Annotated in this window: 56 protein-coding genes and 1 tRNA gene (2 of these 57 cut by a window edge); 30 read left to right on the forward strand and 27 right to left on the reverse strand. The window is 74.1% G+C overall.

What is annotated here, in order from left to right:
- Positions 1–975, forward strand: partial view of a PAS domain S-box protein gene (locus RDV89_RS13305; protein ID WP_315733537.1) — the 3' portion only. 474 nt of this gene lie to the left of the window's left edge; only the last 975 of its 1,449 coding nucleotides appear in the window; the start codon falls outside the window, past its left edge; it ends in the stop codon at positions 973–975.
- Positions 976–995: 20 nt separating this feature from the next.
- Here RDV89_RS13305 and dapC read toward each other — a convergent pair whose 3' ends face one another.
- Positions 996–2,120, reverse strand: coding sequence for a succinyldiaminopimelate transaminase (gene dapC, locus RDV89_RS13310; protein ID WP_315733538.1), 1,125 nt, complete (start codon positions 2,118–2,120; stop codon positions 996–998).
- The gene (gene fdxA, locus RDV89_RS13315; protein WP_315733539.1) at positions 2,117–2,440 is read right to left on the reverse strand and encodes a ferredoxin; all 324 of its coding nucleotides are present in this window, start codon (positions 2,438–2,440) and stop codon (positions 2,117–2,119) included. The genes dapC and fdxA overlap by 4 nt, the downstream gene beginning before the upstream one ends.
- Positions 2,441–2,545: 105 nt before the next feature.
- Here fdxA and RDV89_RS13320 point away from each other — a divergent pair, with 105 nt between their 5' ends.
- Positions 2,546–3,574: a GNAT family N-acetyltransferase gene (locus RDV89_RS13320; RefSeq protein ID WP_315733540.1), complete on the forward strand. Its 1,029-nt coding sequence runs from the start codon at positions 2,546–2,548 to the stop codon at positions 3,572–3,574.
- A gap of 15 nt (positions 3,575–3,589) precedes the next feature.
- Here RDV89_RS13320 and RDV89_RS13325 read toward each other — a convergent pair whose 3' ends face one another.
- From RDV89_RS13325 to serA, 5 genes are all read right to left on the reverse strand, one after another.
- Entirely contained in the window at positions 3,590–5,830 is a 2,241-nt protein-coding gene (locus RDV89_RS13325; RefSeq protein ID WP_315733541.1) for a VanW family protein, read from the reverse strand.
- Between the two features lie 52 nt (positions 5,831–5,882).
- Positions 5,883–6,263 carry a hypothetical protein gene (locus RDV89_RS13330; protein ID WP_315733542.1) on the reverse strand — a complete coding sequence of 127 codons (381 nt, stop codon included), beginning with the start codon at positions 6,261–6,263 and terminating at the stop codon, positions 5,883–5,885.
- Positions 6,260–7,183, reverse strand: a complete 924-nt coding sequence (gene mshB, locus RDV89_RS13335) for an N-acetyl-1-D-myo-inositol-2-amino-2-deoxy-alpha-D-glucopyranoside deacetylase (protein ID WP_315733543.1) — start codon at positions 7,181–7,183, stop codon at positions 6,260–6,262. Before mshB ends, RDV89_RS13330 begins: the two co-directional genes overlap by 4 nt.
- A gap of 37 nt (positions 7,184–7,220) precedes the next feature.
- Positions 7,221–7,511, reverse strand: a complete 291-nt coding sequence (locus RDV89_RS13340; protein ID WP_315733544.1) for a hypothetical protein — start codon at positions 7,509–7,511, stop codon at positions 7,221–7,223.
- Between the two features lie 181 nt (positions 7,512–7,692).
- A complete protein-coding gene (gene serA / locus RDV89_RS13345; protein ID WP_315733545.1) occupies positions 7,693–8,889 on the reverse strand; it encodes a phosphoglycerate dehydrogenase in 1,197 nt (398 codons plus the stop codon).
- Positions 8,890–8,982: 93 nt separating this feature from the next.
- On the opposite strand from serA, the gene RDV89_RS13350 reads away from it, so the two are divergent.
- Positions 8,983–10,068, forward strand: coding sequence for a hypothetical protein (locus tag RDV89_RS13350; protein ID WP_315733546.1), 1,086 nt, complete (start codon positions 8,983–8,985; stop codon positions 10,066–10,068).
- 17 nt (positions 10,069–10,085) lie between these two features.
- Here the strand turns inward: RDV89_RS13350 and RDV89_RS13355 are convergent, their stop codons facing one another.
- Positions 10,086–10,919 carry a thioesterase family protein gene (locus tag RDV89_RS13355; RefSeq protein ID WP_315733547.1) on the reverse strand — a complete coding sequence of 278 codons (834 nt, stop codon included), beginning with the start codon at positions 10,917–10,919 and terminating at the stop codon, positions 10,086–10,088.
- A gap of 153 nt (positions 10,920–11,072) precedes the next feature.
- On the opposite strand from RDV89_RS13355, the gene typA reads away from it, so the two are divergent.
- Together typA and RDV89_RS13365 are read left to right on the forward strand one after the other, a co-directional pair.
- The gene (gene typA, locus RDV89_RS13360) at positions 11,073–12,956 is read left to right on the forward strand and encodes a translational GTPase TypA (RefSeq protein ID WP_315733548.1); all 1,884 of its coding nucleotides are present in this window, start codon (positions 11,073–11,075) and stop codon (positions 12,954–12,956) included.
- Between the two features lie 4 nt (positions 12,957–12,960).
- Positions 12,961–13,608: a hypothetical protein gene (locus RDV89_RS13365; RefSeq protein ID WP_315733549.1), complete on the forward strand. Its 648-nt coding sequence runs from the start codon at positions 12,961–12,963 to the stop codon at positions 13,606–13,608.
- A 36-nt stretch (positions 13,609–13,644) separates the two neighbouring features.
- Here the strand turns inward: RDV89_RS13365 and RDV89_RS13370 are convergent, their stop codons facing one another.
- Genes RDV89_RS13370 through RDV89_RS13380 form a run of 3 tightly spaced genes read right to left on the reverse strand, consistent with a single transcriptional unit; the run spans position 13,645 to position 15,616 of the window.
- Positions 13,645–14,232, reverse strand: coding sequence for a class III extradiol ring-cleavage dioxygenase family protein (locus RDV89_RS13370; RefSeq protein ID WP_315733550.1), 588 nt, complete (start codon positions 14,230–14,232; stop codon positions 13,645–13,647).
- Positions 14,233–14,243: 11 nt separating this feature from the next.
- Positions 14,244–14,417 carry a hypothetical protein gene (locus tag RDV89_RS13375; protein ID WP_315733551.1) on the reverse strand — a complete coding sequence of 58 codons (174 nt, stop codon included), beginning with the start codon at positions 14,415–14,417 and terminating at the stop codon, positions 14,244–14,246.
- Positions 14,417–15,616: an LCP family protein gene (locus RDV89_RS13380; protein ID WP_315733638.1), complete on the reverse strand. Its 1,200-nt coding sequence runs from the start codon at positions 15,614–15,616 to the stop codon at positions 14,417–14,419. The genes RDV89_RS13375 and RDV89_RS13380 overlap by 1 nt, the downstream gene beginning before the upstream one ends.
- Positions 15,617–15,817: 201 nt before the next feature.
- Here RDV89_RS13380 and RDV89_RS13385 point away from each other — a divergent pair.
- Positions 15,818–15,893 (forward strand) — tRNA-Arg (locus RDV89_RS13385).
- Positions 15,894–15,928: 35 nt separating this feature from the next.
- Here RDV89_RS13385 and RDV89_RS13390 read toward each other — a convergent pair.
- Positions 15,929–17,263 (reverse strand): cytochrome P450, encoded by a 1,335-nt coding sequence (locus tag RDV89_RS13390; RefSeq protein ID WP_315733552.1) that lies wholly within the window; start codon positions 17,261–17,263, stop codon positions 15,929–15,931.
- Positions 17,264–17,321: 58 nt separating this feature from the next.
- On the opposite strand from RDV89_RS13390, the gene RDV89_RS13395 reads away from it, so the two are divergent.
- On the forward strand, positions 17,322–17,990 hold the full coding sequence (locus RDV89_RS13395) for a TetR/AcrR family transcriptional regulator (RefSeq protein ID WP_315733553.1): 669 nt from the start codon (positions 17,322–17,324) through the stop codon (positions 17,988–17,990).
- Here RDV89_RS13395 and RDV89_RS13400 read toward each other — a convergent pair.
- Positions 17,959–18,714, reverse strand: a complete 756-nt coding sequence (locus tag RDV89_RS13400; protein WP_315733554.1) for an alpha/beta hydrolase family protein — start codon at positions 18,712–18,714, stop codon at positions 17,959–17,961. The genes RDV89_RS13395 and RDV89_RS13400 overlap by 32 nt on opposite strands.
- A 114-nt stretch (positions 18,715–18,828) precedes the next feature.
- Here RDV89_RS13400 and RDV89_RS13405 point away from each other — a divergent pair, with 114 nt between their 5' ends.
- Positions 18,829–19,530 (forward strand): Pr6Pr family membrane protein, encoded by a 702-nt coding sequence (locus RDV89_RS13405; RefSeq protein WP_315733639.1) that lies wholly within the window; start codon positions 18,829–18,831, stop codon positions 19,528–19,530.
- A 62-nt stretch (positions 19,531–19,592) separates the two neighbouring features.
- Complete coding sequence (locus RDV89_RS13410; protein WP_315733555.1) at positions 19,593–20,438, forward strand: 3-hydroxyacyl-CoA dehydrogenase family protein; 846 nt, start codon at positions 19,593–19,595, stop codon at positions 20,436–20,438.
- An 8-nt stretch (positions 20,439–20,446) separates the two neighbouring features.
- Here the strand turns inward: RDV89_RS13410 and RDV89_RS13415 are convergent, their stop codons facing one another.
- From RDV89_RS13415 to RDV89_RS13425, 3 genes are read right to left on the reverse strand one after another with little or no spacing between them, the layout of a single operon-like run.
- Positions 20,447–20,920, reverse strand: a complete 474-nt coding sequence (locus tag RDV89_RS13415) for a hypothetical protein (RefSeq protein ID WP_315733556.1) — start codon at positions 20,918–20,920, stop codon at positions 20,447–20,449.
- A gap of 45 nt (positions 20,921–20,965) precedes the next feature.
- Complete coding sequence (locus RDV89_RS13420) at positions 20,966–21,733, reverse strand: enoyl-CoA hydratase (protein WP_315733557.1); 768 nt, start codon at positions 21,731–21,733, stop codon at positions 20,966–20,968.
- On the reverse strand, positions 21,730–22,905 hold the full coding sequence (locus RDV89_RS13425) for a CaiB/BaiF CoA transferase family protein (protein WP_315733558.1): 1,176 nt from the start codon (positions 22,903–22,905) through the stop codon (positions 21,730–21,732). Before RDV89_RS13425 ends, RDV89_RS13420 begins: the two co-directional genes overlap by 4 nt.
- Positions 22,906–23,010: 105 nt before the next feature.
- Between RDV89_RS13425 and RDV89_RS13430 the strand changes: the two genes are divergently transcribed.
- Complete coding sequence (locus RDV89_RS13430) at positions 23,011–23,748, forward strand: GntR family transcriptional regulator (RefSeq protein WP_315733559.1); 738 nt, start codon at positions 23,011–23,013, stop codon at positions 23,746–23,748.
- Positions 23,749–23,955: 207 nt separating this feature from the next.
- Here the strand turns inward: RDV89_RS13430 and RDV89_RS13435 are convergent, their stop codons facing one another.
- Complete coding sequence (locus RDV89_RS13435; protein ID WP_315733560.1) at positions 23,956–25,401, reverse strand: GntP family permease; 1,446 nt, start codon at positions 25,399–25,401, stop codon at positions 23,956–23,958.
- Between the two features lie 131 nt (positions 25,402–25,532).
- Between RDV89_RS13435 and RDV89_RS13440 the strand changes: the two genes are divergently transcribed.
- A complete protein-coding gene (locus tag RDV89_RS13440) occupies positions 25,533–26,219 on the forward strand; it encodes a FadR/GntR family transcriptional regulator (protein WP_315733561.1) in 687 nt (228 codons plus the stop codon).
- A gap of 29 nt (positions 26,220–26,248) precedes the next feature.
- Here the strand turns inward: RDV89_RS13440 and RDV89_RS13445 are convergent, their stop codons facing one another.
- Complete coding sequence (locus tag RDV89_RS13445) at positions 26,249–27,139, reverse strand: LysR family transcriptional regulator (protein ID WP_315733562.1); 891 nt, start codon at positions 27,137–27,139, stop codon at positions 26,249–26,251.
- A 188-nt stretch (positions 27,140–27,327) separates the two neighbouring features.
- On the opposite strand from RDV89_RS13445, the gene mmsB reads away from it, so the two are divergent.
- From mmsB to larC, 10 genes are all read left to right on the forward strand, one after another.
- The gene (gene mmsB / locus RDV89_RS13450; RefSeq protein ID WP_369012410.1) at positions 27,328–28,353 is read left to right on the forward strand and encodes a 3-hydroxyisobutyrate dehydrogenase; all 1,026 of its coding nucleotides are present in this window, start codon (positions 27,328–27,330) and stop codon (positions 28,351–28,353) included.
- The gene (locus RDV89_RS13455; RefSeq protein ID WP_315733564.1) at positions 28,350–29,699 is read left to right on the forward strand and encodes an MFS transporter; all 1,350 of its coding nucleotides are present in this window, start codon (positions 28,350–28,352) and stop codon (positions 29,697–29,699) included. Before mmsB ends, RDV89_RS13455 begins: the two co-directional genes overlap by 4 nt.
- A 34-nt stretch (positions 29,700–29,733) precedes the next feature.
- Positions 29,734–31,218, forward strand: coding sequence for an aldehyde dehydrogenase family protein (locus tag RDV89_RS13460; protein WP_315733565.1), 1,485 nt, complete (start codon positions 29,734–29,736; stop codon positions 31,216–31,218).
- 101 nt (positions 31,219–31,319) lie between these two features.
- On the forward strand, positions 31,320–32,459 hold the full coding sequence (locus RDV89_RS13465; RefSeq protein WP_315733566.1) for a CdaR family transcriptional regulator: 1,140 nt from the start codon (positions 31,320–31,322) through the stop codon (positions 32,457–32,459).
- Positions 32,460–32,555: 96 nt separating this feature from the next.
- A complete protein-coding gene (locus tag RDV89_RS13470; protein WP_315733567.1) occupies positions 32,556–33,731 on the forward strand; it encodes a glycerate kinase in 1,176 nt (391 codons plus the stop codon).
- A 114-nt stretch (positions 33,732–33,845) separates the two neighbouring features.
- Positions 33,846–34,880, forward strand: a complete 1,035-nt coding sequence (locus RDV89_RS13475) for a 2-keto-3-deoxygluconate permease (RefSeq protein WP_315733568.1) — start codon at positions 33,846–33,848, stop codon at positions 34,878–34,880.
- A gap of 53 nt (positions 34,881–34,933) precedes the next feature.
- The gene (larA, locus tag RDV89_RS13480; RefSeq protein ID WP_315733569.1) at positions 34,934–36,214 is read left to right on the forward strand and encodes a nickel-dependent lactate racemase; all 1,281 of its coding nucleotides are present in this window, start codon (positions 34,934–34,936) and stop codon (positions 36,212–36,214) included.
- Positions 36,211–37,071: an ATP-dependent sacrificial sulfur transferase LarE gene (larE, locus tag RDV89_RS13485; protein WP_315733570.1), complete on the forward strand. Its 861-nt coding sequence runs from the start codon at positions 36,211–36,213 to the stop codon at positions 37,069–37,071. The genes larA and larE overlap by 4 nt, the downstream gene beginning before the upstream one ends.
- On the forward strand, positions 37,068–37,784 hold the full coding sequence (gene larB, locus RDV89_RS13490; RefSeq protein ID WP_315733571.1) for a nickel pincer cofactor biosynthesis protein LarB: 717 nt from the start codon (positions 37,068–37,070) through the stop codon (positions 37,782–37,784). The genes larE and larB overlap by 4 nt, the downstream gene beginning before the upstream one ends.
- Positions 37,781–38,971, forward strand: coding sequence for a nickel pincer cofactor biosynthesis protein LarC (gene larC / locus RDV89_RS13495; RefSeq protein ID WP_315733572.1), 1,191 nt, complete (start codon positions 37,781–37,783; stop codon positions 38,969–38,971). Before larB ends, larC begins: the two co-directional genes overlap by 4 nt.
- Positions 38,972–39,050: 79 nt before the next feature.
- On the opposite strand, the gene RDV89_RS13500 is transcribed toward larC, so the two are convergent.
- The 3 genes from RDV89_RS13500 to RDV89_RS13510 are packed head-to-tail and all read right to left on the reverse strand — an operon-like array spanning position 39,051 to position 42,578.
- Entirely contained in the window at positions 39,051–40,604 is a 1,554-nt protein-coding gene (locus tag RDV89_RS13500) for an acyl-CoA synthetase (protein ID WP_315733573.1), read from the reverse strand.
- Positions 40,604–41,734, reverse strand: a complete 1,131-nt coding sequence (locus RDV89_RS13505; protein WP_315733574.1) for a DUF5938 domain-containing protein — start codon at positions 41,732–41,734, stop codon at positions 40,604–40,606. Before RDV89_RS13505 ends, RDV89_RS13500 begins: the two co-directional genes overlap by 1 nt.
- Before the next feature lie 55 nt (positions 41,735–41,789).
- The gene (locus RDV89_RS13510; RefSeq protein WP_315733575.1) at positions 41,790–42,578 is read right to left on the reverse strand and encodes an SDR family NAD(P)-dependent oxidoreductase; all 789 of its coding nucleotides are present in this window, start codon (positions 42,576–42,578) and stop codon (positions 41,790–41,792) included.
- 149 nt (positions 42,579–42,727) lie between these two features.
- Here RDV89_RS13510 and RDV89_RS13515 point away from each other — a divergent pair, with 149 nt between their 5' ends.
- The 5 genes from RDV89_RS13515 to RDV89_RS13535 all read left to right on the forward strand — a co-directional run bounded on the left by RDV89_RS13515 (position 42,728) and on the right by RDV89_RS13535 (position 46,629).
- Positions 42,728–43,345: a TetR/AcrR family transcriptional regulator gene (locus tag RDV89_RS13515; RefSeq protein WP_315733576.1), complete on the forward strand. Its 618-nt coding sequence runs from the start codon at positions 42,728–42,730 to the stop codon at positions 43,343–43,345.
- A gap of 122 nt (positions 43,346–43,467) precedes the next feature.
- Positions 43,468–44,280: an ABC transporter ATP-binding protein gene (locus tag RDV89_RS13520; RefSeq protein ID WP_315733577.1), complete on the forward strand. Its 813-nt coding sequence runs from the start codon at positions 43,468–43,470 to the stop codon at positions 44,278–44,280.
- Entirely contained in the window at positions 44,277–44,933 is a 657-nt protein-coding gene (locus RDV89_RS13525) for an ABC transporter permease (protein WP_315733578.1), read from the forward strand. The genes RDV89_RS13520 and RDV89_RS13525 overlap by 4 nt, the downstream gene beginning before the upstream one ends.
- Positions 44,930–45,715 (forward strand): ABC transporter permease, encoded by a 786-nt coding sequence (locus tag RDV89_RS13530; protein WP_315733579.1) that lies wholly within the window; start codon positions 44,930–44,932, stop codon positions 45,713–45,715. Before RDV89_RS13525 ends, RDV89_RS13530 begins: the two co-directional genes overlap by 4 nt.
- On the forward strand, positions 45,712–46,629 hold the full coding sequence (locus RDV89_RS13535) for an ABC transporter substrate-binding protein (protein ID WP_315733580.1): 918 nt from the start codon (positions 45,712–45,714) through the stop codon (positions 46,627–46,629). The genes RDV89_RS13530 and RDV89_RS13535 overlap by 4 nt, the downstream gene beginning before the upstream one ends.
- A gap of 41 nt (positions 46,630–46,670) precedes the next feature.
- On the opposite strand, the gene RDV89_RS13540 is transcribed toward RDV89_RS13535, so the two are convergent.
- Positions 46,671–47,693 (reverse strand): GAF domain-containing protein, encoded by a 1,023-nt coding sequence (locus RDV89_RS13540; protein WP_315733581.1) that lies wholly within the window; start codon positions 47,691–47,693, stop codon positions 46,671–46,673.
- Between the two features lie 75 nt (positions 47,694–47,768).
- On the reverse strand, positions 47,769–48,599 hold the full coding sequence (locus RDV89_RS13545; RefSeq protein WP_315733582.1) for a LuxR C-terminal-related transcriptional regulator: 831 nt from the start codon (positions 48,597–48,599) through the stop codon (positions 47,769–47,771).
- Positions 48,600–49,116: 517 nt separating this feature from the next.
- Between RDV89_RS13545 and RDV89_RS13550 the strand changes: the two genes are divergently transcribed.
- From RDV89_RS13550 to RDV89_RS13565, 4 genes are all read left to right on the forward strand, one after another.
- Positions 49,117–50,550, forward strand: a complete 1,434-nt coding sequence (locus RDV89_RS13550) for a sensor histidine kinase (RefSeq protein WP_315733583.1) — start codon at positions 49,117–49,119, stop codon at positions 50,548–50,550.
- Positions 50,547–50,954 carry a response regulator transcription factor gene (locus tag RDV89_RS13555; protein ID WP_315733584.1) on the forward strand — a complete coding sequence of 136 codons (408 nt, stop codon included), beginning with the start codon at positions 50,547–50,549 and terminating at the stop codon, positions 50,952–50,954. Before RDV89_RS13550 ends, RDV89_RS13555 begins: the two co-directional genes overlap by 4 nt.
- 52 nt (positions 50,955–51,006) lie before the next feature.
- A complete protein-coding gene (locus RDV89_RS13560; RefSeq protein ID WP_315733585.1) occupies positions 51,007–52,287 on the forward strand; it encodes an HNH endonuclease signature motif containing protein in 1,281 nt (426 codons plus the stop codon).
- Positions 52,288–52,406: 119 nt separating this feature from the next.
- Positions 52,407–53,024 carry a TetR/AcrR family transcriptional regulator gene (locus RDV89_RS13565; RefSeq protein WP_315733586.1) on the forward strand — a complete coding sequence of 206 codons (618 nt, stop codon included), beginning with the start codon at positions 52,407–52,409 and terminating at the stop codon, positions 53,022–53,024.
- Positions 53,025–53,056: 32 nt separating this feature from the next.
- Here the strand turns inward: RDV89_RS13565 and RDV89_RS13570 are convergent, their stop codons facing one another.
- The 4 genes in view from RDV89_RS13570 to RDV89_RS13585 are tightly spaced (at most 13 nt apart) and all read right to left on the reverse strand, a layout consistent with a single transcriptional unit that may run on beyond the window.
- Entirely contained in the window at positions 53,057–54,292 is a 1,236-nt protein-coding gene (locus RDV89_RS13570) for an acyl-CoA dehydrogenase family protein (RefSeq protein WP_315733587.1), read from the reverse strand.
- 13 nt (positions 54,293–54,305) lie between these two features.
- On the reverse strand, positions 54,306–55,358 hold the full coding sequence (locus tag RDV89_RS13575) for a phosphotransferase family protein (protein WP_315733588.1): 1,053 nt from the start codon (positions 55,356–55,358) through the stop codon (positions 54,306–54,308).
- Complete coding sequence (locus tag RDV89_RS13580) at positions 55,355–55,831, reverse strand: MaoC family dehydratase (RefSeq protein ID WP_315733589.1); 477 nt, start codon at positions 55,829–55,831, stop codon at positions 55,355–55,357. Before RDV89_RS13580 ends, RDV89_RS13575 begins: the two co-directional genes overlap by 4 nt.
- Positions 55,824–55,964, reverse strand: partial view of an NADPH:quinone oxidoreductase family protein gene (locus RDV89_RS13585; RefSeq protein ID WP_315733590.1) — the final stretch only. Its footprint extends 897 nt past the window's final position; only the last 141 of its 1,038 coding nucleotides appear in the window; the start codon falls outside the window, past its right edge; the stop codon is at positions 55,824–55,826. Before RDV89_RS13585 ends, RDV89_RS13580 begins: the two co-directional genes overlap by 8 nt.

The raw sequence follows: 55,964 nt of genomic DNA on the forward strand, positions 1-55,964 counted from the left end.
GCCAACCAGCAGGCGCAGGCGGTGTTCGGGTACGCGGGTGACGACCTGGTCGGCCAGCCCATCGAGATCCTGGTGCCGGCCCGGCACCGGGAGGGGCACCGGCGGATGCGTGCGGCGTTCGCCGCGGCCCCGGACGTACGCCCGATGGGCTCGGGACGCGAGCTGTACGCCCTGCACCGCGACGGCCACGAGATCCCCGTCGAGATCTCCCTCGCGCCGCTCGTGACCGACGACGAGCTGCTGCTGTCGGCCTCGATCCGCGACCTCAGCGAGCGCAACCGGATCCAGGCCCAGGTCGACCAGGTGCGCGAGGACCTGGTCGCGACGGTGTCGCACGAGATGCGCACCCCGCTGACCTCGATCATCGGCTACCTCGAGCTCGTCCTCGACGACGAGCCCCTGCCGGCGCAGACCTCGAGCATGCTCGAGATCGTGCGGCAGAACGCCCACCGCGAGCTGGCGCTGGTCAACGACCTGCTGACGGTCGCCTCCGTCGGCGACGAGGGCCCCGGCGCGGACGTGGTGGACCTGGGCGCGCTGGTGCGCGCCTCGGTGGCCCAGGCCCTGCCCGTCGCGGCCGGTCGCGGCGTGAGGCTCGGCGTGTCGCCCGGCCACGGCGCCGCCCTCGTGCGGGGCCGCTCCCACCGGCTCCGGCAGGTCGTCGACAACCTGGTCTCCAACGCCCTGAAGTTCACGCCTGCGGGCGGCACCGTGACGGTCTCCAGCGGTGACGTCGACGGGCGCGCCAGCATCACGGTCACCGACGACGGCGTCGGCATCGAGGCGGACGAGCTCCCGGTCGTCTTCGAGCGGCTCTACCGCACGCCGTCCGCGATCGCCGCCTGCACCCCGGGCGCCGGGATCGGTCTGTCGCTGGTCAAGGCCATCACGCAGGCCCACGGGGGTCGCGTCGAGGTGACGAGCGCCGTCGGTGAGGGCTCGACCTTCCGGGTCCTGCTGCCGTACGCCGCCTGAGCGGCGGGGTACGCGCGGGATCAGGCGAGGCGGGCGGCCGCGGCCTCGACGCGCTCGTCGGTCGCGGTGAAGGCGATGCGCACGTGCTGGGCGCCGGCGGCGCCGTAGAACGAGCCGGGCGCGACCAGGATGCCCCGCTCGGCGAGCCACGCGACCGTGTCCCAGCAGTCCTCGCCGCGGGTGCTCCACAGGTAGAGCGAGGCCTCGGAGTGGTCGATCCGGAAGCCGGCGCGCTCGAGCGCACCCCGCAGCAGGGCGCGGCGCGCGGCGTACCGGCTGTGCTGCTCGGCCACGTGCTCGTCGTCGTCCAGCGCTGCGGCGGTCGCGGCCTGCACGGGCGCCGGCACGATCAGCCCGAGGTTCTTGCGCACCGCCAGCAGCTCGGCGACCACGGCGGGGTCGCCGGCGACGAACGCGGAGCGGTAGCCGGCCAGGTTCGAGCGCTTCGACAGCGAGTGGACCGTCAGGATCCCCTCGTGCGAGCCACCGCAGACGTCCGGGTGCAGCACCGAGACCGGCGGGCGCTGCTCGTCCCACGCGCACTCGAGGTAGCACTCGTCGGAGACCAGCAGGGTGCCGCGCTCGCGGCACCACTCGACCACCTTGCGCAGGTGCTCGACCGGCAGCACGCGGCCCGTCGGGTTCGACGGCGAGTTCAGCCACAGCAGGGCCGGCACCTCGGGGCCGATCGCGGTCAGCGAGTCGGTCGCCAGGTGGCGGGCGCCCGCAAGGGCGGCGCCGACCTCGTAGGTCGGGTAGGCGAGCTCCGGGTAGACGACCAGGTCGCCCGGCCCGATCCCGAGGTGCACGGGCAGCGCACCGATCAGCTCCTTGGAGCCGACGCTGGGCAGCACCCCGTCGAGACCGAGCCCGGTGACGCCGAAGCGGCGACCGAGCCAGTCCACGACCGCCTGCCGCAGCCGCGGCGTGCCGATCGTGGTCGGGTAGCCGGGCGCGTCGGAGGCGGCCGCCAGGGCCTCGCGCACCAGCGCGGGGGTCGGGTCGACGGGCGTGCCGACCGACAGGTCGACGATGCCGTCGGCGTGCGCGCGGGCCGTCGCGGCGTGCTCGGTCAACGAGTCCCAGGGGAAGTCCGGGAGCTGCGCGGAGACACGGCGGCGCTGCGGCCCCCGGGGAGCGCTCACTCCTGGTTCTGGGGCGGGAGGGCGGCGATGAACGGGTGGTCCCCGTCGATCACGCCCATCTTCGCCGCGCCACCGGGGGAGCCCAGGTCGTCGAAGAAGTTCACGTTCGCCGCGTAGTACTCCTTCCACTCCTCCGGGGTGTCGTCCTCGTAGTAGATCGCCTCGACGGGGCAGACCGGCTCGCAGGCGCCGCAGTCGACGCACTCGTCCGGGTGGATGTAGAGCATCCGCTTGCCCTCGTAGATGCAGTCGACCGGACACTCGTCGACGCACGCGCGGTCCATCACGTCCACACACGGCTGGGCGACGACGTAGGTCATCTGTTCGATCCTCCTGAGACGAGCGGCGTTCGGGGGTGCACGGTGGTCGATCGGGCGGCCTCCGCGGCGCGGCGAGCGCGCGAGCACCAGCCTAGTATCCGCACGGTGGCCTCCCCCGACGAACTCCGACATGTGGGCTCCCCCACCCCTGGTGCCACCGCCGGCCCCGCCACCGGTGCCCACCAGCTCGGCCCGCACGTGGTCGGCCAGCGCGTGGTCGTGCGTCGACTGGTACCCGGCGAGACCGGTCCCACCGGGGGCCCGGCGTTCACCGACCTCCTCGGCGTGGCCGAGGAGTGGGAGCCGGACCTGGTCGTGCGCGGCGAGGACGGCGTACGCACCGTGGTCCCGCGGTCGCTGATCGTCTCGGGCAAGCCGGTGCCCCCGCGTCCGTCGCCCCTGCTGCGGGTCCCCGCGGCGACCGCCCAGCGCCGGATCCGCGCGATGTGGGCCGGCGAGACCGCGGAGCTGGGCGAGTGGCTGCTCCAGGTCACGCCGCCCTTCGGCGGCAGGGTGCGCCGACGCGCCAACTCGGTGCTCGCCTACGGCGACCCGGGCCGTCCCGTGGCCGAGGCCGCGACGGCGGCGACCGCCTGGTTGCGCGAGCGCGACCGCTCCCCGGAGGCCGCGGTCGAGGTCGGCTCGCGCACCGAGGCGGCCCTGCGCGACCTCGGCTGGAGCGAGCCCGCCGACTTCGCGGGCCACGCCGTGGCCGTCCGGCTCGCGTCGACCTCGCGGGTGCGCCGCGCCCTGCGCGCGCTCCCCCGCCCCGCTGCCGCGCCGCCGGGCGCCGAGGTGTCGCTGACGGTCGCCGCGGACCCGGGCGTCGACCGCGTACGCGCCGTGCTCCCGGCCGCGGGCGACCTCGAGGTCGCCGGGGTCGGGCTCGCCGGGGGCGCGCTGGAGGTGGCCGGCGACTGGGCCTGCCTGCACGACCTGCGCACCGACCCCGCCCACCGCCGCCGCGGCCACGCGATCGCGGTGGTCGACGCGCTCGTCGACGCGGCCGCCGAGCGGGGGGCGACCACGCTGGCGCTGCACGTGCTGACCACCAACGCCGCCGCGTCGGCGCTCTACGAGCGGCTCGGGTTCGTCACGCACCACACCACGACGTACCTCGCCCCGCCCGCCTGAGCGAGCCGGCCGGGCTCAGCCCTCCGGGTCGGCCGGGGTCGACGGCGGCTGCTCGGGCGCGGGCTCCTGGGACGGCTGCTCGCTCGGGGCGGGCGCCGGCGGCGGGTCCGGCTCGGGCTGCTCGCAGCGGATCGTCGGCGTGGGGCTGTAGGTCCAGCTGAAGTCCTCGCGCTTCACGACCTCGTCGGTGCCCGGGCGCTTGAAGATCCGGTCGTAGTCGACGCTGAAGCCGCGCGAGCCGCTCTGCGTCTGGCAGTCGGAGGTGGTCAGGGTGCGGGTGCTGGAGTCGGTGTAGGCGTAGCGTCCCGACACGTCCGACTCGATGTCCCAGACCTTCGTCGACCACATCCGCACCGTGATCGAGCCGCGGTTGCCCGGGCTGCTGGGGCTCAGGACCGCCTGCACGAGCACGCCGTACTCCGTGTCGTTCTTGAACTGCAGGTCGACGGTCGGCCAGGCCACGGTGGCCTCGCGGCCCTCCGGGTAGCGGTCGATGTAGAGCGAGTGCGGCTTGTGCTCGACGTCCTCGAGACCCGCGAAGTACGCCGCGTTGAACGTCGTCGTCGCCATCTGGGAGACGCCGCCGCCGGGCTCGGAGCGGAAGACCCCGTTCGAGATGATGAAGCCGTCGGTGAAGCCGTTCTCGTAGGTGCGCTCGCCGGTCGTGTCGTTGAGCGAGAACGTGTCGCCCGGCTGCAGCAGGGTGCCGTCGACCAGCTCGGCGGCGCGGCCGATGTTCGTGTTCCGGTAGGCCGCGTGCGGGTAGTAGGTCGTGAACTCGCTGACCTCCTCGACCACGCCCAGCGCCTCGGCGTCCTCGGTGGTGAACTCCGGCTCCACCGCCTCCGCCTCGATCGTGCCCTCACGGCTGCCGTCGGGGGCGGTGACCAGGGTCGTGAACACCTCGGCGAGGGTCTCGGGGAGGTAGTCGACACCGGGCTGCGCGGGCACCACGACCGGTGCGCCGTCCTGGATCTCGATCGAGGCGTCCTGCGGGCGTCCCGGGTCGCCGACCCGGCCGTCGACGACCTGGCGCAGGACCTCGCCGTCCACGCGGCCCACCAGGGCGCCGTCCTCGACCACCATCGACAGCGCCGGGGCGTACTCCGCCGGCTGCAGCGTCACCGGCGTCTCGCCGAAGACGAGCGTGACGGGCGCGGAGACCGCAGGCTCCGCGAAGTCGGCCAGGGCCGCGTCGATGTCGGCACGGTCGATCTCGGGGGTGACCTCGACGAGCTCGAGCGCGGCCGCCGGGTCCTCGGCGACGTACGCCTCCTCGAGCGCGGTCGTCGCGGCCTCCCGGTCGAAGCCGCGGCCCGCGGCCGGCTCCGTGACCTGCACCTGGCCGTCGGGGAAGGCGATCGCGCCCTCGACCGGTGCCTGGCCGGCGGACTCCTCGAGCCCGGTCAGGAACTCGTCGACGGCGCCCGCGTCGCTGGTGACCACGGCGGGCAGGTCCTTCCCGCCGGTGAAGTAGCCCCACAGCCGCGCCGGGCTCCAGCTGCGACGACCGCCCGCGGCGGCCACGGACTCCTCGTGGTCCACGGCCAGCGACACCTGCGCCGGCGCGAGGTCGGCGGCGACCGACGTCTCCTCGACCGCGACCTGCAGCGGTCGGGTCTCACGCTCGGCGAGGGCGTCCTCGAGGGTCGCCACGGCCTCGGAGCGCGTCTGGCCGCCGATGTCGACGCCGGCCACGGTCGTGCCGCGGGCGACCTTGTCGCCCGCGATGGCGTAGGCCCCGGCGTACAGCCCGCCGAGCAGCAGCAGGACCGCCAGCACGCCGACGGCCACGAACCGTCCACGCCGTCGGGACCTGGGGGCGGCAGCGCTCACGCCGGTCTCGCTCTCCTCGTCGGCCCCGTCGGGGCCGGCTGCGTTCTCCTCGCGCGCCCGGGCGGCCGCGACCGCCGCGACGAGCGGTGACACCGGGCGGGTGGTGTCGTCGGCGTCGTCGGCGTCGTCGGCGTCGTCGGCGTCGTCGGCGTCGTCGGCGTCGTCGGCGTCGTCGGCGTCGTCGGCGCCGTCGGCGTCGGCGTCGGCGTCGGCGTCGGCGTCGGCGTCGTGAGAGTCACCGGGCGCCTCGTCGTCGGCCCGCACGGCGGGTCGCTCGGCCGTGTCGTCGAGGTCGCGCGCAGCGGCCCCGGCGGCCCCGGGGTCGCCGGCGGTCAGGTCCGGGCGGTCGGCGGCCTCGCGGTCGCTGCCCTCGAGGGGGCCGCCCGCGCCACCGTTCCCGGACTCGTTGGCGTCAGTCACGTCCGTCATCGTAGGGAACGCGCCGGACACCGGCGATTCGGCGTGTCGCCCCTCACCCTTCGGGATGGGGTCGGCCGCCGTTCGCCCGGCGACCGCCGCGCGCCACGGCGACGATCCCGACGAGGGCGACGCCGAAGGTCAGCGCCAGCAGGACGTACCCGTTCGTGGACGCGGCCACCAGGTAGTCGCCCTCGCGTCTCGGAGCGACGGCGAGCAGCACGAGCCCCACCCAGCCCAGGACGAACGGACCGCGCGCCCACAGGGCGGCCGGCGCCACGACCAGCGCGGCGACGGTGCCGGCGACGGCGAGGAGCAGCCCCCACCATGAGGAGTGGACGACGACCGCCGACAGGCCCGTCATGGCGCCGGCGAGCAGCGCGGCGACGCCGGCCAGGACCCGCTGGCCCCGCGACGGCTCGGCGGACTCGCTCACAGCCCCGCGAACAGGTCCGTCTCGAGGCCGTCGGGCCCGACGGGCCCCTGCGTGCCCTTCGCGAGCCGGTAGTGCTCGACGCCCCAGATCTCGTTGCCGATGTTGTTCGACAGCGCGAAGAACGGCCCGTCGACGGTGATCTGGGTGGCGTGCGCGCGCATCGCGGCCATCTTCGCCTCGGCGGCCTCGGGACCCGCGTCCACGACGGCGGCCAGGTCCTCGTCCGGCGAGGCCATCGGGATCGGGCCCTCGGGGTCCATGCCCTCGAACGTCGTGGTGTCCCCGGCCGCCCGCAGGCGTCGCAGCCCCTCGCGCATGCGCGACTGGGACATGGCGCCCCAGTAGATCTTGGCGACCTCGTGCGCCTCGCCCAGGTCGCGCCGGTAGGAGGGCACGGCAGCCAGCTGCGAGGCGTACATCGCCACCCGGTGCGCCTGGATGTGGTCGGGGTGCCCGTAGCCGCCGAACTGGTCGTAGGTCACCAGCACCTGCGGCCGCACCTCGCGCAGGACGGCGACCAGGTGGTCGGCAGCCTCGGTGAGGTCGGCGTTGGCGAAGGCGCGCTCGTCGGTCTCGTCCGCGGCGATCGCGTGGCCGTCGGCGTGCCACTTCATCCCGGAGTCGCGGTAGCGCCCGAACCCGCCGAGGAACCGGTGGTCGGTGACGCCCAGCTCGGCCATCGCGTCGGCCAGCTCGCCGCGGCGGTGCTCGCCCAGGCCGTCCGTGCGGTCGGCCGCCAGGTGCTCCAGCTCGGGGACGAGGATCTCGCCCATCTCACCGGCCGTGCAGGTCACGAGGGTGACGCCGCGGCCCTGCGCCGCGTAGCGCGCCATCGTGGCGCCCTGGCCGATGGACTCGTCGTCGGGGTGGGCGTGCACGAGGAGCAGCCGCTGGTCGTGCGTGGAGGGGGTCACCGTCACGGATCGAGAGTACGACCGCGCACCGACAGCCTCCCGTTCAGGGGCGCTTGATCCGTCGGGGCGCCGTCGGCAGCTCGAGGGGTACGCCCACCTGCCGCGGCGCCGCGCCGTCCCCCGGACCGTCCCCCGCGTCCACCCAGCCGTCGTGCTCCTCGACCGCGAGCTCGACCAGCGCCTGCGGCGCGTCGGTCACGACCGCCCAGGGATGGTCCTCGTCGTCGTCCTCGCCGGAGAGCCGCTCGCGGACCACGTCCGCCGCGTACCCGTCCGCCCGCAGCCGGGCCGCCAGGGCCTCGGCGTCCTCCGCCTCGAACACGATCGCACGCACGCGCCCGATTCTGCCCGAGCCGAGCCCGGGCGGTGCCGGTGGCACGCGGGCGTACCCCTGCCGTCGGACTTCCCGGTCAACCGGGGACTCCGACACCTGGCTACCGTCTCGACGGCAGCCAAGTGCCAAAGTTTGTCCTTAACCGGGAACTCCGACGCCGCGGGGGCGAGGCACGGAGGCGTCAGGAGATGACGCGCAGGCGCACGGTCCCGCCGATGCCGCGCAGCTCGTCGAGCGCGGCCGTGGGGATCGGGGAGTCGGTGTCGGTGACCGCGTAGCCGAGGTCGCCCCGCGTCGCCAGCGACTGGTAGCCGATGTTGATCTGGTGACGGCCCAGGATCTCGTTCAGCCCGGCCAGCACGCCCGGCACGTTCTCGTGCAGGTGGGTGATGCGCTGGGTGTGCGGGGTCCGCTCCGGCATCAGCGTCGGCAGGTTCACCGACAGCGACGTCGCGCCGCGGCGGACGTAGTCGCGCAGCTTCGTGCCGACGAAGCGCCCGATGTCCTCCTGCGCCTCCTCGGTGGAGCCGCCGACGTGCGGCGTCAGGATCACGTTCGGCAGCCCGCGCAGCGGCGAGTCGAACGAGTCCCCGCGCTTCTTCGGCTCCTTCGGGAACACGTCGACGGCCGCGCCGGCGAGGTGGCCCGAGACGAGCGCGGCGCGCAGCGCGTCGTAGTCGACGACGAAGCCGCGCGAGAGGTTGAGGAACAGCGAGCGCGGGCGCATGAGGGCGAACTCGGCCGCGCCGAACACGCCGGCGTTGGCCTCGCGGCCGTCGACGTGCAGCGTGATCGTCTCGGCGACCTCGAGCAGCTCGGCCAGGGAGCTGCAGCGCGTCGCGTTGCCCAGCGAGAGCCGGTCGTCGACGTCGTAGAAGAACACGCGCATGCCGAGGGCCTCGGCCACGACCGAGAGCTGCGAGCCGATGTTGCCGTAGCCGACGATGCCGAGCGAGCGACCCCGGATCTCGTGGCTGCCGTCGGCGGACTTGTCCCACACGCCGGCGTGCAGGGCCTTGTCGCGCTCGGTGAGGCGCCGCGCCATCGCGATGATGTTCGCGATGGCGAGCTCGACCACGGAGCGGGTGTTGGAGTAGGGCGCGTTGAACGTCGCGATGCCCTTGGCCGCCGCGGTGCGGAGGTCGATCTGGTTGGTGCCGATGCAGAAGGCACCGATGGCCGTCAGGTCGCCGCGGGCCTCGAGCACCCGGGACGTGACCTCGGTCTTGGAGCGGATGCCGAGGAGGTCGACGCCGTCGAGCGCCTCGATCAGCTCGTTCTCGTCGAGCGCACCGGAGTGCTCCTCGACGGTGAAGCCCGCCTCGGTGAGCAGCTTGCCGGCGGTCGGGTGGAGGTTCTCCAGGAGAAGTGCACGCACGACGTCGAGTGTCCCACCACCCGCGTCGACCGGCCGCATCCTCACGCATCGCGAGACGCCCGCCCCGCACCACCTCCTGGCTACCGTGGCCGGATGCCGACGCCCATCTTCGTCCGCCGCTCCCGCTCGCGTGCCGGCCTGGTCGGGGCCCTGGTCGACCGCGCGGCGCCGGGCGACGTCGTACGCCCCGGGCTCGCCGCCCTGCTCGACGACCTGCCCCGGCGCCTGCACCGGGTGCCGCTGCCGTTCCTGCTCGGCCGGCGGGTGCGCGCGGCCTACGGCTGGGAGGCCTCCGACCGCACCGACGAGCAGTGGTGGCCGCAGGGCGTCACGACGGCGGACGACGCCCGGGCCACCGGGCACGCCCCGGCGGGGCTCGGTGACCGCGACGTCGCGGTGGTCACCTGGTACGCCAAGCACGACCAGGGAGTACGCCTCACGTTCGTCGACCTGCGCTCCCGTCGCTACCGCCACGTCCTGCTGGTGACGCCGGTGGAGCGCTACGACGGCTCGGTGGGCCTCGACCCCGTGAAGGCGCACGCGGGCGGGATCGTGTGGGCCGGCTCGTGGCTGCACGTCGCCGCGACCGGCAAGGGATGCGTCTCGGCGCACCTGGACGACCTGCTGTGGCTGGCGCACCCGCGGGCCGTCAACCGGACCTTCGGCCACCGCTGGGTGCTGCCCACCCGGGTCGACCACCGCGGCGGCGCCGACGAGGGCGCCGCGAAGCTGCGCTGGTCCTTCCTGTCCCTCGACGCCGGCGCCGGCTCCGCCACCCCCACCGACGCCGACGGGCCATCCGTGCTGGTCGGCGAGTACGGCCGCGGCGACGCCTCCACCCGCCTGGCCCGCTTCCCCCTGCAGCCCGACGGACGCTTCCTGCCCGACGCCGACGACGCCCGGACCACGCGGGCCGTCGAGGTCGTCGACGCCGCGCTGCCCGGGATGCAGGGCGTCGCCGCGGTGGACGGCCGCCTGCACGTCACGACCTCGCACGGCCCCTGGGGCCCGGGGTCGGTGCACGTGCGCGACGGCGGCGGGTGGACGCGTACGCCCGCGGCGACGCCGATGGGCCCCGAGGACCTCTCGTACTCGGCGCGCACCCGGAGCCTGTGGACCCCGACCGAGCACCCGCGGCGCCGCTGGCTGGTGTCCCTGCGCCCGACGTACCGCGCCTGAGGGGCGAGGCCCGGGTCTCAGGCGCGCGGCACGCGGGCGAGCTGGCGCGCCTGCGCGACGAGGCGGCCGGCGGAGTCCCAGATCTCGCAGTCCTCCTCGAAGAAGCCGCCCGCGACGTTGCGGGTGTGCTGGCGCAGCCGCAGCCAGCCGTCGGCCGGCACCGCGCGGACGTGGACGGTCAGCTGCACCGTCGGCGCCCAGCCCGGGCGGCCGAGGTCGAACGTCACGGGCGGCATCGCGTCGGCGACCATCAGCAGCGCCAGCGGGTCCGGCTCGCGGTCGGGGAAGCGGAACCAGGCACGCAGCTCGCCGCGGCCCGAGGGGCGCCCGGCGACCCAGCCGGCGCACGCGGGGTCGAAGCGCATCTCGAAGCGCTCCACGAGCGGGGCGAGGCGGCGGAACTCCGGCGGGGCGTCGGAGGAGACCGGGCACTCCTCGACCGGCGGCAGGGCCGGCGGCTCGCCGGTGGTCGCGACCTCGTCGCTCAGCAGCGTGAGGTCGCTGAAGGTCGCGAGCGCGGAGATCCGCAGCGCCCCGCCCTGGGAGAGCTCGACGGCGACGGACGTGAGGGTGCCGTGCCGCAGCACGCGGGTCACCACCTCGGCGGGGCCGGCGGTGGAGGCGCCGACATAGGTCGCCGCCAGCGTCACGGGGTCGGGGCGCTCGGGCACCGTGCGGCGCACCGCCTCGCCGAGGAGGGCGAGCAGGAAGCCGCCGTTGATGCCGCCGCCGACCGACCAGCCGCCGGGCAGATCCGCGGCGAAGCGGCGCTCGTCGTCGCCCTCGGCGCCGCCGGTCGGGGTCAGGTCGAGGTCACGGTCCAGCTCGGGGAGCCCCAGGGTCTCGTTCACGGACTCAGGGTACGGGCGGACGTCCTCGGCGTGACCACGAGGCCCATCGAATCGGCGCGCCGCACGCTGCGGCACTAGACTCGCTGCGGCCCCGGTCGCGCCACGACCCGCGCGGGCCCCCAGCACCCTCGACGGAAGTGACCCAGCCACGCCATGACCACCCTCCGTTCCGACCTGCGCAACGTCGCGATCGTCGCGCACGTCGACCACGGCAAGACCACGCTCGTCGACGCCATGCTGCGCCAGGCCGGTGCCTTCACCGAGCACGAGGCCGAGAGCGTCGCCGACCGCGTCATGGACTCCGGCGACCTCGAGCGCGAGAAGGGCATCACGATCCTCGCGAAGAACACCGCGGTGCGCTACACGGGTCCCTCGGCGCCCGGCGGCATGACGATCAACATCATCGACACCCCGGGCCACGCCGACTTCGGCGGCGAGGTCGAGCGCGGCCTGTCGATGGTCGACGGCATCGTCCTGCTGGTCGACGCCTCCGAGGGCCCCCTGCCGCAGACGCGCTTCGTGCTGCGCAAGGCGCTCAACGCCGACATGCCGGTGATCCTGGTCGTCAACAAGACCGACCGCGGCGACGCCCGGATCTCCGAGGTCGTCGACGAGTCGTACGAGCTGTTCATGGACCTCTTGGACGACTCGCACAGCCAGGACGCACTGGACTTCCCGGTCGTGTACGCCTCGGGCAAGGCCGGCATCGCCTCGCTGACGCAGCCGGAGAACGGCACGATGCCCGAGGGCTCCGACCTCGAGCCGCTGTTCAAGACGATCCTCGACACGATCCCGGCCCCGAAGTACGACGAGGGCGCGCCGCTGCAGGCCCACGTCACGAACCTCGACGCCTCGCCGTTCCTCGGCCGTCTGGCGCTGCTGCGCATCCACCAGGGCACCCTGCGCAAGGGTCAGACCGTCGCGTGGATGCAGCGCAACGGCGAGACGAAGAACGTCCGGATCACCGAGCTGCTCGTCACCGAGGGCCTCGAGCGCAAGCCGGGCGAGTCGGCGGGCCCCGGCGACATCGTCGCGGTCGCGGGCATCCCGGAGATCATGATCGGCGAGACCCTCGCCGACGCCGAGAACCCGGTCGCGCTCCCCCTGATCCACGTCGACGAGCCGGCCATCTCGATGACCATCGGCACCAACACCTCGCCGCTGGTCGGCAAGGTCAAGGGCTCGAAGGTCACCGCGCGTCTGGTCAAGGACCGACTGGACTCGGAGCTGATCGGCAACGTGTCGCTGCGCGTCCTGCCGACCGACCGCCCGGACGCCTGGGAGGTCCAGGGCCGTGGCGAGCTGGCGCTCGCGATCCTCGTCGAGCAGATGCGCCGCGAGGGCTTCGAGCTCACCGTCGGCAAGCCGCAGGTCGTCACCAAGGAGGTCGACGGCAAGGTCCACGAGCCGACCGAGCGCCTGACGATCGACGCGCCGGAGGAGTACCTCGGCACGATCACCGAGCTGCTCGCCACCCGCAAGGGCCGCATGGAGGGCATGACCAACCACGGCACCGGCTGGGTGCGCATGGAGTTCGTCGTGCCGGCGCGCGGCCTGATCGGCTTCCGCACCGAGTTCCTCACCGAGACCCGCGGCACGGGCATCGCGCACTCGATCTCCGAGGGCTACCAGCCCTGGGCGGGCGAGATCCGCTCGCGGGCCTCCGGCTCGCTGGTGGCCGACCGCAAGGGTGCGGCGACGGCGTACGCCATGACCTCGTTGCAGGAGCGCGGCGTCATGTTCGTCGAGCCCGCGACCGAGGTCTACGAGGGCATGATCGTCGGCGAGAACTCGCGCGCCGACGACATGGACGTGAACATCACCAAGGAGAAGCAGCAGACCAACATCCGGTCGGCGACCTCGGACAACTTCGAGAAGCTGATCCCGCCGCGCAAGCTGTCGCTCGAGCAGTGCCTCGAGTTCTGCCGCGAGGACGAGTGCGTCGAGGTGACGCCGGAGATGGTCCGCATCCGCAAGGTCGTCCTGGACGCCAACGAGCGCGCCAAGATCGCCTCGCGGGCGCGCAAGAGCAAGTAAGCCCGTGACCGGGGAGGCGGCGGACCGCGCCGAGCGGCTGGCGACGTGGCTCGAGGAGCTCGGGCTCGTCGACCAGCTCGCGGCGGCCGGTCTGCCGACCTTCCGGCGCGGCCACGACGGGGCGCCCCACTGGGCCGACCCGAAGACGGGTGAGCCGCTGACCACGGCGCAGGTCGCGGAGCTCGACGACCTGCTCCACCAGCAGGGCGAGGAGCCCGCCCACGCCGTCCCGGTCGCGCTCGTCCAGCTGCGCCGCAAGGCCGCCGTGCGCGCGGCGCTGCTGGAGACCCCGTGGCACTCGTACGCCTCCCTGGCCGCCGTGCGCGGCGCCTCGGAGAACGCGACCCGTTTCGCCGTGCACAAGGCGGCCGAGCGGGCCGCGCTGCTGGTGGTCGCGCACGAGGGCGCCACCCTCGTGCCTGCCTTCCAGCTCACGGACACCGGCGAGCTGCGCCCCGAGCTGGGCGCGGTGCTGGAGCCGCTGCTCGCGGCGTCGATGGACCCGTGGCAGGTGTGGACGTGGCTGACGCAGCCGGCCGGGCTGCTCGGCGGGGCCGTCCCCCACGAGGCCGCGCGCGACGCCGACGAGCTGCCGATCGTGCGCCACGCCGCGGTGCGGCTCGCCGAGCGGGCCCGCGCCGCCGACGCCTGACCCGCATCGGTCGGACGGCCCGGTCGGACGCCTCGCTCAGACGGTCCGCAGGCGCGCGACCCAGTACTGCACGCCGTAGGGCGCGCCGTCGTGGAGCACCTCGGTGCGCCACCGCTCCCCCGCTGCCGCGCCGGCCTGCAGCCGACGCCCCAACGCCGCGAGCGGGGCGGCGTCGGCCCACAGCTGCGCGGCGAGGTCGAGGTCCAGGTCGGCGAGCCGGTCGCCGTCGGCAGCGGCCAGCGCCCCGCCGAGCGCGGCGTCGAATCCCTCCGCGCGCTCGTCGAGGTGGCCCGGGGCCTTCTCGGTGCGGGTCGCGGAGCCGTTGCCGACCACGAGCACCGCCCGCGCCCCGGCCGGCACCTCGGTGTGCACGGTGACCTCCGCCCCGTCGAGCAGGTGGCGCGCCACCCGCTCCCCGGCGCCGACGGTGACCCCGCGGCGTACGTCGTCGGCGCTCGCGGGGCCGGTCACCACCGCGACGCGGTCGGAGGCCTCACGCAGCAGGCGTACGCCCTCCAGCGCCGCCGCGCGCAGCTCGGCCACGGGGTCGGTGAGGCCCGCGTGGGCGGGCAGCAGCGCCGGTACGCCCGGCAGCACCAGGACCTGCGTCGGGTCGTGCGTCATGCGCGGCGGGCTCAGGAGCCGTGGTGCGGCGGGACCTGCGCGCGGAGCCAGGCGTCGGAGGGCGTCTCGGCGCCACCCGACCCGCCGGCAGGCTCGTCGCGGTCGTCACCGGTCTGCTCGGGCAGCACGTCGCCGAAGACGGCCGCCAGGCGCCGGCGCCGCTGCTCGGGCGTCTCGTCGACCATCAGGAGCACAGGCCGTTCTGGCGGGCGACGTCCTCGGGCGTGAGGCCCTCGACCGGGTTCTCGTCGGTCGCCTCGTCCTCGGTGCCGTCGTCGGTCGGGTCCGTCGTCGCGTCGTCGGTCGTGGAGGTCTCCGGCGTGCCGCTGGCGTCGCCGGTGCTGATCGACCCGCCCGACTCCTCGGCGGTGATCGCGCCCTCGAGGAACTCGCCGGAGAGCGGCTGGTCGGTGCGGATCAGCTCCCACAGGTCGTCGGCGTCCTCCGTCCAGATCAGACGGTTGGGGTCGACCTCCCACTCCTCGTTCGGGACGGTGATGAACTGGATGTTGTCGACGCCGATGCCGTTGAACTGCAGGCCGAGGTCGGCGAGGCGCCCGACGCTCGCGTACTCCTCCGTGATGGTCATCGAGCGCGTCGTCGCGTCGAGGAAGTCGTAGACGGCCGTCGGGCTCGTCAGCGTCTCCGCCGAGACGACCTTGTTGGCGAGCGAGGCGAGGAACGCCTGCTGGCGCTTCATCCGGCCGATGTCGCCGTTGATGGAGAGCTGGTGGCGCTCACGCACGTAGATCAGGGCCTCCTCGCCGTCGGCGGTGAAGGTGCCCGACTTCGGCAGCGCCTTGTTGTAGCGGCTCTCCTCGATGGGCTCGGTGAGGCAGACCTCCACGCCACCGATGGCGTCGACCATGTCCTCGAACCCGCCGAAGTCCATCTCGACGACGGCGTCGACGTAGATGCCGGTCAGCTCCTCGACGGTCTCCTGCGTGCACAGCGGCCCGCCCTCGCTGTAGGCCGTGTTGAACATGACCTCATCGGCGCCCGGGATGGTCTCAAGGTCGGAGTCGCGGCAGTCCGGACGGTCCACGATGGCGTCGCGCGGGAGGCTGACGCCGTAGGCGAACTCCCGGTTCGCCGAGAGGTGCAGGATGATCGTGGTGTCGGAGCGCGACTTGCCGCCGTCCTCCTTGTCGGACCCGATCAGCAGGATGTTCAGCGCGTCGTGGGGCTCGTCGGCGGCCGTGATCTTGTCCGGTCGGTCGCCAAGGATCTCGTCCACGTTGTCCAGGCCCGTGATGTTGTCGCTGAGCTGGCGGAACAGGAACGTGACGGCCATGCCGGTGACGATCACGAGGGTGAGCGTGGTCGCGAGCACGGCGCGCAGCACGGTGTGGCGGCGCTTGCGGCGGGCGCGGCGCTTGGGCATCCCGGACACGGGTCGACTCCTGGGTGTGGGCGTCAGGCAGGTGCAATCTACGCAAGGGGGGCGGCTCGTGCGGCATCGCGGACGACGTCACAGCGTGTTCTCAGACGCCCCTCACCTCGTGATGACGCGCCCGATGGCCCCGGGGTTGCACGCCTGGGCGGGTCGGACGGCCCGCCGTGCGGGTGGCAGGATGAGCCGGACGCCCCAGTAGCTCAGCGGATAGAGCAGCCGCCTCCTAAGCGAAAGGTCGCAGGTTCGACTCCTGCCTGGGGCACCACGTCGCCGCCGACGGGCAGCGACCCGACGCCCGGTTCAGCCGTGCAGGCGCGCCGGCAGCGTCGCGTACCCCCGCAGGATCCTGGTCTCCCGACGCCGGGCCCCCGCCTCCAGGACCAGGTCCGGGAACCGCTCGTGGAGCGTGCGCAGCCCCACCTCCCCCTCCATCCGCGCGAGCGCGGCGCCCAGGCAGTAGTGGCGCCCGGAGGAGAAGGACACATGCTGGTCCGCCTCGGCGCGCGTGACGTCGAAGCGCTGCGGGTCGGGGAAGACCTCGGGGTCCCGGTTGGCGGCGGCGAGCAGCGTGGTGACGACGGCGCCGCGCGGGACGGCACGGCCGCCGAGCTCGGTGTCCCTCACGACGGTGCGGCCGGTGAGGAGCACCGGCGGGTCGTAGCGCAGCACCTCGTCGACCGCGCGCGGCCACAGGTCGGGGTCGTCGAGCAGCGTCCGCAGCTGGTCGGGGTGGCGCTGCAGCAGGGCGATGCCGTTGCCGAGGAGATTGACCGTGGTCTCGAAGCCGGCCGCCAGCACCAGGCCCGCGGTCGCCTTGAGGTCCAGGTCCGTGAGCCCCGCGCCGTCGTCGTCCCGTGCGAGCACGAGCTGGCTGAGCAGGTCGTCCCCGGGGCTGCGCCGCACGGCCTCCATGTGGTCCTCGAGCCAGTCCTCGAAGGACCGCAGGGACCGCTCGACGGCGCGGAAGCGACCGAGCGGCAGCCCCATGTCGAGGCTCGGCGCGGCGCCCTCCCCGAACTGCAGCACCCTGTCCCGCTCGCCCTGGGGCACCCCGAGGATCTCGGCGATGACGGTCACGGGCAGCAGGGCGCAGTACCGCTCGACCAGGTCCACGCTCGCGCCCCGGCTGGCCTCGAGGTCGTCGAGCAGCCGGTCGGCGATCTCCTGGGTGCGCTCGCGCAGGCCCTTCACCGCCTTGACGGAGAACACCCGTGTCACGAGCTTGCGGTAGCGCGTGTGCTCCGGCGGCTCCACCGCGAGCAGCGAGGGGGGCGTGAGCGGACCGATGGGCGTGCTGCGGTCGGCCCAGCGCCGGACGGGGCCGAGGAACCCGCCGGCCCCGACGTCGATGCCGACCCGCACGTCGGGACTGCCCAGCACCTCCTTGACCACCGGGTGCGACGCCGTGACGTAGGCGAACGCGCTGCGGTGGATCGGGCCCCGGGAACGCACCTCCTCGAACAGGTCGAGCGGCAGGCTGCCGTCGGCCCGGTCACCGCTGCCCGACGCGGTCGCCAGGATCAGCTGTGCCTGCAGGTCGCCGCGGCGCGCACCCGCCTGGATGCCGACGCGGGGCACCGCGTGGCCGAGACCCCAGCGGGTCAGGGACGCCGCCTCGTCGAGGAGCCGCACCACGGACCTCCGATCGTTCGATACCGACTGGTATCCAATACCCTGCGGTATCGTGCCCGGCGTGTCAACCACGCCCGGCCGCCGACGCCCTCCGCGGGCCGAGGTGCGCCGCACCCTCCTCGAGGCCGCGGCCCGCGTCTTCGCCCGGGCCGGCATCGACGCCGCGTCCCTCGAAGAGGTGGCCGCGGAGGCGGGGCTCACCAAGGGTGCGATCTACTCGAACTTCGCCGGCAAGGACGACCTCGTCGAGGCCGTGGTCGCGGAGAACCTGCGCTCCGACGTCGACCTCGGACTGGCTGCGGTCGAGGCCGGCGGCTCCATGGTCGAGCGCGCCCAGGCGCTGGGCGACGAGCTGACCCGCAGCTTCGTGCGCCAGCCGGAGCGGCACATGCTCTTCCTCGAGCTGTGGCAGCGGGAGGTGCGCGCCGCACCGGGCGGCCAGGTCCGCGACGACACGCTGATGACGCACCGGCGCGACCTGCACGACACCGTCACCGCGGCCATCGCGGAGCACGCCGCCGACACCGGTGCCGTGCTGCCGATGCCCCCGGAGCAGCTGGCGACGGTGCTGCTCGCGCTCTCGCACGGCTTCGCCATCGAGCTGCAGCTCGACGGCGACCGCGTCCCCGACGACCTCTTCGGTCAGGTGCTCGCGCTGCTGGTGCGGCAAGGACCGACCGGCACGGGAGCAGCCGGTCTCACCCCAGGTACGGCTCCGCCCACGCGCTGACGAGCCGGGCGGCGCGCTGCGCCTGGCCGGGGGCGGTCAGCAGGTGGTCGGCGCCCTCGAGCGCGACGAAGCTGCGCGGGTGGCGGGCGCGCTGGAAGATCTCGCTGGCGTTGCCGACCCCGACCGTGTTGTCGGTCGGCGAGTGCAGCACCAGCAGGGGGCGGCGCAGGCGGTCGATGCGGTCGCGGAACTCGGCGCGGCGGACGTCCTCGACGAAGGCCCGGGTCAGGGTCAGCGCCTTGCCGCCGACCCGCCACTCGGCCTCGCCGTCGTCGAGCACGCGGTCGACGAGCGCGTCGTACTGGTGCTCCGCGTGGCCCGGGTCGACCGGCGCCGCGATCGAGGCGACGGCCGCCACCTCCGCCCCGTCGGAGGCCGCCGCGATCGCCGCCGCCCCGCCCCACGAGTGCCCGACGAGCAGCGACGCGGGCGTGCCGCGCTCGGCCATGAACTCGACGGCTCGGCGCGTGTCGGCGACCTTCACCGTGAACGACCCGTCGCCCCACTCCCCCTCGGAGTCGACGAGCCCGAGGGCGTCGAAGCGCAGCATCCCGATGCCCTCGCGGGCCAGCTGCTTGCAGACCCGGGACGCGGCCGGCGAGTCCTTGCCGAGCGTGAACCCGTGGACGAAGACGCCCCACCCCCGCACCGGGCCCTCGGGCTCGTCGACGAGACCCGCCAGCGACGGTCCGGTCGAGCTGGGGAACGACACGCGTACGGCCACGACTTCTCCTCCTGGGGCGACGACGCGGACCGTTCTACGTCACTACCTGCCGGTACGCGGCGAGATGGCGTGGCGCCGCGGTGCGACGCGCGCGACACTCACCACGTGACGTCCATGCGCCCGTCCGCCGGCTCCGCGCCCTCCCCGGGTTCCGCACGCGCCGCCCACGCCGTCCTGGCCGTGGTCGTCGCCGCGTCACTGGTGCTCCAGGTGGTCCTCGTGCTGGCCGGCGGCGAGGACGCCAGCTCGGGCGACGCCACCGACCAGGTGCCGCTCGGCACGCGGCTCGTCCGCCTCTTCAGCTACTTCACGATCCAGAGCAACGTGCTGCTGCTCGTGGCCTCCGCCAGCCTGGCCGTCCGACCGGGACGCGACGGACGCTGGTGGCGGGTGCTGCGCCTCGACGCCCTGCTCGGCATCCTCGTCACGGGCATCGTCTTCGCCACGGTCCTCGCGCCGATCGTCGAGGTGGAGGGTGCGGCCGCCTGGGCCAACACCGGCCTGCACTACGTCGCGCCGTGGGCGGCGCTGCTCGTCTGGCTCGTCGTCGGCCCGCGTCCGCGCATCGACGCACGCACGATCGCGCTCGCCTTCGGCTGGCCGGTCGCCTGGATCGCCTGGACGTTCCTGCACGGCGCGATCACGGACTGGTACCCGTACCCGTTCCTCGACGCCGCCGCCGAGGGGTACGCGGCCGCCCTGCTCGGCACGGGGGCCGTCGTGGTCCTCGCCGCCGTCCTGGTCGCGGCCCTGGCCGCGCTCGACCAGCGCCTGCCCCGCCGGGTCCCGGACGACGCGCCGCCGTCCCTACGATGAGCGCCGCGTCGGCCGCGGAGCCGGCGCGTGCAACGGGCGACGAGGGTGACGAGGGAGCGACGATGAGCTGGCCGGTCAGCGTGCTGGGAGCAGGGATCATGGGGGCCGGGATCGCGGTCGTGCTCGCCGAGGCGGGCCACGAGGTCCGGCTCTTCGACACGCGACCCGAGGTCGCGGAGGCGGTCGCCTCCCGCCACCCCGGGATCGAGGCGTACGCCGACCTGGCCGGCGCGGTCACCGGCACCACGCTGGTGCTCGAGGCCGTCGTGGAGGACCTGGCGGTCAAGCACGCGTTGTACGCGGAGGTGGAGCGGCACGCCGGTGACGCACCGATCGCGTCGAACACCTCCAGCCTGGTGCCGAGCGTCCTGGCCGCGGGGCTGCAGGACCCGGGCCGCCTCGTGATCGTGCACTTCTTCAACCCCGCCGACGTCGTGCCGCTCGTCGAGGTCGTGCCGTCACCGGCCACCCGGCCCGAGATCGTCGACGACGTCGTCGCCCTGCTGCGCGCGGCCGGCAAGCTCGTCGTGCCCCTGGCCCGCGAGGTGCCCGGGTTCGTGGCCAACCGGCTGCAGGCGGCGCTCGTGCGCGAGGCGCTCCACCTCGTGCGCGAGGGCGTCGCCACCCCCGAGCTCGTCGACACGGTGGTGACCGGCGGCCTCGGTCCGCGCTGGGCCGCGGCGGGGCCGTTCTCCGTCCTCGACCTCGGCGGCCTCGACACCTGGCGGTCGTTGACCGCGGTGATCTTCCCGGACCTCGCGGACGACGACGCTGCACCGCCGGAGCTGGTCGCCGCCGTCGAGTCCGGCGACCTGGGCGCGAAGACGGGCCGCGGCTTCCACGAGCACACGCCCGAGGGCGACGAGCGGACCCGGGCGGCGGTCCGGCGGGCGTTCGTGCGGGACTGAACCGGCCGTCAGCGCCCCGGGGCGCGCCGGGACGTCAGCACGAGCAGGGCGAGCCCGGCCAGCGCCAGCAGGACCCCGCCCGCGACCCCGCACCAGGCCCCCACCCACAGGTCGGCGGTGACCATCCCGCCCGTGGGACGGCCCCGGGCGTCCGTCCCGTCCCACAGCAGCACGTCGTCCCGGCCGGGCAGCGTGACGAGCCACGCCCCCGCCGCTCCGAGCGGCACGAGCGCGGCGGCTCCGACCCGGCGGGAACGGGCGGGCCTACGCCGGCACGCCGCGAGCAGCGCCACCACGACGGCCAGGCAGACCACGAGGTAGGCCGCGACGGCGGGCGTACCCAGCCTCTCACCGGCCCACAGCAGGTCGCGCCGCGACGCGGGCGACTCCTCGGCTACCCGCAAAGGCACGGCCAGCGCCGCGCCCATCAGCACGGCGCCGGCCACCGCGCCGCCCCTGGCGATCGCCTCGCGCACGTCCATCGGCTCCCCCGCCCCCGTCGGTGCGGCGACGCTAGCAGGACACGGTCACGAGCCCGTCCAGGTCGCGGTCGAACGCGACGTGAAGGCGGCGACCCCCGCGGCGAAGTCGGACGAGCCGTAGACCTCGGCCACGACGTCGTCGGCGTCCACCCTGCCCGCGGCGCGGTGCAGGCGTCGCAGGATCTCCTTGCCCGCGGCCATGGTCAGGGGGGCGTGGGCCAGGATCTTCTCCAGAACCCCCTCGGCGCAGGCGGTGACGTCCTCGTCGAGGCGCGAGACGAACCCCGCCTCGCGTGCCGTCTCCGCGTCCAGCAGGCGCGCGGTCGTGATCATGTCGATGGTCCGGGCGTGGCCGAAGTGGCGCATCGTCAGGGCGTAGCTGGCCGCCGAGAGCGTGTTGCCGAGCGTGCGGGCGATCGGGTAGCCGAAGCGCGACGACGGGTGCGCCACCCGCACGTCGGCGGCCGCGGCGATGGCGAGACCACCCCCGATGCAGAAGCCGTCGATCGCGGCGACGACCGGCACCCGCACGTCGAGCAGCCGACCGATGGTGGCGTCGATGGTGCGCTCGTACTCCACGCCCCGCGGCCCGTCGAAGCCCGCGAACTGCGCGATGTCGGTGCCGGCCACGAAGGCCTGGCCGCCGGCGCCGCGCAGGAGCACCGCGCGTACGCCCTCGTCGCCGTCGGCGCGCTCGCAGGCGGCGACGAGGCCCTCGTACATCGCGAAGGTCATCGCGTTGCGGGCCTGCGGCCGGTTGAAGGTGACCCGCAGGACGGAGCCGTCCAGCTCCACGACCAGCTCGTCGTTCACGACCGGACCCTCTCGGCGTCGGCGCCCAGCTCGGCGAGCACCGCGTCGGTGTCGGCGCCCAGCAGCGGGCCCGCGCTCCCCCGCCGCGCCGGGGTGCGGGAGAAGCGCATCGGCGAGCCGACCTGGCGCACGGCGCCCAGCGTCGGGTGCGGGGCGTCCCAGAAGAAGTCGCGCGCCTCGAGGGCCGGGTCGGCGAAGACCTGGTCGTAGGTCTGGATGGGCGCGCAGGGCACGCCCGCCGCCTGCAGCCGCTCGATCACGGTGTCGGTGGGCAGGTCGCCGGTGACCCGCTCGATGGCCGCGACGAGGTCGTCGCGGTGCGCCATCCGCTCGGCGTTGCCGGCGAACCGCTCGTCGTCCAGCAGCGCCGTGAGCCCGAGGGCCTCGCACAGGCGCTGCCACAGGCCGGGGGTGTTCGCGCCGATCGTGACGTAGCCGTCGACGGTGACGAAGGCCTGGTACGGCGCCTGGCTCTGGTGGGCGGAGCCCTGCGGGCCCGGCACCGTGCCGTCACCCAGGTAGCGCCCGGCCTCCCAGACGGCCAGGGAGACGCCGGACTCGTAGAGGGAGACGTCGAGGTACTGCCCGCGCCCCGACCGGTCCCGCTCGCGCAGGCCGGCGACGACGCCGAGGGCGACGTACATCGCGCACATCAGGTCGCACACCGGGACGCCCACCTTGGCCGGGCCGGCGTCCGGGAACCCCGTCACGCTCATCAGCCCCGAGCGCGCCTGCGCCATGATGTCCAGCCCGGGGAGGTCGGCCAGCGGGCCGTCCTGCCCCCAGCCCGACGCCGAGGCGTACAGCAGGCGGGGGTTCTCGGCCGCGAGGTCCTCGTAGCCCAGACCCATGCGGCGCATCGCGCCCGGCCGCAGGTTCTCCACCAGCACGTCGGCACGCGCGACCAGGTCGCGGAACGCCGCGCGCCCCTCCTCGCTCTTGAGGTCGAGGGCCACGGACTCCTTGTTGCGGTTGAGCCGCACGAAGGCCGAGCTCTCCCCGTCGACGAACGGGGCGTTGCCGCGCACGAAGTCGCCGGTGCCGGGAGCCTCGACCTTGACCACGCGGGCCCCCAGGTCGGCGAGCTGCGTGGCGGCGAAGGGCGCCGCGATGAACGAGCCGACCTCGACGACGAGGATGCCGTCGAGCGGGCCGGGAGCAGGTGACGTCACAGAGTAACCTCCGGTCGATTTCTGTATACCGTAGACCGTAGGCTGTGGTGTGGGCCACGGCAAGGCCGTCCGGCCCGGACCGGGAGGAGCCCTAGAGTGCGCAGGATGAACGCCCCCGAGGCCGCCGCCGGCCGCATCGTGGCGCCCCCGAGCATGGCCCGGCTGGCCGCCGAGGCGCTGCGCGCGATGATCCTGGGCGGCGAGCTGCAGCCCGGCGAGCACCTCGTCGAGACCCGGCTCACCGAGCGCCTCGGCGTCTCCCGTCCGCCGGTCCGCGAGGCCCTCCAGAGCCTCCAGCACGACGGCCTCGTCGTGCAGCACCCCCGGCGCGGGATGGTCGTGCGGCAGCTGACCCGCCACGACGTCTACGAGATCGTCACCCTGCGCGACGGGCTCGAGACCCTCGCCCTGCGCCTCGCGCTCCCGCTCACCGATCCCGACGCCGACCTCGCGCCCGTGCGCGACGCGCTCGCCGACCTCGAGCGGGCGGGCGAGGCCGGCACGGGGGGCGCCACGCTGGTGGAGCTGGGGTACGCCTTCCACCTCGCCGTCGTCGACCTCGCCCGGCACGAGCGACTCACCGGCACGTACCGCAGCCTGCAGCTGCAGATGCAGCTGTGCATGAGCCTCAACGTCGCGAGCCGCACCCAGGAGTCGCCGGCCGGCAACGCGGCGCGCCACCGGTCGCTGCTCGAGGCCCTCGAGAGCGGCGAGGTCGACGCCGCCCTCGCCGCGTTCGCCGAGCACGGGCACCGCAGCTTCCTCGCCGTCGTCGAGGGCCTCGACGGCGGGACGCCCGAGTCGGACCGCTGGCTCGCGCAGCGGCGCGACGCGGGCGCCTGAGGCCGGCCCGCCGACGGGCCGCCGCACGCCTGGACGCCGGCAGAGAAAACGCGGACCGCGCACGAGAGAACGCGGACGGAAGAGCCTCGAAGAGGATCGTCCGTCCGCGTTCTCTGCCGACCGGTCCGCGTTTTCTTCTCCGGGCCAGCCCGGAGCGGCCAGCCCGGAGCGGCCAGCCCGGAGGGGCCGGCCCGGAGGGGCGCCGGCCTAGAGCACCAGGCTCAGCGCGAGCACGACGCCCAGCCCGACCACGGAGGCGATGGAGGTCGACGCGCCGACCACCTTCACCGCGCCGCTGGTCGTCTGGCCGAGCAGGTTCTTGGCCATCCAGAAGAAGTTGCTGTGCACGGTCATGAGGAACAGGGCGCCGGCGGCCGCGGCGAGCGCGACCAGGATCGGGTCGACGCCGGCGCTGCTCGCGGCCGGGCCGAGGATGCCGGCGGCCGTGATGGCGGCGACGCTGACCGACCCGATCGCCACGTGCAACACCATCGCGATGGTCCAGGCGAGCAGGATCGGCGGCCCGGCGCTCGACTCGAAGAGCTCGCCGAGCACGTCGCCGAGGCCGGTGGCCTTGACGAGCCCGGCGAGCGCGCCACCGAGGCCGGTCAGCACGAGCACCTCGCCGAGCGAGGAGAAGCTCGAGTCCAGCGCCCGCTTCACGCCGGCCTGGCCGCGGTACCACCGCACCAGCAGCACGGCGCCGAACGCGCCGATCAGCAGCGCGACCGTCGGTGCGGACAGGAAGGTCAGCAGCGCGTTCTCGACACCGAAGACGTCGCTGAGCGAGCCGGCAGCGACCAGCAGCAGCGCGGCGATCACCGGCACGCCGGCCAGCAGCACGGGCACCGTGCGCGCCGGGGCGGCGACGGGCGCGTCGACCGCGGGCGCGGGCGTACGCACCGCTCCCCCGGCCCCGCCGGAGACCCCGGCGGCCCCGGAACCACCGGGACCGGCGAGGTCCTCGTCATCGGGCGCGATGCCGTCGAGGGCGTCCATGGTCGCGCGGTCCTCGTCCTTCTCGGGGTTCCAGAAGCGGGTGCGCTCGATGAGGACCGTCATCAGGAAGATCGTCACGACGATGGTGATCGCGCCGACGGCGCCGCCGATGAGGAGGTAGCGCCACAGCGGGACGTCGATGACGCCGGCGAGGGCGAGGGAGCCGACGCTCGGGATCATCATCGTCAGGCCGACGAGGATGCCGGTGACGAGCGCGGCGGCGAGCCGCGGGATGCCGCGGTCGCCGCTGGTGCGGGCGAGGCCGCGGGCGATGGGCGCGGTCACGACGAGCATCACGTCGGCGAAGATCGGCTGCAGAGCCGTGCCGGCGGTGAGGCCGATGGCGTACGGCGACTTGCGCTTGCCGAACACCTTGACCAGACCGCGCACGACGCGTTCGATCGCCCCGAGCTCGTTGAGCGCGGTGCCGAGGGTGATGCCGAAGGCGATGAGCAGGCCGATCTCGGCGAGGATGTCGCCGAACCCGAGGGTGAGGGCGTTGAGCGTGTCGTCGAGGCCGAGGCCGCTGGCGATGCCGAGGTAGAGGACGCCCGCGAGCAGCGAGAACATCGGGTGGATCTTCAGCACCACGATCAGCACGATGATGCCGACGATCGTGATCGCGGTGTGGAGGAACAGAGGGTCGTACGTCATCGGCAGCGCGGCCACCTTCCGGTTTCGACTGTGGTAGGACCACACGTGGTAGGACCACACCGTAGCCGTTGTGTGACGTGGGCAACAGGGGGTGTCGGCCACCGATCCGCTCCGGCCGTACGCTGAGCCCCGTGCGAGCGAGCGACACCGTGCTGCGTCATATCGAGGAGCAGCTCGAGGAGGGTGCCCTGGTGGTGGGCATGCGCCTGCCCGGCGAGCGGGCGCTCGCCGAGCAGCTGGGGGTCTCCCGCGGCTCGGTGCGCGAGGCGCTGCAGGTGCTGGGGGCGATGGGTGTCGTACGCCGGGCCGTCGGGTCCGGGGACGGCTCCGGCGCCGTGCTGGTCGCCGACCCCTCGCTGGCCTTCGACAGCGCCGTGCGACTGCACGTCGCGACCCGCGCCTTCCCGGTCGCGCAGATCGTCGAGACCCGGGTGCTGCTCGAGTCGTGGGCCGTGGCGGCCGCCGCGCGGGGCGACGGCTCGGTCGACGGAGTGCTCCCGCTCCTCGACCGGATGGACGAGCCCGACATCCAGCTCGACGAGTTCCTGCAGCTCGACGCCCGGCTGCACGTCGAGCTCGCCGTGCTCTCGGGCAACGCGGTCGTCGCCCAGATGATGGCCTCGCTGCGCGGCTCGATCGAGTCCTACGTGCTGCGCTCCATCCCCAACGTCGACGACTGGTCGGAGCTGCTGACCAAGCTGCGGGCCGAGCACCGCGCCGTCGTGGCCGCGATCGCGGCCCGGGACCCCCACACGGCGGAGATCGCCGTCACCCGGCACATCCGCGAGTTCTACGAGCGCTCCGGCCTCGAGGGCTGAGCGGGGCCGAGCGGTACGCCCGCGCCGCGTCAGCCGGTCGCGTCCTCGAGCAGCTCGAGCCGGCGCTCGGCGATCTCGCGCACCAGGGTCGCCATGAAGGCGATGGCCGCGGGACGCCGCAGGACGCGCGGCGGGAGCAGCGCCACCATCGGCTTCACGAGGCGCACCTCGTCCGACAGCAGCCGCACCAGCCCGGGCGTCGAGCGCGCGAGGAAGTCGGGCAGCAGCCCGACCCCGCCGCCCGCGATCGTCGCCTCGTGCTGGACCAGCACGCTCGTCGAGCCGATCTGCACGGAGTCGACCGGGATGCCGGCGTCGGCCAGGCCGAGCTCGTCGACGCGCTGCAGCGCGTCGATGTAGTAGATGACGGGGTGCTCGGTCAGCGTCTCCAGGGTCGGCGTGCCCGCCCGCTCGAGGTAGGCGGTCGAGGCGTACAGCGACAGGCTGTAGTCGGCCAGCGGCGTCACCTCGAAGCGCCGCGTCGTCGGCGTGCCGACCCCGATCTCGACGTCCACCCCGGTGGCCTGGCCGAGCGGCCGCGTGGCCGCGACCAGCTCGATGCTGACCCCGGGGTGCTGCTGGTGCAGCCGCGCCATCGCCGGCGCCACGAAGCGGGCGCCGAAGGCCTCGGGCGAGGCGACGCGCACGTGCCCGGCGACGCTGCGGTCGGGGCGTACCGTCTGCTCCGCGACGTCCATCGCGCGCGCGACCTGCTCGGCCGCCGGCAGGATCGCCCGCCCGAGGCTGGTCAGCTGCACGCCCGCCAGCGAGCGGTCGACGACGCGGTCCCCCAGCTCCTTCTCGAGGCTGGCGATGCGCCGCGACACGGTGGTGTGGTCCATCCCCAGGGCGACGCCCGCCTGCACGAAGGAGCGCGAGCGAGCGACCTCGAGCATGATCAGCAGGTCGTCAGCGCGCATCCGTCCGGCTCCGTCGTTCCTCCGCCGACGCCGGCAGGTCGCCGGCCGTCGAGGGCCGTCCCGCAGGACGCCACCCGACTTTAGCCCACCTGCTACCGCGCGCTGCGCGGGCGGGCGCGACGCTGTGCATTTCTGCACACGCGCCGCGTGCTTCCCGCCATTGTCAGACGTGACCGGGACCACCCACCATGGTCGGTCGAGTGCCCCGCGTCACGCGACCTGCGTCACGTCCCGGAGCACGGATCAGCACCCTCGTAGAAAGCAGAGACATGCGAATCGGTTGGATCGGTCTGGGCAACATGGGTGCCCCGATGAGCGGGCGCCTCGTCGCCGCTGGCCACGACGTGCACGGCTTCGACCTCTCGGAGACCGCTCGCGCCGCCGCGGCCGAGCAGGGCGTGACGCTCGAGGAGACGGTGGCCGCGACGGTCGCCGACGCCGACGTCGTGTTCACCATGCTGCCGAACCACGACATCGTGAAGGCGGTGCTCGGCGGTGAGGACGGCGTCCTCGCGAACGCCAAGCAGGGCGCCGTGGTCGTGGACTCCTCCACGATCGACATCGACGCCGCGCGCGAGCTGCACGAGACGACGACCGCTGCCGGCCTCCGCTTCCTCGACGCCCCGGTCTCCGGCGGCATCTCCGGTGCCGCGGCCGGCACGCTGACCTTCATGGTCGGCGGCGACGAGGCCGTGCTCGAGGACGTCCGCGCGGTGATCGACGTCCTCGCCGGCCGCATCTTCTACACCGGTGGCGCCGGCAACGGCCAGGCCGCCAAGCTGACCAACAACATGATGCTCGGCATCACCCTCGCGGCCACCGCCGAGGGCGCCGTCCTCGCCGAGCGCCTCGGCCTCGACGCCAGCACCTTCTGGGAGATCGCCAAGGTCTCCTCCGGCGACAGCTGGGCGCTGCGCACCTGGTACCCCATCAAGGACGTCGTGGAGACCGCCGCGGTCAACCGCGACTTCCAGGGCGGCTTCGCCACCGCCCTGCTGCGCAAGGACCTCGACCTCGCCATCGCGGCGGGCGGCTCGACGTCCACCGCGCTCCCGTTCGCCACGGCCGTGCGCCAGCGGATGGACCAGCTGATCGAGCTCGGGCTCGGCGGCCAGGACTGCTCGGTCCTGGTCAAGCTCGTCGACGGCGAGCTGACGAACGACACCCTCGACGCGGACGTCACCGCGACCCTGAGCCAGGAGAACACCCCGTGAGCACCGCCCCCACCAGCGCACCCACCGTGCCGCCGGCCGGAAAGTCCAACCTCCGCAAGGTCGTCGCCGCCTCGATGGCCGGCACGGTCGTCGAGTGGTACGAGTTCTTCGTCTACGCGACCGCGGCCATCCTGGTCTTCCCCGCCGTCTTCTTCCCCGAGAGCGACCCGACCGTCGGCACCATCGCCGCGCTCGGCACCTACGCGGTCGGCTTCATCGCCCGCCCCATCGGTGGTCTCGTCTTCGGCCACTACGGCGACAAGTTCGGCCGCAAGCAGCTGCTGCAGCTCTCCATCGTCCTGGTCGGTGTCTCCACCTTCCTCATGGGCGCCCTGCCGGGCCACGCCCAGATCGGCGTCTGGGCCGCGGTCCTGCTGATCGTCCTGCGCTTCGTCCAGGGCTTCGCCGTGGGCGGCGAGTGGGGCGGCGCGGTGCTGCTCGTCGCCGAGCACGCGCCGGACAACCGCCGCGGCTACTGGGCCAGCTACCCGCAGGCCGGCGTGCCGATCGGCAACCTCATCGCGACGCTCGTGATGCTCGGCCTCTCGGCGGGCCTGAGCGAGCAGGCCTTCCTCGACTGGGGCTGGCGCATCGCGTTCTTCGCCTCGGCGATCATCGTGCTCGTCGGCTGGTACATCCGCACCAAGGTCGAGGACGCGCCCATCTTCAAGGCCGCCGTCGAGAAGGAGGAGGCCGAGAAGGCGTCCCGCTCGACCGTTCTCGAGGTCGTGAAGTACTACCCCAAGCAGGTGCTCACGGCCATGGGCCTGCGCTTCTGCGAGAACATCATGTACTACATGGTCGTCACGTTCACGATCAGCTACCTGCGCCAGGACCACATCGGCTTCGACGTCGAGCACGTGCTGCTGCTGCTCCTGGTCGGCCACCTCTCGCACGTCTTCGTGGTGCCCGCCGTGGGCCTGCTCTCCGACATCTGGGGCCGCAAGCCCGTCTACCTGCTCGGTGTGCTCGGCACGGCGACCTGGGGCTTCTGGGCCTTCCCGATGATGGACACCGGCAGCGACGTCCAGATCATCCTGGCCGTCGTGCTCGGCCTCGCGATCCAGGGCCTCATGTACGCCCCGCAGCCGTCGCTGATGTCGGAGATGTTCCCGACCAAGATGCGCTACGCCGGCGTCTCGCTCGGCTACCAGGTCACCGCGATCGCGGCCGGCTCGATGGCGCCGATCATCGCCGTGGCGCTGCTCGACCGCTACGACAGCACCACCCCGATCGCGTTCTACCTGGCCGGCGCCGCGGTGGTCAGCCTCGTCGCCCTGGCGTTCGCCAAGGAGACCCGGGGCAGCTCGCTGACGGACCTCGACGACGTGCACGCCGCGCGCTGACGGCCACGACGACAACGACGAAGGAGATCAACCGATGACACAGACCATCGAGACCCCGTCCGGCGACCACCTGATGCTGATCGGTGGCGAGCGGGTGGAGGCCGTCGGCGGCGAGTGGATCGACGTCACGTCCCCCGGCCGTCGCGGCCTGTCGCTGGGGCGTACGCCCCGGGCGCGCGAGGAGGACGCGGACCGTGCCGTCAAGGCCGCCCGCGCGGCGTTCCCCGCGTGGCGCTCCACCCACTTCAAGGACCGTCAGGTCGCCCTGCTGAAGGCGGCCGACGCCCTCGAGCAGGCGGCCGAGGAGCTGGCGCAGCTCACCGCGATCGACACCGGCAACGCCCTGCGCCCGCAGGCGCGTCCGGAGTCGCAGACGCTCGTCGCCCTGTTCCGCTACTTCGGTGGCGTGGCGGGCGAGTTCAAGGGCGTCACGCTCCCCGCGGGGGACGACCAGCTGCAGTACACGCGCCGCGAGCCCCTCGGCGTCGTGGCCGGCATCCTGCCGTGGAACTCGCCGCTGATGATCGCCGCCATGAAGGTGCCGGCGGCGCTGGCGTCGGGCAACACCATCGTGCTCAAGGCGGCCGAGGACGCGCCCCTGACCATCCTGCGGATGGCCGAGATCGTGTCCCCGTTCCTGCCCGACGGCGTGCTCAACGTCCTCACCGGCTACGGCCAGGAGGTCGGCGAGGCCCTCGTGCAGCACCGCGGCGTCGACAAGGTGTCCTTCACCGGCTCGAGCCGGGTCGGCCACCACGTCGCCTCGGCGGCCGGCGAGCGCCTGGCGCACGTCTCCCTCGAGCTGGGCGGCAAGAGCCCCAACATCGTGTTCCCGGACGCCGTGGCCGGCGACCGCCTCGCCAGCACCGCCACCGGCGTGCTGACCGCGATGCGGTTCACCCGCCAGGGTCAGTCCTGCACGGCGGGCTCGCGCCTGTTCGTCCACCGCGACGTCTACGACGAGTTCCTCGCCGAGCTCGTCTCCCAGGTCGGCAAGCTCGTCGTGGGCGACCCCCTCGACGAGGCGACCGACATGGGCGCGATCATCAACCAGAAGCAGTTCGACCAGATCAAGTCGTACATCGCGGACGGCAAGGCCCAGTCGGGCGTCGAGGTCCCCCTCGACCTGTCCGAGCAGGTGCCGGCGGGCCTCGACGGGTTCTACCAGGGCCCGACGATCTTCTCGTCGGTCGGCAACGACTGGCGGATCGCCCAGGAGGAGATCTTCGGTCCCGTCCTGGTCGCCATCCCGTGGTCGGACCGCGACGAGGTCGTCAAGATGGCCAACGACTCGCACTACGGCCTCGCGGCCTACGTGTGGTCGCAGGACCTGACGGCGGCCCTCGACACCGCCCACCGGATCGAGTCCGGCTGGGTGCAGGTCAACCAGGGCGGCGGCCAGCTGATCGGCCAGAGCTACGGCGGCTACAAGTCGTCGGGCATCGGGCGCGAGTTCTCGATCGAGGGTGCGCTCGAGTCGTTCACCCAGATCAAGCAGGTCAACGTCAAGCTCGGCTGACCCGCGGCACCCGCACCACCCGCAGCACCCACGGCGCCGTCGGCCCGGAGCACCTCGCTCCGGACCGGCGGCGCCGTCGCGTACGCCCTAGGGTGACGCCCATGGCGGAGCCCGGCAGCACCGACGCGAGCTCGGCCGGCGCGCCCCTGAGCGCCGAGCTCGGCCAGCGCGTCGTGGACGTGGTGGCCTCGACCATCCGCCAGGACATCAACCTGATGGACGCCGGCGGGATGGTCGTCGCCTCGACGGTCCCCGAGCGGGTCGGCAAGCCGCACCGCGCCGCCCGCCGCGTCCTCGCCGGAGGACGGCCCGTCGTGGTGACCCGCGTCGTCGAGGGCGTCGTGGACCGGCCGGGCATCAACGTCCCCCTCGAGCTCGACGGCCAGGTGGCCGGGGTCGTCGGCATCACCGGCGACCCGCGCACCGTCGAGCCGATCGCCCACGTCGTGGCGCTGACCATGCAGCTGCTGCTCACCCAGGAGCGCGAGCACGACAGCGCGAACCTCACCCGCACCCGCACGCGCGAGCTCGTCTCCACCCTGGCCTCGGCCCGCTCGTCGACCCCGGCGCTGCTCGACCGCCTGCGCTCGGCGGGCCTCGGCTCCGGCCCCTGGTCGATCGCCGTGTGGGCCGACCCGGCGCCGCGCCCCGACGGCTCGGCCGCCCCGCCCCCGCACGCCGAGCACACGGTCACGGTGCTCAACGACCGGCGGTTGCGCACGGACGGTCCCTGCGCCGTGGTCATGCACGGACTGCTGTGGGTCGTCGCCGCCGGCGGCCGCGGGATCGATCCCGGGCTCGGCGGCGCCGCGACCCGGCGGCTCGTCGTGGACGGGTTGGACGACGTGGACGACCTCGCCTCCTGGGCCCACGACCTCAAGGCGCTCGGCCGACTGGCCCGGCTGCTCCCGGAGGCCGGGGCGGGAGCCGGTGTCGAGCAGCTGCGCGACGCGGAGGCCGCGATCGGGGTGGCCCACCTGCCCGACCGGACGCTGCGCCGGCTCGCCCGCACGGCCGCACGCCTGGCCCCGGCGCAGCGCGAGACCGTGCGCGTCGTCGCCCGGGCGCCGTCGCTGGCCGCAGCGGCGGCGGAGCTCTTCGTGCACCGCAACACCCTGCTGCAGCGGGTCGAGCGGATCCGCACGCTCACGGGTCTCGACCTGCGGCGCCCCGACCACGCCGCGGTGCTGCGCAGCGCGACGCTGGCGCACGAGGCGACGGCGGGCGACCCCGGAGCCTGACCGTGCGATCCGCACATACGAGAGTGCCCAGTGGCGGCTGCGATGTGGGCGGATCACCCTGGCGGACGTGACCCGCGTCGCCCTAGTGTCCTCGGCATGTCCAACGATGTGCGGCGCACCACACGCCCCCGGGTCGTCGTGGTGCCCGACTCGTTCAAGGGCAGCGCGTCCGCACGCGACGTCGCGGCGGCGATGGCGGAGGGCGTACGCGCCGCGGCGCACGGCCTCGCGCCCGAGCAGCAGCCCGTCGTACACGCCCTGCCCTTCGCGGACGGCGGCGAGGGCACGCTCGACGCCCTCCTGGGCGCGTGGGACGTGACCGCTCGCGAGGCCGAGACCACCGACGCCCTGGGCCGGCCGGTCGTGGCGCGCTGGGGCCTGTCCCCCGACGGCACGACCGCGGTCGTCGAGGCCGCCGAGGCGAACGGCCTGCCGCAGGTCAGCGACGTGCCGCTGCAGCCGCTGGAGGCGAGCACGCGCGGTGTCGGCGTGCTGGCGCGGGCCGCGATCGAGTCCGGCTGCACCGAGGTGCTGCTGTGCATCGGCGGCTCCGCCACCACCGACGGCGGCGCCGGCCTGCTGAGCGCCCTGGGCGTACGCCTGCTGGACGCCGACGGCGTCGAGCTGCCCGACGGCGGCGGGTCGCTGCACCGGCTGGACCGGGTCGACACCGACGGCCTCGACCCCCGGGCCGCCGCCGTGCGCTGGCGGATCGCCTGCGACGTCACCAACCCCCTCGTCGGCGAGCGTGGCGCCGCGGCCGTGTTCGGCCCCCAGAAGGGCGCGACGCCCGACGACGTGACCGCCCTGGACACCGGCCTGCGGCGTCTCGCCGAGGTGCTGCACGCCCACACCGGCATGGACGTGGCCACCGCGCCCGGCACCGGCGCGGCCGGCGGCATGCCCGCCGGGATGTGCGCGCTGCTCGGCGCCGAGATCTCCCCCGGCGGCGAGCTCGTCGCCGACACCCTGGGCCTGCCCGCCCTCCTCGAGGACGTCGACGTCGTGCTGACCGGCGAGGGCCGGATCGACAGCCAGTCCTTCGGCGGCAAGGTCGTCGACACCGTGCGTCGCCTGACCCCGGCGCACGTGCCCGTGCTCGTCGTGGCCGGCTCCGTCGGCGCGAGCGACACCGAGCTGGCCGAGGCCGGCATCACCGGGGCCTTCTCGATCGCCAACGGCGCCGAGGACCTCGACCAGCTGCGGACGGGCGCGGTCGCCGCCATCACCCGCACCACGACCCAGGTCATGCGGGTGGTCCTCCACCGCTGACCCCGCCGCGCCCCGCGACCGCACGGTCGACCGGGGCGTCGCACACCGCTCCGTCACGCACGCGTCCGTGGACGCGTGCGCCCTCGGCACACCCACCTCGAGAGGAAGACACCGATGTCGCCTGCAGGAATGCGGCCCGAGCCCCTGCGCTCGCCGCTCTTCGGATCCATGGACCGCTTCCCGGGCGGGATCATGATCATCCCGCTGGTGCTGGGCTCGCTGGCCGGGACGTTCGCGGCTCCGGCCCTCGACATCGGCAGCTTCACCTCGGGGCTGTTCCGTGACAGCGCCCTGCCCCTGATCGGCCTGCTGATCTTCGCGGTCGGCACGCAGGTCAACGTCCGCACGGGCGGCGCGGTGATGGCGCACGCCGGCGTGCTGCTGGTCGCCAAGAGCTTCATCCCCGCGACCCTCGTGGTGATCCTCGGCCTCTTCGTGGGCCTCGACGGGATCATGGGGCTCTCGATCCTGGCGATCCTCGCGGCCTCCGACAACAGCAACAGCGGGTTGTGGGTGGCCTACACCAGCAAGTACGGCGACTCGCGCGACCGCGGCGCCTTCATCGGCTCGGCGCTCAACGACGGTCCGTTCCTGACGCTGCTCTTCCTCGGCACCTCCGGTCTCGGCGAGATCCCCTTCACCGCGCTGCTCGCCTCGCTCGCGCCGCTGCTGCTCGGCGTGCTCGTCGGCAACGTCGACCCCCGCTGGCGCGAGATCGTGCGCCCGACGCCGAACATCGTGATCCCGTTCTTCGCCTTCGCGCTCGGCACCGCGATCGACCTGCGCGACGTGATCAGCGGCGGCCTCAGCGGCCTCGTGCTGGGCGTGCTCATCGCGCCGCTGACCGGCGGCCTGTGCTACCTCGGCTACCGCCTCGTCCTGCGCCGCGGCGGCGAGTCGGGCGTCGGCTTCGCGGCCGGCACCACGGCCGGCAACTCGATCGGCACGCCCGCGGTGGTCGCGGCCGCCGACCCCAAGTTCCAGGAGTACGTGGGCACGGCCACCGCACAGATCGCGGCCTCCGTGCTCGTCACCGCGCTGCTCGCGCCGCTGCTGGCCACCTGGATGCTCAAGCGCTCCGGGCACCTCGAGTCGATGGCCGAGAAGGCCGCCGTGCCCGACGGCGAGGACCCGCTGCCGCAGCACTGACGGGCGTACCCGTCCCCCCGCCCCACCCGCTCCCCCACCGACGGAGAAGAAGCATGGACGTCACCCTGGCCTACGGCGAGACCCGCCTGAGCGTCGACCTGCCGGAGGGCACGACGGTCGTCGAGCCCTCGTTCCACCCCGGTGCGCCCGACCAGGCGGCGTACCTGCGCGAGGTGCTGGCCACCCCCGTGTCCGGCCCCCGCCTGCGCGACCGCGTGCGGCCCGGGCAGACGGTGGCCATCTCGATGTGCGACAGCACCCGGCCGCAGCCGCGGCACCTGATGCTGCCCGCGATCCTCGAGGAGCTCGAGGGCCTCGTGGACCCGTCCGACGTGACCGTGCTGGTCGCGACCGGCACACACCGCGGCAACACCGAGGCGGAGATCCGCGCGATGGTGGGCGACGAGCTGGCCGACCTGCTGCGCATCGTCAACCACGACGCCCGCGACCGCGACTCGCTGACCTGGGTCGGCGAGCTGGGCGCCGGGGTCCCGGTCTGGCTGAACACCCTGTGGGTGGAGGCCGACGTGCGGATCACGACGGGCTTCGTCGAGCCGCACTTCTTCGCCGGCTTCAGCGGCGGCCCGAAGCTCGTCGCGCCCGGCCTCGCGGCGCTCGAGACCGTGCTGACCCTGCACGACGCCGCCCGGATCGGCGACCCGCGGGCCACCTGGGGCGTCATCGAGGGCAACCCCGTGCACGACGACGTCCGTGCGATCGCCGCGGCCACCGACGTCACGTTCGCCTTCGACGTCATCCTCAACCGCGACCACGAGATCGTGCGGGCCTTCTGCGGCGACATCCTGCCGATGCACGAGGCCGCGCGCGAGGCGGCCCGGGAGATCGCGATGCGCGAGGTCGACGCCCCGTTCGACGTCGTCGTGACGACGAACTCCGGCTACCCGCTCGACCAGAACCTCTACCAGGCTGTGAAGGGCATGTCGGCCGCGTTCACCGTGGTCAAGCCGGGCGGCACCATCATCTGCGCCGCCGAGTGCCGCGACGGGTTCCCCGACCACGGGTCGTACCGCGAGGTGCTGGCCTCCGCCGGCTCCCCGCAGGAGCTGTTCGACGACATCTCGGCCCGCACCGAGACCGTGCCCGACCAGTGGCAGGTGCAGATCCAGGCCAAGATCCAGAGCCAGGTCGAGGTCGTCATGCACACCTCGTTCCTCAGCGACGAGCAGCTCGCCGAGGCGCACCTGCGCCAGACCGACGACATCGGCGCGACCGTGCGCGAGATCTGCGAGCGGATCGGGCCGGACGCCCGGGTGTGCGTGCTGCCCGAGGGCCCGCAGACGATCCCCTACGTCGCCGCGACGGTGGGCGCGTGAGCGCGCGGGCGGTCGAGACCGCCGAGCCCCTCGCCGAGGACGACCGCGCTCCGCTGGCGCGGCTGCGCGAGCGTCTCGCGCGGGAGGAGCGCCTCGTCGTCGCCCTCTCGGGCGGCGTCGACTCCGCGCTGCTCGCCGTCGTCGCGGCCGACGTGCTCGGGGAGGGCGCCGTGGCGGTCACCGCCGTCTCGGCGAGCCTCGCGGCGCGGGAGCGGACGGCGGCGCGCGAGCTGATGCGTACCCACGGGGTGCGCCACGTCGAGGTCGCCACCGACGAGTTCGACCGGCCGGAGTACGTCGCCAACGCCGGTGACCGCTGCTTCCACTGCAAGTCGGCGCTGTTCGACGCGTTCACGCCGTTGAGCCGGCTGCTCGACGCCCCCGTCGCGCTCGGCACCAACCTGGACGACCTCGGCGACCACCGCCCTGGCCTGGCGGCCGCCAAGGTGCGCGGCGCGATCGCGCCGATGGTCGACGCGGGCCTGACCAAGGCCGACGTCCGCGCCGCGGCCGCCGCCCGGGGCATCGCGGTCGCGGAGAAGCCTGCGGCCGCGTGCCTGTCGTCGCGGATCGCGTACGGCGACCCGGTCACCCCCGAGGCCGTCCGCGCGGTCGAGGACGCCGAGGCGGCGCTCGCCGACCTGGGTCTCGAGCGGCTGCGCGTGCGCTCCCACGCCCGCGGCACCGTGGCGCGCATCGAGGTGCCGCCGGCCGACCTCGACCGGGTCGTCGCCGAGCGGGAGACGATCGCCCGGGCGGTCAGGGCGGCGGGCTTCACGTTCGCGTCCGTCGACCTCGAGGGCCTGCAGAGCGGGTCGATGAACGCGCTGCTGCGGATCGTGGACGTGCGCTCGTGAGCGCCACGGTCCCCGCCGGGTCGAGCGGCTACGAGGACCTGGGCTACGCCCGCGTCGACACCCACCGGCAGGCGCGCCAGGGGGTGCCCGAGGTCGTGTACGGACCGGGCAAGCGGCCCGAGCAGGTCGTCGGCATCGTGCGCACCCTGCTGGAGGCGAACACAGGGCCGGTGCTGGTCACGCGGATCGACGCCGAGGCCGCCGCGACGGTGCTGGCGGCGGTGCCCGACGGTGCGTACGACGCCTCGGCCCGCGTGTGCACCTGGCGACCCGCACCCACGGACCGCGGCACCCGCGTCGCCGTCGTGACGGCCGGGACCTCGGACGGCCCCGTCGCCGACGAGGTCGTCGCGGTGGCCTCCGCCATCGGGCTCGAGGTGATCGACGTGCGCGACGTGGGCGTCGCCGCGATCCACCGGCTGCTCGACACGCTGCCCCTGATCGAGACCGCCGACGTCGTCGTCGCGGTCGCCGGCATGGAGGGTGCGCTGGCGAGCGTGCTGGGCGGCCTCGTCGCGGCTCCGGTGGTCGCCGTGCCGACGTCGACGGGCTACGGCGCCGCGCTCGACGGCATGACGGCGCTGCTGGCCATGACGACGTCGTGCGCCGCCGGGCTCACGGTCGTCAACATCGACGGCGGCTTCTCCGCGGCGATGGCCGCCCACCGGATCGCGACCTCGTACGCCCGCCGCGCCGCGCGGGAGACCCCGTGATCTGCTGGCTGCAGCCCAGCAGCGGCCTGTCGGGCGACATGCTGCTCGGCGCCCTGCTGGACGCCGGGGCGGACCTCGAGCAGGTACGCGCCGCGGTCGCCGCCACCGGGCTGACCGGGTGGAGCCTCACCACCGAGCGGGTCGTGGTCGACGGGATCCGCGCGACCAAGGCGGTGGTCGGGGTCGAGGACGACGCCACGCACCGCCGGGCCGCCACCGTGCTCGACCTCGTGCGGCACGCCGAGCCCGCGTCGGTCGGCGAGGTCGCGGCGCGAGCCGTCAGCGCGATCGCCGAGGTCGAGGGTGCGCTGCACGACAAGGACCCGGCCCACGTCGTGCTCCACGAGATCGGGGGCCACGACACCGTCGTCGACACCGTCGGCGTGGCGGCCGCGCTGCACTCCCTCGGAGTGACCGCGGTGCACTCGGCGCCGCTGGGCCTCGGCTCCGGCAGCGTGCGGACCGCGCACGGCGTGCTTCCCGCCCCGGCGCCGGCGACCGCCCAGCTGCTCGTCGGCGCCGCGACCGTCGGCATCGACGTCGCGGGCGAGACCGTCACGCCGACCGGCGCGGCGCTGGTGCAGGCGGTCGGCACGCGGTTCGACCCGCCGCCGGCGATGACCGTGCGGGCCGTCGGCCGCGGCGCCGGGACGAAGCGGTTCCCCGGCCGGCCCAACGTGCTGCAGGTCGTGATCGGCGAGCCGGTCGGCACGGGCGTCGGCGCCGGTGGCCCGGGCGTACCGGGCATCTCGGCTGACCGCACCGTCGAGACCCTGGTCCACCTCGAGACCAACCTCGACGACGTCACCGGCGAGCTGCTCGGCCACCTCGTCGGCGCGGCCCTCGCCGGCGGCGCCCGTGACGCCTGGGCCACGCCGGTCGTGATGAAGAAGGGCCGCCCGGCCCACACGCTCGCGCTGCTCGTCGACGCCGACGGCGTGGACCGCTGGACCGCGTGGCTGCTGCGCGAGACCGGCACGCTCGGGGTGCGCTCGACCTCCGTGGTCCGCTCCTCGGTGCCCCGCACCTGGACCGAGGTCGACGTCGACGGGCACGTCGTGCGCGTCAAGCACGGGCCCTGGGGCGCCAAGCCGGAGCACGACGACGTCGTCGCCGTCGCCGCCGCCACCGGCCGGACCTGGCGCGACGTCGCGGAGCGGGCGCGGGCCGCTGGAGTACCCGGTTAACCGGGTAGTCCGGCACTTGGACCCCGTTTGAACAGGGTCCAAGTGCCGGACTACGTCACGAAGTCGACGCCCGGACCGGTCATCCGGCGAGCTGCGCCTTGATCTCGGTCTTGAGCACCTTGCCGACCTTCGAGCGGGGCAGGTCGGGCCAGACCTCCACCTGCTTGGGCGTCTTGACGCTGCCGATGCGCGCCTTGACGAACTGCTGCAGCTCGGCGGCGTCGAGGTCGGCGCCGGGCCGCAGCTGCACGACGACCGTCAGCCGTTCGCCCCACTTCTCGTCGGGCAGGCCCACCGCCGCGCAGTCGGCGACGGCGGGGTGCGCCATCACGGCCTGCTCGACCTCGGTGGAGTACACGTTGAAGCCGCCGGTGATCACCATGTCCTTGGCCCGGTCGACGATGAACAGGAAGCCGTCGTCGTCGAGGTAGCCGATGTCGCCGGTGTGGTGCCAGCCGTGCGCCGAGGCGGCAGCGGTCGCGTCGGGGTCGCGGTGGTAGCCCCGCATCACCAGGGAGCCGCGCACCACGATCTCGCCGCGCTCGCCGCGCCCCAGCAGCGTCCCGTCGTCGGCCATGATCGCGACCGTGGTCAGCGCGGAGGGCCGGCCGGCCGACCCGAGCCGCTCCCGCGCCACCGAGCCGTCCGCCGCGAAGTGGTCGGCAGGGGCCATCGTGGAGACCATCATCGGCGCCTCGGTCTGCCCGAACAGCTGCGCCATCACCGGCCCGATACGGGTCAGCGCCTCCTCGAGCCGGCTCGTGGACATCGGGGCGGCGCCGTACCAGAAGCACTCCAGGCTCGACAGGTCCCGACCGTCCAGCGACGGGTGGTCGAGCACCATGTAGACCAGCGTCGGCGGCAGGAACGTGTGCGTCACGCGGTGCCGCTCCACCCGGTCGAGGAAACCCCCGACGTCGGGGCTGCGCATCACCACGACCTGCCCGCCGCGGCACAGCACGGGGAAGCACAGCACCCCGGCGGCGTGGGTCAGCGGCGCCAGTGCGAGGTACGTCGGCGGGCGCTCGGCCGGCCACGGGTAGCTCATCAGGGTCAGCGCCGTCATCGTCTCCAGGTTGGTGCCGGTGAGCACGACGCCCTTGGGCCGACCCGTGGTGCCGCCGGTGCCGACGATCATCGCGACGTCGTCGACGGCCGCCCGGTCCACCACCTCGTCCAGCTCCTCGCCCGCCGCGAGGAAGTCGTGCCAGGCGGTGGCCCCGGCGACCTCCTCCCCGGCCCCGGCGTCGAGGCACACGAGGGTGCGCAGCCCCGGCAGGTCGCCCCGGATCGCCTCGACGAGCGGCGCGAACGAGGCCTGGAAGACCAGGACCGAGCACTCGGAGAGCTCGAGCAGGTCCCGGTTCTCCGCGGCCTCGTTGCGGGGGTTCACCGGGCACCACACCGCGCCGGCCCGGCTGATCCCGAAGACGCAGGTGAACGCGGTCGGGTCGTTGGCCGACAGCACGGCGACCTTGTCGCCCGGTCGCACTCCCGCCACGACGAGGGCGGAGGCGATGCGGGCGGTGAGGGCGAGCACGTCGGCGTACGTCCTCACCTCCCCGTCGCACTCGAGGCAGGGGGCCCCGCCGGACACCGAGGCCCCCTTGTCGAGCATGTCGACCAGTCGCATCAGCGGCCCTGCCGGGTGATCACCGGCTCGCCGACGAGGCCGAACGCCTGCAGCTGGCCGAGCAGCTCGCGGTGACCGACCGCCTGCGACGCCGAGGCGAACCCGACGCGGCGGGGCGGCTGCTGCAGCAGGGAGTGGGCGACGTACGCCTGCAGCAGCCCGGTCTGCTTGTAGTTCTGGTTGCCGTGGATCACGCAGTGCGCCCGGCCCAGCGGCCCCGAGGCGTGCACCGAGTCGAGGGACTTGTTGAGGCGGGGGTTCTCGCGCGGCGGCATCACGTTCATCACCTGGGCGGCGACCTCGGTCAGCGCGGCGTCGCGGTCCTGCGGGCTCATGTCCTTCGTCGCCTCCAGCGCCTGGGCCACGATCTGCGGCACTCCCGTCATCAGCGCCGGGTTGAACACGCCGCCCTGCGCCTTGACGCTCGCGACCCGGGGGTCGCGGCGGTACCAGACCGGGTGGGACGTGCCGCCCCACGGCAGCGACTGCGCGAGCTCGTGCTGGCCGGGGACGACCAACGGCATCAGGCCCTGGTCGGGGGCGAACTCGACGTAGGAGTTCTGCTGCAGGTGGTACGCCTTCGAGGTGGCGGCGTTGACCAGGATCGTGAGCGTCGACGCGATCGTCGGGGAGCCGCCCCAGAACACGGCGATGTCGAGGGTGTCGAGGCCCGGCTGCTCGAGGCACAGCTCGGCGGCGATCTCGCCGGTGGTGTACATGTGCGCCACGCCCGGGGACAGCAGGAGGCCCGCGGCGGCGAAGTCGGCGCCGTACCTCTCGTCGCAGGTGATCAGCCAGTCCTGCTCGCCGGTGGTGTCGAGGTAGTGCGTGCCCGCGGCGAGGCAGGCCTCGACCACCTCGGGGCCGTACTTGCTGAACGGGCCGACCATGTTCGACACGACGCTGGCGCCGCGGAACAGCTCGGTGAGGGCGCCGACCTCGTGCTCGACCTCGACGATCTCGTAGTCGGCGGTCTCGATGCCGGGGACGTTCGCCTCCATCGAGGCCTTGATCTTCGCGGCGTCGCGGCCGGCCGCGACGAAGGGGATGCCGTACTCGCGCAGGTACTCGCAGACGAGGCGGCCGGTGTAGCCGGAGGCGCCGTAGACGACGACGGGCTTGGTGCTCATGGGTGGCTCCTGGAGGTGGGGTGCGGGCTGGTCGGGGGCGCGGGCGGCGAGCCGGTCACATGCCCATGCCGCCGTCGACGGGCAGACCGGCGCCGTTGACGAACGCGGCCTGGTCGGAGGCGAGGAAGACCACGGCGCGGGCGATGTCCTCGGTGCTGGCGAGACGGCCCGACGGGGTCAGGTCGACGACCGCGGCGACGGCCTCGTCGGGCGAGGCGAACAGCCCGATCCGCGCGACGTCGCCGGCGAGGTTGGCGCCCATCTCGTTGGGCACCAGACCGGGGTAGACGCAGTTGACGCGCACGCCGTAGCCGAGCTTGCCGCTCTCCATCGCCGCGACGCGGGTCAGGCGGTCGACGGCCGACTTCGTCGCCGAGTAGACGGAGATGGCGGGGAACGCGATCGTCGCGGCGACCGACGCGACGTTGACCACGACCCCTCCGCGGCCCGCTGCGCCGTCGGGGCGCATGGCCCGGAAGGCGTGCTTGATCCCGAGGGCCGTGCCCAGGACGTTGACGTCCAGCATCGTGCGCGCCTGCTCCGGCTCGAGGTCGACGAGCAGGCTGGTGATCTCCACGCCGGCGTTGTTGACGACGACGTCGAGCCCGCCGGCCTGCTGCACGGCGGAGGCGATCCCGGCCTCCCAGGAGGCGTCGTCGGTGACGTCGATCTCGACGAACACGCCGCCGACGGCCTCGGCGACCTTGGCGCCGGCGTCGGTCTGGACGTCGGCGACGACGACCTTCGCCCCGGCGGCGGCCAGCGCGTGCGCCATCCCCTCGCCGAGTCCCTGCGCGCCGCCCGTCACGAGCGCCACGCGCCCGTCGAGGTCCTGTCCGGTCATGGTCCGACTCCTTCGTCGAGATGGGTGATGCCCGTCACACTGGACCGTTTCCTTGACGACTGTCAAGACTTCTCTTGACGACTGTCACGAGACGTCTCGCCGCTGCGGGGCGCACAGGTCTACGCTGGGCCCGGACCGGAGGAGGGGCGATGGCAGCGACGACCACACGCGTGGCGCCGGCCGACAAGCACGACGTGCGTCGGCGCGCGCTCGCCGAGTCGGCCCTGCGCACCCTCGGCGAGCTCGGCTACGCCAAGGCCTCGCTGCGCGAGATCGCGAACAACTCCGAGTTCAGCCACGGCGTCGTGCACTACTACTTCGCCGACAAGCTCGAGCTGATCGTCTTCGGCGTGCGGATGTACAAGGAGACGTGCGTGACGCGCTACGACGGCGTCGTCGCCGCGTCGGGCACGGCCGCCGAGCTGCTCGACGCCTTCGCCGAGAAGCTCGTCGAGACCATCGAGGACGAGGCTCCGATGCACCGGCTCTGGTACGACCTGCGGGCCCAGAGCATGTTCGAGGAGTCCCTGCGCGAGGCGGTGGGCCAGATCGACCGCACCCTCGAGGAGATGATCTGGCGGGTCGTGACCCGCTACGCCGAGCTGGCCGGCGCCGAGCCCGCGGTGGCCGCGCACGCGGCGTACGGCGTGCTCGACGGGATCTTCCAGCAGGGCCTCCTCGGTCACCTCAACGGCGACGCGGCGGACCCGCTCGGCGACCTGCGGCGCGAGGTGCGCGCCGTCCTGCCGCTGATGCTGAGGCGCTGACCGGGGCGTCCGTCGCCCCCCGGTGCACGACCACGCACCGAACGCCTTCCGCCGGCCTTGGGGTCCCCCTGTCAGGATGAGCGGTCGAACGGGAGGCACCGTGCCCCCACGAGGAGGCCTCGGTGATCGAGTTCCGCTCCGTCCGCAAGGAGTACGCCGACGGCACCGTGGCCGTGCGCGACCTCGACCTGGTGGTCCCGGCGCACCGCACCGTCGTGCTGCTCGGGTCCTCGGGCTGCGGCAAGACCACGCTGCTGCGGATGGTCAACCGCATGGTCGACCCCACCTCGGGCTCGGTGCTCGTCGACGGCGAGGACGTCCGCGGCCGCGACCCCGTCGAGCTGCGCCGCTCCATCGGGTACGTCCTGCAGTCCGGCGGGCTGCTCCCCCACCGCACGGTCGTCGACAACGTCGCCACGGTGCCGCGCCTGCTCGGCTCGAGCCGCCGCGACGCCGAGCGCCGCGCCGCCGAGCTGCTCGAGCTGGTCGGCCTCGACCCCGCGCTGGGCCGTCGCTACCCCGCTCAGCTCTCGGGCGGGCAGCAGCAGCGTGTCGGCGTCGCCCGCGCCCTCGGCGCCGACCCGAACATCCTGCTGATGGACGAGCCGTTCGGCGCGGTCGACCCGATCGTGCGCGCCGACCTGCAGGTCGAGCTGCGCCGGCTGCAGGCCGAGCTCGGCAAGACCGTGCTCTTCGTGACCCACGACGTCGACGAGGCCTTCGCCCTCGGCGACCTGGTCGTGATCCTGCGCGCGGGCGGCGAGGTCGCCCAGGCCGGCACGCCCACCGAGATCCTCACCTCGCCCGCCGACGACTTCGTCGCCGACTTCGTCGGCCTGCGCTCCGCGAAGCGACGCCTGCAGGTGCGCACCGAGGGCGACGTCCGCGTGGTCGTCGACGCCGGCGGCCGACCGCTGGGGGTGCTCGACGCGTGAAGTGGCTCTCGCAGAGCTGGGAGCTGGTGGTCGAGCTGACGCTCGCCCACCTGGCCCTCAGCGTCCCCGCCGTCCTGGCCAGCCTGCTGATCGCGGTGCCGCTCGGCTGGACGGCCCACCACGTCGCCCGCGTCCGCGGTCCGCTGCTCGTCGGCGTCGGCCTCCTCTACGCCATTCCCTCGCTGCCGCTGTTCATCATCGTGCCCGTGCTGGCCGGCACGCCGCTGCGCTCGGCCGCGACCATGGTGATCGTGCTGACCGTCTACGGCGTCGCGGTGATGGTGCGCTCCGCCGCCGACGCCTTCGCGTCGGTGCCCGCGAGCGCGCGCGACGCGGCGACCGCCGTCGGGTACGCCCGGTGGTCGGCGTTCTGGCGCGTCGAGCTGCCCCTGGCCGGTCCCGTCCTGCTCGCCGGCCTGAGGGTCGTCGTGGTCAGCACGGTCAGCCTCGTCAGCGTCGGGGCCGTGATCGGCATCCGCAGCCTCGGCACGTTGTTCACCGACGGCTTCCAGCGCGGCATCCAGGCCGAGGTGGTCACCGGTCTCGTGCTGATCGTGGCGCTGGCGGTGCTGCTCGACCAGCTGTGCGTGCTCGTGGGCCGCCTCGCCATGCCGTGGACCCGCGCCGTGCGACCGACGGGGGCGGCGTCGTGAACCTCTTCCTCGAGGCCCTGTCCTGGCTCGGCGACGGCGCGAACTGGTCGGGCTCCGGCGGCGTGGCCCGTCGCCTGCTGGAGCACCTCGTCGTCTCCGCGCTGGTCGTCGGGATCGCGGCGCTGGTGGCCGTGCCGCTTGGCGTGCTCGTCGGCCACACCGGCCGCGGCCGCGGACTCGTCGTCGTGGCCGCCAGCGCGGCCCGCGCCGTGCCCACCCTCGGGCTCCTGACCCTCGTCGCCCTCGCGGCCGGCATCGGCCTCACCGCCCCCGTCGTCGCGCTCGTCGTGCTCGCCGTCCCGCCGCTGCTGGCCGGCGCCTACGCGGGCGTCGAGTCCGTCGACCCCGTCACCGTCGACGCCGCCCGGGCGGTGGGCATGAGCGAGCGCCAGGTCGTCACCCGCGTGGAGCTGCCGCTGGCCGCGCCCCTGCTCGTCGGGGGCCTGCGCTCCGCGACGCTGCAGGTCGTCGCGACGGCCACGCTGGCGGCGTACACGGCCGACGTCGGCCTCGGCCGCCTGCTCTTCCGCGGCCTCAAGGCGCGGGAGTACGACGTCATGCTGGCCTCGGCCCTGCTCGTCGCCGCGCTCGCCCTCGTGCTCGAGGTGCTGCTCTCGCTGCTCCAGCGCGCCGCGACCCCGCGCCACACCCGGCGCACGGGTCGCCGCACCGGTCGCCGCACCGCCCCCGCGGCGGACCCCGCCGGTCCCGCCGTCCCCGCCGACCCGTCGACGGACACCGTGTCCGCGACGACCGACCCGACCCCCGGGAGGACCCCATGACCCGAACGCGCAGCGTGCGCCGCACCACCGGCGCCGTCGCCCTGGCCTCGACCCTGCTCGCCGCGGCGGCCTGCGGGGGCGGCTCCGACCCGCTGGAGTCGGGGGGCGGCGACGGGGACACCATCGTCATCGGCGCCCAGGACTACTTCTCGTCCGAGATCATCGCCGAGCTCTACGCGCAGGCCCTCGAGGCGAACGACATCGAGGTGGAGCGCGACTTCCCCGCCGGCCAGCGCGAGACCTACCTGCCCGACATCGAGAGCGGCGCCATCGACCTGTTCCCGGAGTACTCGGGCCCGCTCCTGCAGTACTGGGAGCCCGACACCGAGGCGCGCACCTCCGAGGACGTGTACGCGGCGCTCGAGGAGGCCGTGCCCGACGGCCTGCGCGTGCTCGACTACGCGCCGGCCACCGACCAGGACGCCTTCGTCGTGACGCGGGAGTTCTCGGAGGAGTACGGCGTCACCTCGGCCGCCGACCTCGCCGACGTGCCGGTCGACCTCCTCCTCGGCGCCAACTCCGAGGCCGAGACGCGCCCCAACGGTCCCCGCGGCCTGGCGGACAGCTACGGGGTCGAGGTCGGCCTCACCCCGATCGAGGACGGCGGCGGCCCTCTCACCGTGCAGGCGCTCAAGGACGACGACGTCCAGATCGCCATCATCTACACCGCCAGCCCCGTGCTGGCCGACGACGACCTCGTCGTGCTGGAGGACCCGGCGGAGCTGTTCCTGGCCTCCAACGTCGTGCCGCTCGCCAGCGACCGTGTCACCGACGAGGCGGCCGAGGTGATCGACGAGATCAGTGCCCTGCTCACCACCGAGGAGCTGATCGCGCTCAACGTCCGCAGCGTCGAGGACCAGGCCCCGGCCGCGACCATCGCCGGTGACTGGCTGGAGGAGCAGGGACTCGTCTGAGACCCGAGGTCACCCAGCCGCCCCGACCCGGCCGACCTGACTCAGCCGGCGTCCCCGAGCAGCTCGGGGGCGTCGGCTTCGTCGTCGACCAGGAGCTCCTCCAGCTGCGCCGCGACGCTCCCGGCGGCGGCGAGCGTCCCCTCGACCGTGCGGTCCGCGACCGCCGGCACGGAGGCCAGCTGGCGCCCCAGGAGGTGCAGGACGAGCGCGGTGGCCGGCAACGGCATCGCCGGGTCGTGCTCCCAGCGACCACCCTCGGTGGACCGGGCCCGCAGCTCGATCACGTCGACGACCCGCTCCGCGAGCATCGCGAGAGCCTCGCGCTGGACCTCCGTGAGCTCGCGCTCGCGCTCGTCGAACAGGCACAGCGTGCCGATCGTCTGGCCGGTGGAGACCCGCATCGGGAACGCGGCGTAGAACCGCACCCAGGCGATCCGTCCGTCGACGAACGGGTTGTCGTGGAAGCGCTCGTCGCGTCGGGCGTCGGCCAGCACCACCGGGGAGCCGTGCGCGACCGTCGCGGCGCACATCGAGTCGGAGCGCAGGCAGTTCGCCGGCTCGACGCCGACGGCGGCGACCTGGTGCTGGTGGGTGTCCGAGATCAGGTTGATCGCCGCCATCCCGCTGCCGACGACCTCGATCGCGAGGTCCAGCAGGCCGCGCAGTCCGGAGTCGCCGCCGCCGGGCCGGGGCCGGGCGCTGCCGGAGCGCGCAGGACAGGGCGTACGCGCGGGGAGCGTGGCTGTGCCGGCCCCCGTGACCAGCGGGATCCCACGGGCGGTGAGCTCACGGTGGGCGGCGGAGCCGCGGTGGGCGCGCAGGTCGAGCCGAGCCCCGGACGCACGGGTGGCCTCGCGAGCCCCGACCAGGGCCGCCAGCGCGTAGGTCGACAGGGACGTCACGCGCTGGAGGTCGACCGTGGCGGAGCGGGTGTGGTCGTCCGTGGCGCCCGCCAGGCGCTCGCACAGCTGGGCCGCGTGCAACGGGGTCGCCAACGACCCCGACACGTCGAGCACGTCGGTCATCGGCTCGAAGCGGAAGACCGGTTCCACCCTCGGCATCATGGCAGGAGGGTAGGCGCTGGTCCCCGGCTCCGGGGAGGTTTCCGGCGTCCGGGACGAGGGGCCGTCGATGGGGCCTCAGGTGCGGGGGCGCGCGTCGAGCTCGGCCAGGGCGACGGCCCCGACGGCTGCGCCGGTGGAGCGCCCGTCGGCGAACGCGGCGGCGGAGGCCGCCACCGTGGCGGCCGAGGTGACCACCAACGGGGCCGTCGCCGACGGCGCGACGGCCGGGACGAGGCGGCCGCCGGCGACGTACTCCGCCAGCTTCAGCCGGGTGGCGAGGACGGCGGCCTGCACGCGGTTCTCGACCCCCAGCTTGTCGAGGATGTCGGCCACGCACTTCTTGACCGTGGGCTCGGACAGCTCCATCGCGGTGGCGATGCGGCGGTTGCTGTCGCCCGCCCAGACGAGGTCGAGGATCTCGCGGTGGCGGGCGCTCAGCGTGGCCATGCGGCTCAGGAGGTCGAGCTCCTGCGCCATCTTCGCGACCCCGCCCAGACGGCGGTCGAACACCGCGACGGCGTCCGCCGTGGCGGCCACGGCGGACAGGACCGCCTCGGGTGCGCAGTCGCTGCCGATGCAGCTGGTGGCCGCGCCGACGCTCGCGACGTCGCAGGCCTCGACCTCCCGCACGACCACGAGCACCGGTACGCCGGGAGCGAGCGCCGCGAGGGTGGCGAGCTGGGTCGCGACCTGGCTGGGCGTCGGCTCGACCAGCACGAGGACCCCGATGCGGTGCCCGTCGATGCCGGCGGCGCCGAGCAGGCTCCCGTCCGCACCGCGGACGTCGAGGTCGGCGAGCGAGAGGGTCGCGAGGTGGCGCAGCCGGTCGTCCGAGCGGACGAGGTGCTCGAGCCCGTGGAGGGCGACGTTGGGGCGACCGACGAGGACGACGTCGTGGCGCGTCACGGGCGCGCCAGGTCGGCAGGCGTACGAGTGCTCAAGGAGGGGAGCTCCAGACGGTGCTGCGTCGGCTGCGCCACCTACGGGGGCGGTGGTGCAGCGGGGAAGTCGGCCGGCCAGGACCGGCACTGGTCACGGCGGCCGCCGTGACCCGAAGCCAAAGTAAAGGACCCGTCGGACAACTTCAACAGCATGTGCGACTCTTGTTGAAGATCACAGGATGCAGCACGAAGCACCCACCACTGCCACACTGGTCCTACTGCGCGGAGCGAGGCCGATCCGGGCGCGCCACCACGGCGATGCGCACACGGCGACAGACGAAGGAATCGGCTTTGACCTCGATCGACACCCTCCGCTGCGGTACGCCCGGACGCACGAGGCCCTCCGCCCGGACCCACGGCTCCCCGAGCCTCGGCACGACGCGCCACCGCCGACCGGAGGTCGGCGCATATCTCAACACGTGGGCGCCGGGGGCGGTCGGGTCCGCCACCACGCGGCTCACGGGGACCGTGGTGAGCGCCGCGTGAGCGCCCGTCCGAACGTCCGGGAGGCCGTCGTGATCACCGCCCTCGACGGCCGGGTGCTGTCGTGGGCCACCGCCGCGCAGGAGCTGACCGGCTGGGCCGCCGACGAGGTCGTCGGTCGACGCTCGCCCCTCACCCCGGAGCGCTCGGAGGCGGCGCGCTGCCTCGACGTGCTGCGGGCCGAGGCCCTTGCCACGGGACGCGGGACCGGCGAGGTCGCCTGCGTGCTCGCGGACGGCTCGACGCTGGTCTGCGTCGCCGACGTGCACCTGCTGCTCGACCTGGCGCAGGGGCAGGCCGGCTTCTGCGAGGTGCTGCGGCCGGTCGTCGACGCCGCCGACGCCCTCCCGGCGCACGAGGCGCTGCTCGAGCAGGTCGTGGGCCACGCGATCGTGCGCCTCGACCCCGAGGGCGTCGTGCGCTCGTGGAGCCTGGGCGCGGTGCGGATGAAGGGCTACCGCGCCGAGGAGATCGTGGGCCGGCACTTCACCGCCTTCTACACCGACGTCGACCGGGCCAACGGACGCCCGGCGATGCTGCTGGACATGGCCCGGCGCGACGGCCTGGCCCGCGACGTCGGCTGGCGGGTACGCGCGGACGGCTCGCGGTTCTGGGGAGAGATCTCCATCAACGCGCTGCACGCGCCGGACGGCGAGCTCTCCGGGTTCCTCAAGGTCACGCGCGACCTGACCCCGGACAAGCTCCGCGAGATCGAGCACCAGAAGCTCTTCCGGGCCCTCGGCCACGACCTGCGCAACCCGCTGGCCGCCGCGCGCGGCTTCATCGACGTCGCGCGCGAGAACCTCGCGGACGACCCGGCGCACGCCGCGACCGGCGCCCTGCTGGAGCGGTCCGGGCTGGCGCTGGTGCGCATCACCAGCATGCTCGACGAGCTGCTGCGCACGGTGACCCACGCCAGCACGAACGACCACAGCCAGCAGGCCCACCCGCTGCGGCTCACCGACGCCGCCGCCCAGGTCCTCGGCGACCTCAGCGCGCTGCACGACGTCCGCCGGGTCGAGCTCGACCTCGGCGCGGCCACCGTCTACGCCACCTCCGTCGACCTGATCCGGGTGCTGTCGAACCTCGTGGGCAACGCGCTGCGCTACTCCGACGGCGTCGTGCGGGTCGCGGCCACGGTGGGCGCGGAGTCGGTCGACATCACCGTCGGCGACTCCGGGCGCGGCATCCACCCCGACGACCTGGCGAGCATCTTCGAGCTCGGCACCCGGGGCCGGATGGCGGAGGAGGGCGACGGCGGTCACGGCGACGGTCTGGCCAGCGTCCGCTACCTGGTCGAGAAGCACGGCGGCACGGTGCACATCGACAGCCGCCTGGACGTCGGGACGACCGTGACCGTCTCCCTGCCCCGCGACTACCGCTCCCCCGGTGCGGGCGCCGGCGCCGGGGCGCTGGCGGAGGAGGGCGCGTGAGCGCCGAGCCGGTGGGTCGTCCGGTCCCGTCCATCCTGTTCGTCGAGGACGACGCGGACGTCCGGGCGCTGCTCGAGCTGACCCTCGCCCGCACGGGTCTGCAGGTGCTGAGCGCCGCGACCGGCGCCGAGGGACTGCAGCTGGCCCGCGACCAGCGGCCCGACCTGGTCAGCGTCGACCTCGGGCTGCCCGACATGGCGGGAGCCGACCTGTGCCGCCGCCTGCGCGAGTTCCACACCGGTCCGCTGGTCGTGGTCACCGCCTGGGCCTCCACCCGCGCCTCCCAGGAGGCCGTCGCCGCCGGCGCCGACCTCGTGATCGGCAAGCCGTTCCACCCGAAGGAGCTGCGCCGCGACCTGTGCCGGGCACTGGACTGGACCGACGCCGGGGCGCGCCCGGCCTGAGGCGGCGGTCCGGTCGAGAGGAACTGTCGGTGGGTCCTGCTTGAGTGGCTTCATGGCAGGGGGAACGGGGACCTTCTCGCCGGGATCGGGGCATCCGGTGCTGGCGGCGTTATCTCGCGCCGACCACGAGGTCGATGGCGCGTTGGACCTCGGCCTGCTCACACTCGGTGAGGTGGATGCGCGGTCGGCGTTGGTTGCTGCGCAGGAGGTCTCGGCGAGGCTGGACGCGTTGACCGCGAAGCTCGCCGCCCGTGCCGACGAGCTGCAGGTCGCTCGGGTGGACGGGTCCCCGTCGACCGCAGTGTGGTTCGCGAACGCGACCGGGCTGACCCGCGGTGAGGCACACCGCGTGCTGCGGGTCGGTCAGTCGGCCGAGCGGTACGCCCGCCTGGCCGCGGCCGCCGGAGGCGGCGCCGTGTCGCTGGACCAGGCCGATGCGATCGTGCGCGCGCTCGATGCGCTGCCGGACGAGGTCGACGCGATGACCCTCGACCGGGCCGAGGACGTGCTGGTCGACAACGCGTCCCGGTTCGACGCACTCGCGTTGCGCAAGCTCGGCAAGCGGATCCTCGACGTCGTCGCGCCCGAGGTCGGTGAGGCCCACGAGGCACGGCTGCTGGCGGCCGAGGAGCGCTCCGCGATGGCTGCCGCCTCGTTGACGCTGCGTGACCTCGGCGACGGCCGCACCTCGATCCGCGGGATCCTGCCGACCCTGCACGCCGAGATGCTCAGCAAGGTCCTCGACGCCTACGCCGCGCCGGGTCACAAGAACGCGGCCGACGACCCCGCGGGCCGATTCACGACCGGAATCCCGTCACCGTTGCGGCGCGGTGAGGCGTTCGTCGAACTCATCGAAGGCCTCGATTCCCGGGACCTGCCGGAGGTGGGCGGCACGAACGCCACCGTCGTGGTGAATCTCGACCTCGACACCCTCCTGCGCGACCTGGGCGTGGCCACGCTCGACACGGGCGGACGGATCAGCGCCGCCGAAGCCCGCCGCCTGGCGTGCTCGGCCCACCTTGTGCCCGCCGTCCTCGGCGGCACCAGCGAGGTCTTGGACCTCGGCCGAGCGCAGCGCTCCCACAGCAAGGCGCAACGCCTCGCCATCGCGATCCGGGACAAGACGTGCGTCACCGACGGCTGCGACCGACCGGCCCACCAGTGCCAGGTCCACCACTGGACCCTCTGGTCCGCCGGGGGCTCCACCACGGTGAGAGACGCCGGACTGCTCTGCGGACACCACCACCGCAAGGTCCACGACCCCCGCTACGAGACCCGCCGCACCCGACATCCCCTCGGCCACACCAGCGTCCGGTTCGTCCGACGGCCCTAGGTCGGCGCTCCTGGACAGAGCCCCACAGGTGCGCCCGACCCCCGCCACCACGAGCCGGGCGCAAGAGACCCGGCCGCGAGCGACCTGGACACGAGCGACCGCTCGCCTACACTCCGGCCATGACGTCGTCGCTGCGCCGCGAGCCGCGGCAGGCGCGCTCGCGCGCCATGGTGGAGCGGATCGTCGACGCGGCTCGCGCGGTGCTGGCGGCCGAGGGCTACGACGCCTTCTCGACCAACCGGGTCGCCGCGGCGGCCGGGGTCAGCCCGGGCTCGCTCTACCAGTACTTCCCCGACAAGACCGCGCTCGTCGACGTGCTGGCCCGCCAGTGGGTGGACCGGATGAGCGACGACGTCGCGGGCGCGCTGCTCGCGCACGTCGACGCCGAGGCGCCCGACCTGCTGCGCTCGGCGGCGACGGCCCTGCTCGACGCCGTCGAGCGCGACCCGCTGATGCTGCGGATCGTGTGGCTCGAGCTGCCCGGGGCCCGCAACGTCGCGGCCCGCGACGCCCTCGAGCGGCGCGTGCGCGACGTGCTCACGACCTACCTGCGCCTGCGCCACCCCGCCACGGCCGAGCGGGCCGACCGGCTCGCCTGGGTGCTCGTCCTGACCGCGCAGCAGCTCACCGTGCGCTTCGTCCTCGACCCCGACCCCCCGCTCACCCGCGAGCAGCTCGTGGACGAGCTGGTCGCCGTGAGCGCCGGCGTCCTGGGCGTACCGGGCGTACCGGACTGAGACCTCCGAACGGCCCCTGCTCCTCCGGGCCCTCAGGCCCCGCCCGCGCGCCGCTCGGCCTGCCGGCGCAGCTCGTGGCGGGCCAGGGCGTCCTTGTGGACCTCGTCGGGCCCGTCGGCGAACCGGAGGGTGCGGATGCCGGCGTACGCCTCGGCGAGCCCCAGGTCCTGCGAGAGCCCCGCGGCGCCGTGCACCTGGATGGCCTTGTCGAGGATCCACTGCACGGTGGCGGGCGTGGCGATCTTGATCGCCTGGATCTCGGTGTGGGCGCCGCGGTTGCCCACGGTGTCCATCAGCCACGCAGCCTTGAGCACGAGCAGGCGCAGCTGCTCGAGGCGTACGCGCGACTCCGCGATCCAGTCGCGCACGACGCCCTTGTCGGCCAGCGGGGACCCGAAGGCGACCCGGTCGGCGGCACGCTCGCACATCGCCTCGATGGCGCGCTCGGCCACACCGATCGAGCGCATGCAGTGGTGAATCCGGCCCGGCCCCAGGCGCGCCTGGGCGATGGCGAAGCCCTGCCCCTCCTCGCCGACGAGGTTCGCGGCGGGCACCCGGACGTCGTGGAACACCATCTCGGCGTGGCCGCCGTGGTCGTGGTCGTCGTAGCCGTAGACCTCCATGCCGCGCACGATCTCCACGCCGGGGGCGTCGCGGGGCACGAGCACCATCGACTGCTGGCGGTGCCGGTGCGCCTCCGGATCGGTCTTGCCCATCACGATGAACACCTCGCAGTCCGGGTTCATCGCGCCGGTGATCCACCACTTCCGGCCCGAGATCACGTACTCGTCGCCGTCGCGCACGATCCGCGTCTCGATGTTGGTCGCGTCCGAGGACGCCACGCCGGGCTCCGTCATCGCGAACGCCGAGCGGATCCGACCGTCGAGCAGCGGCTCCAGCCAGCGCTCCTGCTGCTCGGGGCTGCCGAACATCGACAGCACCTCCATGTTGCCCGTGTCCGGCGCCGCGCAGTTCACGACGGCGGGCGCGAGCCGCACGACGCGGCCGGTGAGCTCGGCCAGCGGGGCGTACTGCAGGTTCGTCAGCCCCGCTCCCTCCTCGCCCGGCAGGAACAGGTTCCACAGGCCGCGCGAACGCGCCTCGGTCCGCAGCTCCGCGAGCACCGGCGCGCGCGACCAGGCCCAGCGGTCCTCGAGGGCGCCGACCTCCTCGACGAAGCGCTGCTCGGCCGGCGCGACGTGGTTCGCCACGAGGTCGGCGAGCGAGGCGGTCAGCTCCGCGACGCGGGGGTCGGGGGCGAAGTCCATCGGGTCTCCTTCGTCAGGGGCGGGCGGTGGCCTCGAGGCCGATGTCGAGCAGCGGGCCGACCACGGCGCCGATGCCGTCGAAGCCGGGACCGACGGTCTGGCCGGCCTGGTGGCGGTGGTGGATGCCCTCGAGGATGGCGGCGAGCTTGTAGGACGCGAGCCCGAGGTGGAAGCCGAGCACGGTGCCCAGCCGGTCCTCGAGGCCGCGCGCCGCGGCGTACCGCTCCAGCACCTCGGCCTCGTCGAGGTGACCGGGCGCGCGGGTCGCGTCGGCCACCGCGGCCGGGGCGAGGCCCGCGAGGCGGCCGTAGACGACGAGCAGCGCGAGGTCGGTCAGCGGGTCGCCCAGCGTGGCCATCTCCCAGTCGATGACGGCGGCCGGCCGGTCGTCGGCGTCGGTCAGCACGTTGTCGAGCCGGAAGTCGCCGTGCACGATGCCGGTCGCGTCGTCGTCCTGGGCCTCGCCCACCCCGGCCTCGAGCCGGCGCAGCAGCTCGTCGGCCGCCGGCAGCTCCCGCGTCCGCGAGCGCTCCATCTGGGTGCCCCACCGCGCGACCTGACGGGTCAGGAAGCCCTCGGGGCGACCGAAGTCCGCCAGGCCGACCTCGGCCGGGTCGACCTCGTGCAGGGCGGCCAGGGTGTCGACGAGCCGCTCGCTGATCCGGCGGGTCCGCTCGGGCCCGAGCGGGGCCAGCTCGGCGGCGCTGCGGTACGGGACGCCGGCCACGTCCTCCATCACGTAGAAGGGCGCGCCCAGCACGGCGTCGTCCTCCGCGAGCGCGTACGTCGTCGGCACGGGCACCGCGGTCGGGCGCAGGGCGGTCATCACCCGGTGCTCGCGGCGCATGTCGTGGGCGGTCGCGAGCACGTGGCCGAGCGGCGGGCGCCGCACGATCCAGGTGCGCTCGCCGTCGCCGACCCGGTAGGTCAGGTTCGACTTGCCCCCCGCGACCAGGTCGGCGGCCAGCACGTCCGTGCCCGGCGCCAGCGCGGTCGCGCCCTCGTCCAGCGTGGTGCGCCACCACGCGGTGAGCACGGCCCGGTCGAGGCCGGGCGGGTCGCTCACCACACCAGCACGCTCACGACCTCGGCGACGCACGCGGGCCGGTCGCCACCCTCCACCTCCACGCTCACCCGCGTGGTCAGCCGCTCGCCACCACCACCGGGCTCGAGCGAGAGGACCTCGACGCCGCCACGGATCCGCGAGCCCACGCGGACGGGCGCGGGGAACCGGACCTTGTCGCTGCCGTAGTTCACGCCCATCCGCAGGCCCTCGAAGGCGTACACCTGCTGGCTGAGCATCGGGACGAGGGAGAGCGTCAGGTAGCCGTGGGCGATGGTGCCGCCGAACGGCCCCGACGCCGCGCGCTCCGGGTCGACGTGGATCCACTGGTGGTCGCCGGTCGCCTCGGCGAACAGGTCCACCTGCTCCTGGGTGACCTGGTGCCAGTCGGAGTGCCCCAGGTGCGTGCCGACCGCGGCCCGCAGCTCCGCGGCGTCCGCGAACGTGCGGGGGCCGGCGTACGTGCTCTCAGTCATCGGTTCCTCCTGCGACGAGGGCGACCCGGCCGACGGTGAGGCCGTCGGCGAGCCGCTGGACGGCGTCGGCGACGTCCGCCGACGGGACCTGCTCGGAGACCAGCGGACGCACCGCGCCCGCCTCCGCCAGCCG

This window comes from Nocardioides imazamoxiresistens (genome assembly GCF_032378595.1).
GTDB classification, from domain to species: domain Bacteria; phylum Actinomycetota; class Actinomycetes; order Propionibacteriales; family Nocardioidaceae; genus Nocardioides; species Nocardioides imazamoxiresistens.

Coding starts and splice junctions, on each gene's coding strand:
- fdxA (WP_315733539.1), bottom strand. CDS start 2,440: ATGACCTACGTCGTCGCCCAGCCGTGTGTGGACGTGATGGACCGCGCG.
- RDV89_RS13350 (WP_315733546.1), top strand. CDS start 8,983: ATGCCGACGCCCATCTTCGTCCGCCGCTCCCGCTCGCGTGCCGGCCTG.
- typA (WP_315733548.1), top strand. CDS start 11,073: ATGACCACCCTCCGTTCCGACCTGCGCAACGTCGCGATCGTCGCGCAC.
- RDV89_RS13370 (WP_315733550.1), bottom strand. CDS start 14,232: ATGACGCACGACCCGACGCAGGTCCTGGTGCTGCCGGGCGTACCGGCG.
- RDV89_RS13375 (WP_315733551.1), bottom strand. CDS start 14,417: ATGGTCGACGAGACGCCCGAGCAGCGGCGCCGGCGCCTGGCGGCCGTC.
- RDV89_RS13380 (WP_315733638.1), bottom strand. CDS start 15,616: ATGCCCAAGCGCCGCGCCCGCCGCAAGCGCCGCCACACCGTGCTGCGC.
- RDV89_RS13405 (WP_315733639.1), top strand. CDS start 18,829: ATGCGCCCGTCCGCCGGCTCCGCGCCCTCCCCGGGTTCCGCACGCGCC.
- RDV89_RS13410 (WP_315733555.1), top strand. CDS start 19,593: ATGAGCTGGCCGGTCAGCGTGCTGGGAGCAGGGATCATGGGGGCCGGG.
- RDV89_RS13415 (WP_315733556.1), bottom strand. CDS start 20,920: ATGGACGTGCGCGAGGCGATCGCCAGGGGCGGCGCGGTGGCCGGCGCC.
- RDV89_RS13430 (WP_315733559.1), top strand. CDS start 23,011: ATGAACGCCCCCGAGGCCGCCGCCGGCCGCATCGTGGCGCCCCCGAGC.
- RDV89_RS13435 (WP_315733560.1), bottom strand. CDS start 25,401: ATGACGTACGACCCTCTGTTCCTCCACACCGCGATCACGATCGTCGGC.
- RDV89_RS13445 (WP_315733562.1), bottom strand. CDS start 27,139: ATGCGCGCTGACGACCTGCTGATCATGCTCGAGGTCGCTCGCTCGCGC.
- mmsB (WP_369012410.1), top strand. CDS start 27,328: ATGGTCGGTCGAGTGCCCCGCGTCACGCGACCTGCGTCACGTCCCGGA.
- RDV89_RS13460 (WP_315733565.1), top strand. CDS start 29,734: ATGACACAGACCATCGAGACCCCGTCCGGCGACCACCTGATGCTGATC.
- RDV89_RS13465 (WP_315733566.1), top strand. CDS start 31,320: ATGGCGGAGCCCGGCAGCACCGACGCGAGCTCGGCCGGCGCGCCCCTG.
- RDV89_RS13470 (WP_315733567.1), top strand. CDS start 32,556: ATGTCCAACGATGTGCGGCGCACCACACGCCCCCGGGTCGTCGTGGTG.
- RDV89_RS13475 (WP_315733568.1), top strand. CDS start 33,846: ATGTCGCCTGCAGGAATGCGGCCCGAGCCCCTGCGCTCGCCGCTCTTC.
- larA (WP_315733569.1), top strand. CDS start 34,934: ATGGACGTCACCCTGGCCTACGGCGAGACCCGCCTGAGCGTCGACCTG.
- RDV89_RS13500 (WP_315733573.1), bottom strand. CDS start 40,604: ATGCGACTGGTCGACATGCTCGACAAGGGGGCCTCGGTGTCCGGCGGG.
- RDV89_RS13505 (WP_315733574.1), bottom strand. CDS start 41,734: ATGAGCACCAAGCCCGTCGTCGTCTACGGCGCCTCCGGCTACACCGGC.
- RDV89_RS13510 (WP_315733575.1), bottom strand. CDS start 42,578: ATGACCGGACAGGACCTCGACGGGCGCGTGGCGCTCGTGACGGGCGGC.
- RDV89_RS13515 (WP_315733576.1), top strand. CDS start 42,728: ATGGCAGCGACGACCACACGCGTGGCGCCGGCCGACAAGCACGACGTG.
- RDV89_RS13535 (WP_315733580.1), top strand. CDS start 45,712: ATGACCCGAACGCGCAGCGTGCGCCGCACCACCGGCGCCGTCGCCCTG.
- RDV89_RS13540 (WP_315733581.1), bottom strand. CDS start 47,693: ATGATGCCGAGGGTGGAACCGGTCTTCCGCTTCGAGCCGATGACCGAC.
- RDV89_RS13560 (WP_315733585.1), top strand. CDS start 51,007: ATGGCAGGGGGAACGGGGACCTTCTCGCCGGGATCGGGGCATCCGGTG.
- RDV89_RS13565 (WP_315733586.1), top strand. CDS start 52,407: ATGACGTCGTCGCTGCGCCGCGAGCCGCGGCAGGCGCGCTCGCGCGCC.
- RDV89_RS13570 (WP_315733587.1), bottom strand. CDS start 54,292: ATGGACTTCGCCCCCGACCCCCGCGTCGCGGAGCTGACCGCCTCGCTC.
- RDV89_RS13580 (WP_315733589.1), bottom strand. CDS start 55,831: ATGACTGAGAGCACGTACGCCGGCCCCCGCACGTTCGCGGACGCCGCG.